Origin of the sequence: Oleispirillum naphthae (assembly GCA_027864655.1) — a bacterium.
Taxonomy (GTDB): Bacteria; Pseudomonadota; Alphaproteobacteria; order Rhodospirillales; family Rhodospirillaceae; genus Oleispirillum; species Oleispirillum naphthae.
On sequence record JAQAZG010000013.1, the window covers coordinates 1 to 57671 of the forward strand.

Here is a 57671-nt window from a genome sequence, read left to right on the forward strand (position 1 = left end):
CTCGTCTCTGGTCCATCATCGACACATGCTTCCAGGGCATCACAACGCTCCCGCATCGTTTGCCCAAATGTGTCAGATATGTCCCCGAACAGGTGTCAGATATCTACCCGGTCTATACAGGGCAAAGCCCCTGGACTGGTTCTATGCTTCACCCCCGTAGCGCCTGGGCCGGGGGCTCGCGGTAGGCGAGCGCGGCGGGCAGGGCGGCGAGCAGGGCGGCGAAACCGGCGAGGCCGAGGGCGAAGGGCACGTCCTCGGCGGTGAAGCCGACCGGCAGGACGATGCCGTTCTCCGCGGCGAAGGCGGCGGCGAGCGCCTGGGAGACGGCGTAGCCGATGGCGAAGCCCGCGGCGATGCCGGTGGCGACGAGGGTGAAGAGTTCCAGCCAGACGATGAGGAAGACCGCGCGGCGCGGCGCGCCGAAGGCGCGCAGGGCGCCGATCTGGCGCTTGCGCTGGGCGACGTGGATCACCGTGACGAGGACGAGGGAGGCGGCGACCAGGGCCTGCGCGCCGACGGCGATGGCGAAGAGGATGCGCCGGGCGTCGCCCATGGTGGCGTAGAGCGCGGTGAGCACCTCGGCGGGGAAGACCGCCTGGGTACGGTCGCCGCGGTAGTCCTGGCGCAGCTTGTAGGCCGCGGCGACCGACCTGGGCTTGACCAGGATGGCGGGCAGGCCGGGGGCGTCCTCGGCGTCCCAGTGCTCGGTGAGCGGCGCGTCGGCGTCGATGCCGTGGTGGTGCTCGTGTTCTTCGTGTTCGTCGTGTTCGTGCTCGTCGTGGTGGCCGAGGCCGTGGACGTGCCAGACCGCCTGCACCGGCACCAGGATGGCGCGGTCCCAGGCGGTGCCGGTGGGTTTCAGATGGCCGACCACGCGGTAGCGCACGTCGCCGTGCCGGTGGCCGCCCGCGCCGGGCCGGCCGTGCACCGGCACGATCTCCGCGCCGAGCGCCAGGTCCACCGCCGCGCCGGTCACCGCCTCGCCCTCGCGCGCAAACATCCGCCCGGCGGCGAAGCCGCGGCCGGTTTCGGCGACCAGGGTGGTGGTGGTGCCGACGATCGGGTTTCCGGCGTAGAAGTCGCCGAAGCCGATCGGCGCGGCCCAGGCGACGCGGGGATCGGCGGTAAGCTTCGCCAGGGTTTCGCCGGACACCAGCGGCAGCGGCGCGGGTTGCAGGAACACCGCGGAGAGGACGAGTTGCGTCGCGCTGCCCGGCGCGCCGACGATGAGGTCGAACTTGGCGGCGGCGCGTGCGCTGCCGAGGCGGAGCGCGCGCTCCTGCAGACTCACCGCGACGCCGAGCGCGGTGGCGAGCGCCACCAGCAGCACCACGACGAGGGAGCCCGCCCACAGGCGGCGGAGGTCGGCGAGGATGAAGCGGATCATGATGCGGTCTCCGTGTCCTCGGCGATGCGGCCCGACGCCAGGGTGATCCTGCGCCGCATCCGGGCGATCAGGCGCGGGTCGTGGGAGATCACGACGAGGGTGCCGCCCTCCGCCTCGGCAAGGTCGCAGAGCAGGTCGCCCACCGCCGCGCCTGCCGCGGCGTCGAGGCTGGCGGTGGGTTCGTCGGCGACGATCACGCCGGGCTTGCGCAACAGCGCGCGCGCCACCGCGACGCGCTGCATCTCGCCGCGGGAAAGGGTTTCCGCCCTTTGCTCCGGCCGCGAAAGGCCGACGCGCTCCATCAGTTCGCGGCCGCGCGCGACGCAGGCGGCATCCGCGGCGCGGGCGAGGCGGGCGGGCAGCAGCACGTTGTCGAGCGCCGAGAGGCCGGGGAAGAGATGGAAGTCCTGCATCACCAGGCCGACGTTGGCGGCGCGCCAGCGGTCGCGCGCGCCCTCGCCCAGGGGGGCGATGTCGGTGCCGTTCCAGTCGATGCGTCCGGCATCGGCGCGGGCGAGGCCGGTGATCAGGTTGACCAGGGTGCTCTTGCCGGAGCCGGATGCGCCGGTGACCGCCAGCCGTTCGCCCGCGGCGACGGCGAGGCGGTCCACCGCGAGCACCGGCGCGGCGAGGCCGGGGAAGCTGACGGAAGCGTTTTCCAGGGTGAGGGCGAGCATGAGATCACACCGTGCGGTAGGTGGCGTCGCGCAGGCGCAACAGGCTGAGGAAGCCGGTCTCCGGGTCGGTCCAGGAGCCGTATTCCAGCTTGCCGGTGACCTCGATCACCTGGCTCGGCTGCACGAAGGTTTGTTTCTTGCCGAGGTAGACGACGACGATGTTGTCCGGCCAGTCGGCATCGGAGGAGCAGAACGGGCAGAGCGCCATCGGCACCGAGGTGAGCACGAAGAACTGCGCCTCGGCCTTCAACGGCGGGGCCATGAAGCCGAGCATGGCGATGCGCTCTCCGGCGAGGCGCTTCACCTTCTCCGAGAACTCCAGGCCGAGCACCCCGACCTTGCCGTAGAGCTCCGCGAAGGTCAGCGTCTCCCGCGCCGCCGCCGGAACGGCGGCAAGGGCGAGGGGCAGGGCGGCGATCAGGCGCAGCGCGGCGCGGCGGGAAAGGGGCATCGGGTGATCCGTCCGGTCGGGGCGGGACGGCCCGGAAGTCCGGGCCGTCCGTCGCCGGGGTTGGGTTACTTGCCGAGGGCGAACACGTCGGCGAGGACGCGGTAGACGTCGCTCTCCTCCATGTAGCCCTTGAACGCTTCGGCGCCGGGGCCGCTCGCCTGCAGCACCACGTCGTCCACCGCGTGCACCGCGGTGCTCTCGAACTTCGGAATGTTGCCGATGCGCAGCACCGCGCCGGGCACGTTCTTGTAGGCCTCGTTGGCGACGTAATCGCCCTTCTCGTTCTTGATCGTCGGGGAGAAGGAACCGTCCATCTTCGGGCGGAAGGTCTCGTAGTGGTCCGGGAAGTCGGCGGCGAAGATGGCGAGGCGGCGGGAGACGTCCACCCGGTCCGGATAGAGGTCGTGGTTCTTGTCCTCGTAGTTGGGGAACCCGGCGCCGTCGTAGATGCCCACCTTCTCGCGCATTTCCGTGCCCGGCTTGTCGTCGTCGATGGTGCCGATCACCGAGATGCCGTGGGTGTGGTCGCCGGTGACGACGATCAGGGTGTCGGGGTGGGTCTTGACGAAGGCCCGCGCCGCGCCGATCGCCTTGTCGAACTCGATGGTATCGACGATGGCGCGCTCCCAGTCCATGGGGTGCGACATCTTGTCGATGGAGGCGCCCTCGACCATCAGGAAGAAGCCTTCCGGGTTCTTCGACAGACGGTCGAGCGCCGCCTGCGTCATTTCCACCAGGCCCGGCTGGTCGGGGAAGGTCTTCACCGTGTCCTTCTTCAGGAACAGGCGGTCGAGCGCCACATCCATGTTGCCGGTGTGGTAGAGGCCGAGCAGCTTGCCGCTCGCGGGGGCCTTCTCGAGTTCGGCGGCGCTGGTGGTCAGCGCGTAGCCCGCGTCCTTGAACAGCTTGATGTAGTCCTTGCCGTCCTTGCGCTTGGAGCCGGGAATGCCCTTGGCGAGGAAGTAGGCGGAGCCGCCGCCCATCAGCACCTCGGGCTTCACGCCGTAGAACATGCCGACGATGTCCGCCTTGTCGGCGCGGCGGCGGGTGTGGGAGACCACCGCCGCCGGGGTGGCGTCTTCCACTTCCGAGGTGGTGACCACGCCGATCGACTTCTTGGTCGCGCGGCGCAGCGCCTCGGCGATGGTTTCCACCTTCGGGTCGTCCTGGCTCGGCGGAGTGCGGTCGGCATAGACGCCGAGGGCGTTCACCGCGCTCTTGTGGCCGGTCATGTAGGCCGACATGGTGTTGGCGGAGTCGGTGGCGATGGAGCCGGTGGACGAGGTGCCGATGAACGCCATGCGGTCCAGGTCGTCCATGTAGAGGCGGCCGTTCGCCTTGCCCTCGGTCATGCCGCGCGACATGATGCGCGCCGCGGTGCGGTGCGCCACGGAAAGCCCGTCGCCGAGGAAGAAGATGATGTTCTTCGCCTTCGGCTGCGCCGCGGTGGCGTAGACGTCCCAGGCGACGCTCCTGGTCTCGCCGCCCGCCTTCACCGCCACGGTGTATTTGCCGGGCTTGGCCAGCGTGACGCCGCGCAGGATCAGCGCGGAGCCGAGCACCTTGCCTTTCTTGTCCGTCTCCTCGGGGACGAACTGCGCGGAGCCGCCCAGCGCATCGGCATAGGAGGCGCCGTTCACCGTGACCTTGAGGTCCTTGGGCGAAACGACGCTGTCCAGCTCGACTTTGAAGTCGAAGGGGGAGTTGACCAGGATGGTGGCGCGGTCCAGCGGGTAGACGGTGGCCGCGTGGGCCGTGCCGCAGAGAGCCGTCGCCGCGGCCAGGGCTGCGAAAAACCTGCGCATGGGAACCTCTTTCACGGGAATGGGAAAAACCGAACCGTGAGAGTGTAGGGGAACCCACGCCCGCCAGATGATGACGTTTGCGTGATGTTTGCGGAGATATTCTCCCGCTATTTCAGGCAACTATATGGCTTCTACGGGTCGTTCCAGTCCCGCCGGAAGGCCTTTCAGGGCTTGGCCGGGGCGGGCTTTTCCGTCTCCGCCGGGGCGGGGAACTCCAGGAGTTCGATGTTGCGCCGCACCTCTTCCAGCAGGGGCGAATCCTCCGGCAGAACCAGCAACGCCGCCTTCCAGTCGGCGCGCGCCAGATCCGGGCGCTTCTGCAGGCGGTGCACGATGCCGCGCTCCAGCCGCGCCTGCGGATTGTCCGGCTCCGCCTTCAGCGCCGCGTCCAGGTCCTGCAGCGACAGGTCCGGCGCGTCGAGATAGCGGTAGGCGGAGGCGCGCATCACCAGCGCCTCCACGTTCCCCGGGCGGAGCTTCAGGGCCTCGTTGAGGTCGTCCACCGCAAGGCCGTAGTTCTGCGCCAGGGCGCGGATGCGGGCGCGGCCGATCCACAGGTCCGCATCCCTGGGGGCGATCCGGATCGCCGAACTCTGCGCGGCGTGGGCGCGCGCCCAGTCCTTCGCCGCGCTCCACGCCTGCGCCGCCTGCGCCCACATCGCGGCGCGCGTCGCCTCGTCCTGGCTGCTCTTCCGCGCCAGGGCCTCCAGCCGCTCCGCCGCATCCGCCGCGAAGCCGAGCTTGAGCAGCGCCGCGGCGGCGCAGTGCTTCGCCGGTTCGCCGCCGCCGAGCGCCGCCCAGGCGTCCGCGTCGTCGAAGGCGTCCTTGGCGCTGGCGTCGATCTTCGCCATGCACGCCGCATAGTGCGCCGCATCCGCCTTGCGCGCGGCGACCGCCGCCGCCGTCGGCGGCTTGGCTTGCGGCTTTTTCGCCTCCTCCGCCGGGGCGGACGGGGCGATGCATTGAGCCAGGGCGAAAAGGAGTGCTACCCTGGCGGACCGGCGCGAAAGGAAGGAAAGCGACATCGTGACGACGCCTCATCTGTTGATCTTCGGTCTCGGTTATACAGGCTTGCGCCTGGCGCGGGAATGCCTCGCCGCGGGCTGGCGCGTCTCCGGCACGGTGCGCGGCCCGGAAAAGGCCGCCCGCCTCGCCGCGGACCGCATCGCCGCCTATCCCTTCACCCCCGGCGAAACCCTGCCGGAAGCGGAACTCGCCGCCGTCACCCACGTGCTCGACACCACGGTGCCGGACGCCGCAGGCGCCGCGCCGCTGCCGGAAATCCTCCGCCTCTCCGCCGCAGGGGTGCGCCCCGTCTGGGCGGGCATGCTCTCCTCCACCGCCGTCTACGGCGATTGCGCCGGACGCTGGGTGGACGAAACCGCCAGGCCCAACCCCGGCTCCGCCCAGGGGCGCGCCCGCCTGCTCGCCGAAACCCAGTGGCTGACCTGGGGCGCGGAAACCGCAACCGCAACCCATATCTTCCGCCTCCCCGGCCTCTACGGTCCCGGCCGCTCGGCGCTCGACGCGGCGCGCGACGGCACGGCGCGGCGCATCCATCGCGCGGGCCACCGCACCAGCCGCGTCCACGTGGACGACGTGGTCGCCGCGCTGCGCCTCTCCATGGCCGCCCCCAGCCCCGGGCGCATCTACAACGTCGCCGACGACGAACCCGCCCCCAACGCCGCGGTGGTGGACTTCGCCTGTGCGCTGCTGGGCGTCGAACCGCCGCCGCTGGAACGCTACGAAGACCTCGCGCCCACCGACCCGCGCCTGCGCTTCCTCAAGGAAAGCCGCCTCGTCTCCAGCGCCCGCCTCAAGGCGGAACTCGGCTGGACGCCGCGCTACCCCTCCTACCGCGAGGGCCTGCAAGCCGCGTTCGCGGAGGGGTGAAACCACACCTTCGCGGGGGAGGTCAGGCCCCTCCGCACCGGGTGTTTCCCCATCAGATTTTCGTCCCCATGGGAATCCTGTATGGCGGCGCTCTCCGGGGGATTCCCCGTTTTCATGCATCACGTGAACGCAACGGGCCCAGGCGCCGCTCCGTGTGGCGTTAGAATCCGCTTTCGCGTTGCAGAAGGGCGATCAGGCGGCGATGAAAGTGGGCGAGGAAGCTTTCCCGCTCCGCGGTGATGACGGCGGTTCCCGTCATCGCACGGGCGACCGGCGGCGCACCGGGAGCGGGGGCCAGGCGCACGATATAGACCGCTTGCGCCGGGGTTTCGACGCCCGTGGCGTCGCGGTGCACCTGCAACGGTCCGCCGGTGGTGGAGGATACATAGGGGTCGGAGAGGGCACGCATGCCGGTTTCGTCGATTTCGGAGACGACGGCGGAGACCGGTGGGTACAGGCCGTCACCGGGGAAGAAACGGGCTGTTGCGCCGGTCTTCAGGCGCGGCATGTCTTCTTCCCGCACATAGGCGCGGAGGATTCCCGCTCCGGGCTCGACGATGGCGAACAGTGTTTCTCCCCTCTGCACCCAGCGGTCGCCACGGCCGTCGGCATCGCTCAACCCGGCTTCCATATCGGTGACGATGCCTGCGTGCGGCGCGGCAAGGCGCAGCCGCGCCGCATCCTCGGAAAGATTCTGCAACACGCGGGCCTGCGATTGCAGGCGGGCATCGGTGACCAGGGTGAGGCGCAGATCCTGCTGTACGCCCAGGTCGGCGCGCTGGATCGTCATTTCGGCGAGGCGGCGTTCCGTCTGCATCAGGGTGAAGGCAAGTTGCGGCGCGACGATTTCGCCAAGAGGCGCTCCGGCGGCGACGACTTGTCCCGGACGGACGGCCAGACGTTTCAGGATTCCCCCTTCCGGGGCATAGATCGGGGTATAGGTCGCGTCCAGCACCGCCGGCGCGGTGACGGAATGCCGCCACGGCAGGAACAGAAAAGCGGCGCCCCCGCACAGCAGCACGGCGACAAGCCGCAGCGCCTTGCGGTTGCTGCCGATTTCCCGGCGTCGGCGCCACCAGTGACGGAACTCCCTCAGGATCGGCGCGAGGAGGAAATAAATCACCTCGACGGCGAAGAGGGCGATGCCTGCCAGTTTGAAGAACAGGTGATAGACCGCCAGGGCAATGCCTGCGTACAGGGTGAAACGATAGATCCAGATGGAAAAGGCGAAAATCCGCAGCAATGGCCGGGGCGTTTCCGGCGGCGGATCGTTGATGCCGAAGAGCGTGCGCCGCAGCGTCCAGCGGCCGATTGCGTGGGCGCGGCTTTCAAGATTGGGTTCTCCGATCAGGTCGGAGAACAGGAAATATCCATCGAAGCGCATCAGGGGGTTGAGGTTGACCAGGAGGCTCAGAATCCAGGTCGATGTGGAGAGAAGGAAGACGATCCCCCGGCCCGGCCCGTCGGGAAGCAGATTCCACAGCAGCAGGCCGATGCAGGCGATGGCGAATTCCACGGCAATGCCTGCCGCGCCTACGGTCAGGCGGTCGCGGCGGCGCGGCAGTTTCCAGGCGTCGGTGGCGTCGGTATAAAGAACCGGCCAGAACACGATGAAGCAGACACCGATGGTGGGCACCCGGAGACCATGCGCCTTCGCCGCATAAGCGTGTCCCAATTCATGCAGGGATTTCACTGCGGTTATCGTCAGGGCATACGCGGCGAAACCCTCGAGGGACAGGAAACGGGAAAACGTGGAGAGGAAGGCATCCCACTGACGAGAGGCGAGAAACAGTCCGAACAAGCCCATCGACAGAATGACCGTCAACGTGGTCCGCCCACCCAACCAACGCACCCAGGGCAGAGTGGCGGCAAGGAAGCGGTCGGGGCGCAGCAGGGGAATTTTGAACGAGATATAGCCGTGCAGCAGGCGGGCGAAGGGGCCGGGTTGGCGCAGGACGTGGGTGACGAAGGCGTTTTGTTGCAGGGCATCGCCCTCCACCAGATGATGCAGGCGGAGGAAGGCAAACAGGGTTTCCACCTCGGCCTCACCGGTCGGGTGGGCGAAGCGGCGGCTCGCTTCGGCGGCGATATGTGCGGCGGGGGAGCCGTCCACCAGTTGCAGCAGGTCGGCCTCCACCCCGCCGATGCGGAAAAAGCGGTTGGCCGCCGCGTCATGCAGAGTCCAGGCTGTGGCGCCGTCGTGATCCGGTTCGGCCGGATAAAGGGACAGATCGCGCCGCAGCCGGGGCGGCGGCGGCATCTGACGGACGGTTGCGTCCGCAACGGCGGTGGCGGGAGCCTTCACCATTGCAGCCACGGCCTCGCCGCCGCCCAGGGCCGGCGGAACAGATAATAGAACAGGCTGACCTTCCGGCCGAACACGCGTGCCGTGCCGCGCAGGCCGATGCGCGGCGGCGTGGTTTCCGTGAAGCCGGCTGTGGCGCGATAGGCGAGCGGTCCTTCGGGGGTGTGCTGTGCCTGGAAGTCCATGTCGTCCAGGGTTGCCGCCAATGGAGCGCCGGGATCGGTGTTGAGGAACAGGTCGATAGGCGCGCCGCGTTGCAGCGGGATGTTGTCGTGGATGGGAAGCCACGCCTCCAGAAGCACCGTCTTCGGGTTGGCCAGGGTCATGATGCGTTCGCCCAGGGTTACCGGCTTGCCTTCCAGGCGGTTGACGTCCGACAGGATGATCACTCCGTCGGCTGGGGCGCGCACGTCGATACGCGCCAGCAAGGCCTGTTCATAATCCACCTCGGCGATTTTCTGGACGATCTGCGCCGCCAGCACCGGCAGACGCGCGGAGGCCTGCGGGTCGTGTCCGGTGCTTTGTTGCGCTTGGCGGTATTCCGCCTGCGTCACTTCCAGTTCCTGTTGCGCCATGGCGAGTTTGGTGCGCAGGGCGCGGTCGTCCAGGCGGAAGAGAGGATCTCCGGTCTTGACCTCCTGGTTGGGCTTGACCAGGACCTTGCTGATGACGCCGTCCAGGGGGGCGCGCAGAACCAGGGGGTCGCGGGGAACCACCTCGGCAGGGGCGAGGACGCTCAGGCGCACCGGCAGGAGGAGGACGAGCAGCGCGGCGGCCAGGGCGCCGATCGCCCAGCGGCGCGAGCGGAAGGGGCGGCGTAGCCGCCAGCGTCCCGCCGCCGCAAGCACCAGGAAGACGTGCGCCGCGGCCTCGGCGATGCGACCGACGATGCGGATTTCTTCGTCTGTCCAGGGGGTGGCGCGGGCGACCAGAAGGCTGCCCAGAGGGTTTCCCCGTCCGTCGAGCGGCGCCCACAGAATTTCCGCGGGAAGAAATTCCCGCGCCGATTCCGCCAGTTCCACGGAAAGGGCGGAGAGTTCGACGCGCCGCGGCGCGCAGGGATCGCCGCCGTTGCGCAGATGACGGCACAAACTTTCCACAAAAGCGGTGAACGGAGCGCCGTGAGCGGGTTCCGGCAGGCCGGAGACGCTTTCCACGCGGCCACCCGCGCCGGTATTGCGCCACAACAGGGCGATGTCGGTGGAAACGATCAGGCGGATGTCGTTGACAAGGGAAAAACCCAGTTCGGCGATCGTCGCCGCCTGCCGCAGGCGGCTTTCCAGCAGCAGCAGATTGGCGAGACTGCGAAGCTGCGCGTCGCGAGGATCGGGCGCTTGGGTCATCGCGATATCTTGGCTGAGGGCAGGGAAAGCATGCCGCTCATCCCCGGCATCAGTCCCTCGGGCGGGTCGATCAGGCGGCCGATGATGCGCACTGTCTGGCTGACCGCATCCACTTCGCCGGTGGTGCGTTCGATTTCACCCGCGACGACGGCGCCGGTCTCGTCGATGCGGATGGCAAAGCGGCTGCCGGGTTTCAGGGAATCGATCCAGAGGGACGGCACCGCCGCCTCGACCTGCAATCCCCTGGTATCCACCAGACGCAGCAAGGGGGTCCCCTCCGCCACGTACTGGAAAGCCTGCACGGCCTTTTCCGTGACGACGCCTGCGAACGGCGCCTTGATCGCGCAGTTGCGTTCCACCGCGACGATACGGCTGATCTCGGCGTTGGCGATCGCCAGTTCGGCGCGGCTGAGTTCGAGGTCGAGGCCACTGACGTTCTGCATGCGGGACAAGCGTTCGTTGACGTGGAATTTGGCGGCCGCGGCCTCGGCGCGCGCCTTGGCGACATTGTGGGAGGCGGTTACCGCGGCGCAGTCGAAACGGGCGAGTTCCATTCCCTTGACGACGGTTTTTCCCGGTTCGACCGGGATGGATTCCAGGCGGCCCGCCATGCCTGCCGCCAGGATGGTGTGGTGGCGCGGCCGGATCTGGCCGCGAATGGCATTCCCCGGCCGTTCCGCCGCCGCCGTTCCGGAAAACCCGCTCGGATATGGCGTCAAACCGGCGGGATGGGCGACGGGCGGCACGGGCAGCGGCGCATCGGGGGCGACCGTGCCGCCGGCCAGCGCGGGAGTTTCCGCGCAGGCGCCGCCCGGAAGGCCGCAGACGGCGGCAAGGACGATTACGGCGCGAAGAAGAGGACTGTTCATGTCGTCGATGCCGATGGCGTGACCGGAGTTCCCTCCGCCGTGGGTGATGCGAGATCGGTCAGCGCGCCGTCGGTATAACGATCGAATTCCGCACCGATGTGTGCCGCCAGATCGTCCACCGAATGATGCTGATAGTCGTCGGGGATCGGATGCACGCCCAGGGATTGCAGGAACAGGGCGAAGGCGTCCTGAGCCTCGGCATAGGCGAGGGAGGAGGTGACGCGGGAGCGCAGGCCGCGCATGCGGTTCTTAAGGTCGGCGATGCCGCTGGTCGCCTCGCTTTCCAGGGCCTGGGCGCTCAACTGGACGATGTCGCTGTCCAGATTGTCCAGCTTCTGCGCGCGGTCCAGGCGCGCCATGGTGTCGGCATAGCGTTGCCAGGCGAGGTGCACTTTGGTGATGACCGCCATGTGGGTGGCAAGGCGGCGCGCCTGGGCCACCTGGGTGCGGGCTTCGTTGTTGTCGGTGATGTCCGGCAGGCTCAACACCCGCATGATGTTCCAGTTGACCCGGGCTCCGGCGGTCTCCCAGTTGTTGCTCCAAAGGAAGCTGTTGCTGTCGTAGGTGATGCTTTTGAAAAGCTCGACCCCCGGCATCAGCCGCAGAAGGGCCTTGCGGGATTCGTCGCGGTCCACCCGTTCCTTGTAGATTTCCGCCGTATAGTCGCTGGAGTTGACCAGGGCGCGGTCCTCCATGCGCGGAAAGTCCGGCTGGAAGAAGGGCAGGGGCGGCAATTCGGCGGGAATGTCGAGGGAGACGTTCTTGTCCGGACGCAGGTTGATGAGCTGCGCCAGATCGGTCTGCGCGGCGCTTGCGGATTGGCGCAAGGCCTCCAACTGCTGGCTGATCTCCATCAGCGCGCGGATGTCTTCCAGCGTCGCGAGAGGCGCTCGCAATTGTTCCGACCGGATCTGTTGCAGGGCGACGAGGGCCGTCGTGGCGCGTTCCTGCAATTCGTCCACTTCCGGGGTGATCTGCTGCATCACGGCGGCGCGCCAGAAACTGGTGCGGACTTGTTGCACCAGTTTCTCCATGGTCTTGCGGCGCGCCAGGGTGGCGACCAGAAAGCGGTTGGACTCCTGGCGCGCCTGGAGATAGCTCACCCCGAAGTCCAGAATGTTCCAGGAGAACCGTGCGTCCACGGTCCAGCGGGCGCGGTCCTCGGAGTACGACGGCACCAGGGACTGCTGGTGGGTGATGACGTTCTCGCTGGACGAGGCATTGAAATTGTTGCGGTCGGTATAGGAGCCGGTACCTGCCAGGACCGGCAGCATGTCCATTTTCGCCAGTTCGAAGCTGCGCTGGGCAAGCGCCTGTTCCATAAGAAGCAGGCGGTGTTGCAGGTTGAATTTTACCGCACGCGCCATGGAGTGCGGCAGGTCCAAGGGACCGGCGAGCGGCTCCTCGGAGTCCGCGATCGTCTTGGCATCGGCGCCGACTGCGTCGGCGATTTCGGCAGGCGACAGCGGTTCCGGCTGCATCGAGCATCCGGCCACCGCGGCTAAGGCCATTGCGGCGAGCAGTATCTTCTTCATCAAACGCTTTCCCCCATTGGTTGGTCCGGCTTTGCCGCGGACTCGATATCTTGATCTTGTCGTCAGGTCGTTTGGTTCAGGGCGGCCAGATCGGCCAGCAGAGCCTCCCGCTCGGCGATGAATGCGTGGCGTCCCGCCGCGGCCAGTTCCAGGCCGGGGGCGTGCCGCGCGGGCGTGTCCAGCTTGCTGCGATGCCGCTCCTGGGGCGATTCCGTGGGCCGGTCGGGTGGGGGAGGAGTCTGGGGAAGCTGCCCCGTGGAACGGTTCGTTCCCGCGTGGTCGGTGAAGGTGACGTGGAAGGTGGCGGCCGCACGGTTGCCCGCGCTGTCGCGGCCGGTGACACGGATCTCCACCGCGGGGATGCCGTGATTCCTGGCGTAGTCGGTGTCCACCACGAAGCGGCGGCTTTCCTTGTCGAAAGTGATGAAGGAGGGCAGCTGCGAACCGTCGGCCTGGGTCGCCTCCACATGGATCATCGCCACCGGATCGGAATGCACGAACGCGTTCGGTGGAATGGCGAAGGATTGCAATCCCTCGGGTAGAACGCGGTCCTGCAACTCGAGGGCCAGTTGGATCGGGTTCTTCAGCGCATCGCCGATGAAGCGGCTGTCGTCCAGCAACGGCAGGGCGCTGAGCCGTTCTGCCCTGAGCGCCGCGTCGTTGTACGAAAGTCCCGAACCGTCGCCGCCGCCGCCGTCGCTGCCGGTCAGCGTCCTGACGCTCTGGTCCGACGGCGCAAGGGGGGTGGGGGTGGGATCGGGGATCGGCGGCGTCGGCGTCGGCGTCGGCGTCGCGACATGGGTGCTGGCGCCGGTGATGGCGATGGTCAAGGTGGCGGAGGAGGTGCCGCCGAAGCCGTCGCTGATGGTGTAGGCGAAGCTTTCCGCCGCCGACTGGCCGCCGCCCAGGGCCGAGAATGCCGATCCGTTGCGGTTCAGGGCGTAGGTGTAGGTTCCGTTGGCGTTGATCGTCACGGTGCCGTAGGTGCCGTTGACCGATGTGCCGACGTTGCCGCCGTCGCCGTTCACCGAGATCACGGTCAGGGTATCGCCGTCGGGGTCGGTGTCCGTTCCCGTGCCGGCTGTCCCCAGGGTGACGCTGCCGGTGAGCGAGGAGGTGGAGCTTTCGCCGTCGATGCGGTTGGTATCGTTCACGGCGGTCGGCGGTCTGTTGTCGGACAGGTGGATGCTGCCGCTCAAAAGGTTGGAGTCGAGAGACGTCGGCCCCCCCGCCAGGGCGTCGTTGTTGCCGTCGTTGAGGACGATGCGGAAACTCCGGGTCATCGTCGATCCCGACGACGTGGGGTCGGCGCTGCTGCTGTGGTACTGGATGGCGTTCAGGATCGTCGCCACGTTGGCGGCCGTAGCGTCGGCGTTGAGCGTGATGACCAGGGGGGCGCCGCCGCCGCCGCCGACCGAGGCGATGCCCGTCAGCGCGGGATTGTCGAGGTCCAGGACGTCCCCGGCGATGGCGTCGGTCAGGGTGACGGTGATGGTGCCGCCGCCGAAGCTGCTGACGCCGGAGAGTCCCACGTCCACGTCGGAATCCGACGCGCCGGTCAGGAGGAAGCCGGTGGAGGTGCCGCCGCCGGTCAGGGCGGTGACGGTCAGCAGGGTGGAGGACGCGGAAATCGCCGGGGCATCGTTGACCGGGGTCACGCCTGTGGAGAGCGCGGCGGTGTTGGACCAAGTGCCGGTGGTTCCGGTGCCGCTGCTGATGTCCGCTGAGGCGGAGAAGACCTGCACGCTGTCCGCCAGGCGCACGGTCAGGCCGCCGGGGGTGCCGTTGTAGTCGGCGACGGGAACGAAGCGGATGCCGGCGGTGGTCGGCAGGACCAGGGCGGCGGTGTCGTTCATGCTGCTGCCGATGGTCACCCAGCCGGAGCCGGTGTCGTATTGCCAGACGCCTTGCGTCGTGGCGTCGGCGGTGTTGCCGACGATGGCGACGCCGCCCAGGGCGGTGGAGGCATCGCCGCCGCCGGAGACGCCGCTCCGGTTGTCGGTGGCGTCGGAATAATGGGTGCCGAACAGGGCGGACACGGTGCTGCCCGCCGGTGAGGCGGTATCTTCGGCGATGTCGGCCAGGGTGGTGGCGCTGGCCACCGGGCGGTCGTTGACCGCGGTGACGGTGGGGGTGAGGGCGGCGGTGGCGGACCAGGTGCCGGTGGCGCCGGTGGCGCCGCTGATGTCCGCGGCGGCGGAGAACGCCTGCACGCTGTCGGCGAGGCGCACGGTCAGGCCGCCGGGAGCGCCGAAATAGTCGGCGACGGGAACGAAGCGCAGGCTGGCGGTGGTCGGCAGGATCAGGGCGGTGGTGTCGTTCAGGGCGGCGCCGATGGTCACCCAGCCGGAGCCGGTGTCGTATTGCCACACCCCCTGCGTCGCGGCGTCGGCGGCGTTGCCGACGATGGCGATGCCGCCGAGCGCGGTGGCGGCATCGCCGCCGCCGGTGATGCCGCTCCGGGTGTCGGTGGCGTCGGAATAGCTGCTGCCGAACAGGGCGGAGACGGTGCCGCCCGCCGGTGAGGCGGTATCTTCGGCCACCGAAAGGGTGGTGGTGGCGGCGGTCGGGGCGTCGTTGACGTTGGTGACGCTGGTGCCGATGGTCACCGCGGCGGCGGACCATGCATTGGTGGCGCCGGTGCCGCCGTCGGCGGAGAGGTTCTTGGTATCGGCGGCGGCGGTCGAGGCGGTGATCGCGGTGCTGCCGTCGGAGAGGCGGACGCTCAGCGTGCCGGGGGTGCCGAAATAGTCGGCGGCGGGGACGAAGCGGATGTCGGCGGAGGCGGCGAACACCAGGGCATTGGTGGCGGACAGGCCGGAGGCGGGGATGTCGATCCAGCCGGAGCCGCCGTTGACCTGCCAGGTGCCCTGCGCGGCGGTGTAGTTGCTGGAGCCGACGATGGCGACGTAGGAAAGCGCGGTGCTGGTGTCGCCGCCGCCGGAGATGCCGCTCTGGTTGTCGGCGGCATCGGTGTAGTGGCCGCCGAGCAGGTCGGCGAGGGTGGCCGAGGCGGTGGCGGTTCCCTCGGTGGTGGCGGCGATGGTCTCCGACCCGCTGGCCACCGGGCGGTCGTTGACCGCGGTGACGGTGGGGGTGAGGGCGGCGGTGGCGGACCAGGTGCCGGTGGCGCCGGTGGCGCCGCTGATGTCCGCGGCGGCGGAGAACGCCTGCACGCTGTCGGCGAGGCGCACGGTCAGGCCGCCGGGAGCGCCGAAATAGTCGGCGACGGGAACGAAGCGCAGGCTGGCGGTGGTCGGCAGGATCAGGGCGGTGGTGTCGTTCAGGGCGGCGCCGATGGTCACCCAGCCGGAGCCGGTGTCGTATTGCCACACCCCCTGCGTCGCGGCGTCGGCGGCGTTGCCGACGATGGCGATGCCGCCGAGCGCGGTGGCGGCATCGCCGCCGCCGGTGATGCCGCTCCGGGTGTCGGTGGCGTCGGAATAGCTGCTGCCGAACAGGGCGGAGACGGTGCCGCCCGCCGGTGAGGCGGTATCTTCGGCCACCGAAAGGGTGGTGGTGGCGGCGGTCGGGGCGTCGTTGACGTTGGTGACGCTGGTGCCGATGGTCACCGCGGCGGCGGACCATGCATTGGTGGCGCCGGTGCCGCCGTCGGCGGAGAGGTTCTTGGTATCGGCGGCGGCGGTCGAGGCGGTGATCGCGGTGCTGCCGTCGGAGAGGCGGACGCTCAGCGTGCCGGGGGTGCCGAAATAGTCGGCGGCGGGGACGAAGCGGATGTCGGCGGAGGCGGCGAACACCAGGGCATTGGTGGCGGACAGGCCGGAGGCGGGGATGTCGATCCAGCCGGAGCCGTCGTTGACCTGCCAGGTGCCCTGCGCGGCGGTGTAGTTGCTGGAGCCGACGATGGCGACGTAGGAAAGCGCGGTGCTGGTGTCGCCGCCGCTGTGGGCGGTCTGGTTGTCGGTGGCATCGGTGTAATGGCCGCCGAGCAGGTCGGCGAGGGTGGCCGAGGCGGTGGCGGTTCCCTCGGTGGTGGCGGCGATGGTCTCCGACCCGCTGGCCACCGGGCGGTCGTTGACCGCATTGACGGTGACGGCGATGGTTTTGCTGCCGGTCTGCGCGCCGCCGCCGCCGCTGTGGCCCAGGTCGTTGATGCTCACCGCCATGGAATCGCTGCCGAACCAGTTGGCGGTCGGCGTGTATTTCAACCCGGCGAGGGCGCTGTTGAGGTCGGCGAGCGTGCCGGTGAGGGTGAGGGTGGCGGTTCCCGATCCGGTGACCGTCAGGCCGGTGGAAGACGCAAGGGACAAGGCCCCGTGCGAGACGGTGACGGTGACGGTCTCCTGTTCGCCGAAGGCGTCCACGTCGCCGACCGAGACTCCGGCGATGGTGACGGAGGAGTCCTCGTTCACCGAGGCGGCGGCCGGGGCGGTGATCGTGGGCACGTCGTTGGCGGCGCTGCTGGCGATGGGGATGATCTTGGCGGCGGTGAGGCCGCTGGCTCCGGCGACGCTGCTGCCGTCGTTGAGGTCGTCCACGGCGACGGAGAGGTTGACCGCGGCGTTGCTGTCCTGGTTGGCCGCGGAGGCGAGGTATGTCAGGCCGTTGAGCGCGGTGTTGATGGCGCCGATCGTCCCGGTGATGGTGATCGAGCTCGATCCGTCCGCGCCGCCGGAGATGGTGATCCCGGCGGTGCCGCCCAGGGTGAGGGTGCCCTCCGGCACCGACACCGTGACCTGCGCCGTATCGGTGAAGGTGGTCTGCCCCACGTCCTTGGCGTCGCCGATAGTGATGGCGTTGCCGTTGGCGGCGGAGAAGGTGACGCCGCCGGTGGAGGTATAGAGGGTGCCGTCCGGACCGTCGATCGTCGGCGTGTCGTTGACCGGCGTCACCGTAATGGCGACGGTGGCGCTGTCGGTCTGCGCCGCGCCGCCGGTATTGCCGTTGTCGCTGAGGCTCAAGGACAAGGTGTCCGTGCCGTTGTAGTCGGTGCTGCCCTTGTAGGACAGGGAGGCGAGCGCGGCGTTGAGGCGGGAAACGTTGCCCGACAGGGTGACCGTGGACGTGCCGTTGGCACCCGCGGCGACGGTGATTCCGGACAGGGTGCCGAAGGTCAGGGTGCCGTTGAGCACCGAAACGGTCAGGGTCTCGCTGCGGTCGAAGCCGTCGGCGTCGGCCACCGACAGGCCGGCGAGGGACAAGCCGGTGTCCTCGGCCACCGTTTGCGCCCCGAGCGAGGTGATGACCGGCGCATCGTTGCTGCCGGATGCGTAGATGCTGATCGATTTGCTGACGGTGTCGAAGTCGGCGTTGGGGGCGGAGCTGTCGCTGTTGGTGGCGCCGCCGTTGGCCTCTCCGCTGCCATCGTAGAGGCGGTCGTCCACCGTCACCTGCACGGTCAGCTGTTTGTCGAGGTCGCCCGCGGGCAGGACCGCCGACAGGGTGGAGAGAGCCGCCTGCACGTCGGCGATGGTGCCCTCGATCACCAGGGAGGTCGTGGTGTCGCCGCCGTTGGCGCCGGAAACGAAGGTCAGTCCATCGGTGGCGCCGAGGCCCCACGTCGCGCCGTCGGCGTAATTCACGCCTTCGTCCAACAGCGACACCGTCACCCGCACGTAGTCGGTGACGAGGCCGTTAAGGGCGGTGTTGCCGGGCAGGTCGGGGTCGCCGATGGTGATGATGCCGGACAGGTCGATCGTGCCGCTGCCGCTGACCGACGAAGTGGAGAGCGTCAGCGTCGGCTTTTCGTTGACCGGCGAGGTGACGGAAATCTTGAAGATGTCGGGGCTTCCGGCGTCGGCCTGGCTGCCGTCCTGGTTCAAGGTGCCGACCGCCGCGATTTCTCCGGCGTCGGTGTTGACGGTGCCGTTGGTGCCCAGGTTGTCCTTCACGCTGTCGCTGACGACGAAGGTGAAATTGTCGGAATAGTGTTCGCTGCCGTTATGGGTATAGGTCAGAAGATCGGCGTCGATGTCGGCCTGGGTGAAGGTGCTGCCGATGCCCAGAGCCTGGCCGTTCAGGTACAGGGTGCCGTACTGGGTGGCGGTGACGATGCGGTACTGCACTTGGACGGCCGTGTTGTCGGCGTCGGCGGCGGTCAGCAGGGAACCGGTGATGGTGCCGCTGCCGCCTTCCGAGACGGTGAGAATCTGGTTGGCCGGGGTCTGGGTGTCGCCGTTCTGGTCGATCAGGTAGTATCCGGCGCCCTGGTTCTGGGCGGGATCGTCGGGGCTGGTCGGCACGATGGGGGCCTGGTCCAGGCGCGCCACCTTGATGCCGACGGTGGCGGTGGAGGAGGAATGGCCGCTCGCCGCGCCGTAGTCCGAGGCCGTCACCGCGTCTGCCGCCGTGGAGAAGGGATTGCCCGGATTGGCGAGGTCGTCGCGGGTGACGATGACGAAGCTGTCGGTGAAGGCGGAGGATTGGGCGCTGCCGTAGTTGACGTAGCGCAGGCCGCTGATGCAGTCGTCGGCGGTTCCGACGGTATCGACGGCGGCGGTCAAGAGCGTCATCGGCAGCCATTCGCCGACCGTCAGGTTCACCCAGGCGGCCCCGTCCCAGCGTTGCAGGGTGCCGTTGTCGGGCAGGTCGGCGACCTGGAAATACAGGAAGTCGGTGGTGCCCTCGCCGACGCGGTTGCCGGCGTCCACCGCGCCGCCCGAGGTGACCGCGCCATCGGCGTCGGACAGGCGGATCGCCAGGGTCGAGGCCCCGGCGGTGGCGGTGGCGACGCCCGCGATGGTGTAGCTGCCCGCGATGGCGACGGTGGAGCCCTGCGGCACCGCCGCGAGGGTGGCGCCGGTGGCGCCGGGCGCATCGTTGACCGGCGTGGTGACGAAGCCGAGGCTGCCGGCGAAGACGCTGGTGTTGCCTGCGCTGACGTTGAAGGACAGGGTGCTGGAAAACACCTCGCCGCCGTTGTGGTGGAAACGCACGGAACCGGCGTCGATGTCGGCCTGGGAGAAGGTGGAATAGGCGGGCAGGGCAGTCCAGGCGCCGGTGCCGGAGTTGTAAAGCTCGATGCTGCCGTTGGCGGGCAGGGAGGTGATGGTATAGACCGTCTCCGCCGCGGGAACCGTGTAGCTGTCGTCCTGCGAGGTCAGGACGTAGGTCAGGTTGGCGGAGGCGATCACCTCGGTGGCGTCGGTGGCCGAGCCGTCGGCGACGGGAACGTCGGAATTGCCCTCGGCCGTTCCGGAAACCGTTGAAATCGTCGAACTGCCGACTTTCAGGTCGCCGACATAGGCCGGGTCCGGGGCGCTGGGTCCGTCGCCGCCGGTATAGCTGCCGTTCAGGGTCAGGGCGAAGGTCAGGGTCTGCAACGTACCGTCCGGGTTGGAGACGCCCGCCGCGCGGTCGGCGGTCGGCCACGGCTGAAAGGTGGAGTCCCGTACCTGGAAAGTGAATGAATCCGTCGTTGTCCCCTCGGGAAGGGAGACTTCCTCGATATAGCGGACGTGCCCGGAGTCGATGTCGTTCTGGGTGAAGCGGCCGCCGACGCCCAGGGTATGCCAACCGCCGTCGGCATAGATCTGCACCACGCCGTAATCGGGGATGTCGGTCAGGGTGTAGACCAGTTGGCTGGCGTCGGTATCGACGTCGGTGACCTGCAACACGGCGGTGGTCAGGGTCACGCTGTCGCCGCCATCGACGCCGGCGCCGGTGTTGGCGACCAGGATCGGATCCTGGTCCACCGCTTTGACGGTGACCGAAATCTTGGTGTCGGTGCTGGTGGCGGCCGCCACGTCGCCCTCGCCGCCGCCGGCGTCGGTGGCCGAGATGATGAAGCTGGGCGAGGGGGACCCCGGCGCGCTGCCGTTCTGTAAAAAGCGCAGGCTTCCCTGCACCGCGCCGGTGACGGTGGTCCCGGTCAGAACAACGTCGGTTCCGGCGTCGTAGCTGCCGTTGTCGTTGGCATCCAGATAGACGGCGGCGCCGCTTTTCAGGAAGGTATAGGTGGTTCCGGCCGCCAGGGTGACGTCGGTGGCGGCGTCGTAACTGCCGTTGCCGCCCACGTCCAGGTAGAAGGTGCCCTGACCGGCGGCATCGACGCCGGAGATGACGATCTTCGTCATTCCGTTGCTCTGGTCGTAGGCGTCCGCGTCGCTGATCGAGATCGAAGAGCCGACGGCGGTATCGGAGGTGCCGGCGGTAAGGTCGGTGACGCTCTGCCAGACCGAAGGCGAGCCGCCGATCGTCGGCTTGACGTTCTTCGGCGTCAGGGTGACGGCGATCGTATAGGGGCCGACGTCGCCGCTGCCGCCGCCGTCGTTCACCGTCACCGTGAAGCTGTCGGAGGTGGTGGCCGCGTTGTCGGGATTCACGTCCGAGCCGTTGGGGGTATAGACGAGCAGGCTGATCTTGTCATAGGTGATCACCGTGCCCACCACCACCGCCGACCCGTTGTAGGTCAGGGTGCCGTTGGTGGGCAGGCTGGTGATTTTGACCGCCTCCTGCGAGGAGATCTGATTGCCGGTGGTCAGGTCCGGGTCGCTGAGGTTGAAGTTGGCGGCGGTGCAGCCGACCGGAGAGGTGCCCTCCTGCACCGTCAGGGCGCTGGGGACGAGGGTCGGGCTTTCGTTGACCGAAGTGACGCGCACCGCGACGTTCAGGCTGTTGCTGTTGCCGTCCGTATCGGCGGCGTAAAGGGCGATGCGTTCGGTGCCGTTCAGGTACTGGGTCGGGACGTAGATCAGATGCGACAGGGCGGTGGTGATCGCCGAGGCGCTGCCGGTAATCGTCAGGTTGCCGGTGTCGGAGCCGGTGACGGCCAGTCCGGCGGCGGCGGTGTCGTAGACGCCGAAGGAGAGCGTGCCGGTATCCGCGCCCGAGCTATAGGTGCCCGAGGCATCCGTGGCGTGGACCGTCACCGTCATCGTGGTGGCGTCGGCGTCGCTGACCGACAGGCCGCTGAAGGTCAGGCTGGAACCGTTGCTGCCGGTGTTTTCGTTCAGGGTGCGGGTGGAGGTCGCGGAATCGGCAAGGACCGGCGCGGTGGTGACGCGCACCGCGACATTCAGGTCGCCGGTGTTGCCGTCGGCATCCGCGGCATGCAGGGCGATGCGTTCGGTGCCGTAGACGTTGGAATTCGAGGTGTAGGTCAGATGGGTGAGCGCGGTGTTGACGTCGCTCAAAGTACCGGAAACCGTCAGGGTCGCGGTGGCGGCGCCGTCGATGGTCAGGCCGGCGCCGGTATAGCCGTCCAGGGTCAGGGTGCCGGTGTCGCTTCCGGAATCGTAGGTGCCGGTGGCGGTGGTGGCATGCAGCGTCACCGTCACCGTGTCGCTGTCCGCGTCGCTCAGGCTGAGGCCGGAAATCGCCAGAGTGCCGCTTTCGATGATGGTGCGGGTGGAGCCATCGGCATCGGCGACGACTGGGGATGCGCTCAACAGCCCGTCGTAGGCATCCATTGCATCCCGAGAGAGGATGGAAACCGGTGCGATGACGCCGGTCGCGGCTTCCAGCGTCCAGTTGCCGCCCGCCGTTGTGGAACCGGTATCGTCGGTGGAGGCGGCGACGTCCGCTCCGGTCAAGTCGGCGATGCGGTGGATGAAGGCGTCGCCCGCCGCGCCCTCCGCCACGTCGCAGGCATAGATCAGGATGTCGGCGCCGCCGCTCAAGCCCGCGGCCCACGCCGCCACCGCTTCCCCCGACGCGCCGCCCAGGGATTCCATGGTCAGATGGTCGGAACCCAGGGTCAGCTCCCCGGCGCCGCCGTGGGCGAAGATCGCCAGGGTGGCGACGTCGTCGCCCGTCCCCAAAAGCGACTGGATGACGGCGGCGCCGTCATCGTCGGCGCCGATCATCACCACCTCGGTTCCGCTGGAGAGCCCGGCAATGATCTGATCCGCATTGGCGACACGGGAGTCGATGACCGCAACGCTGCGGTCGGAGGAAGCCGTTCCGGAGTTTTCCGGCGATGTGGCGGTCGAAGCCGCCGCTTCCGTGGCGGTGGGGGGTTTGTTCGGGTCGGCGGCGGCGACCGTTGCAACTCCCGCGGCATCCAGGAGGATGCGGGGTTCCAGGGCCAGTAAGCGAAGGTGCGTCAATGTTTTTCCCTCACGCGCCACATATTAAAATAAACTAATCTAGCATTCTCTGACATATTTCATTTTTGTTAAGGTACGGCATCGAAATGAAACAATAAATCTACCATATAAAAAAGTATTCTTGAGAAGAATGGATTTCAAGGCGTTTTTGATCCATTCGATTTGACCTGCTGCCGATTCGGTGTGCGCGAGCTTCATCGCCGGCCGAAGGGCGACGGCAGGCGCGCCATGATCGCGCCGAACGGTTTGGATCGGCGGTTCACTGCGGAGCGACCGAACCAGAAAGGAATTGCCGGTTTCGCCCGTTATCCGGCGGCGGCCGATCTGTTCTCACGCCGTGCCGTGCGGGCTCCGCCGTGAAGCGCTCCTGCCATAGCGCATCCTCTTCCCGACCGGCCGATGACGCGCCGTCACACTCCGGGATCAACCATCTGGAAGCGTTCCGCCATCAGGGCGTCCAGCGTGCGGGTGAGCAGCAGCAGGTCCTGGGTGCGCGACAGGCGGTGGTCGCCGTCCTTGACCAGGGTGACGGCGACGTCCTCGGAGTCCAGGCGGTCGGCGAGGGTGAGCGCGGTTCGCCACGGCACCGAGGCATCGCGCATGCCCTGGAGGATGCGCACCGGCCCGGTGAACCGGATGGATTTGCGCAGCAGGAGGTTTTTCGCGCCGTCCTCCATGAGGATGCGGCTGACCGGATAGGTTCCGTCGTCGTCTTCGAGGTGGACCAGGCCGTCGCGGTCGAAGGCGCGGATGTCCTCGGGCGTCATCGCCGGGCGGATGGTGTCCTCGGTGAAGTCCGGCGCGGGGGCGATGCCGATCAGCGCCTTGACCCGGTCCGGCCGGGCGAGCGCGGCGAGCAGCATCACCCAGCCGCCCATGCTGGAGCCGACGAGGATGAGCGGGCCGTCGGTGAGCCGGTCGATCACCGCGAGGGTGTCGTCGCGCCAGAGGCCGACGCAGCCGTCGGTGAACGCGCCGGAGCTTTTGCCGTGGCCGGACATGTCGAAGCGGAGGAAGGAAAAGCCGGTGAGTTCGGCGTGCGCGGCGAGATGCGCCGCCTTGCCGCCCTCCATGTCCGACATCAGACCGTGCAAAAAGATCACAGTCGGCGGCGGAGTGTCACCGGCGGGGCACACGACCCGGCGATAGGCGATGGACGCGCCATCGCTGCGTGGTAATATCCCGCGTTCGTCGCGGCCTGACATCGGGTCCGGCACCATTGAGTTTTATCCGTTTGGTTCAAGATCAAGGAAGGCTCGGCAGTGTCCAGCGAGTCTAAATCTAGCAGCCGGAGCGAAAGGGGCCAAGGCGCTCCGGCGGTTTTGCAGGTTCTTCCCCGTCTGGAGACCGGCGGCGTCGAGCGCGGCGCCATCGAGATCGCCGAGGCCCTGCGCGATGCGGGCGCGTTGCCGGTGGTGGTGTCCGCCGGAGGCGCGCTCGAGCGCGAACTCGAGCGCATGGACGCGGTGCACGTGCGCCTGCCGGTGCAGTCGAAGAACCCCCTGGTGATGTGGCGCAACGTCGCGGCGCTGGAGCATGTGATCCGCCGTTACGACGTGAAGCTGGTGCATGCGCGCTCCCGCGCCCCGGCGTGGAGCGCCCGCGCCGCGGCGCGGCGCTGCGGCGTGCCCTTCGTCACCACCTTCCACGGCACCTACAACCGCGGGCCGTTCGGCATCAAGGGGCTGTACAATGCGGTGATGGCCTCGGGCGACCGGGTGATCGCGATCTCGCAGTTCATCGCCCGCCACGTTCAGGAATTCTATAAGACGTCGCCGGAGCGCATCCGGGTGATTCCGCGCGGCGTGGATCTCGACCGCTTCGATCCCGCCCGCGTCAGTCCCGAGCGGATGATCAAGCTTGCCACCGAGTGGCGTCTGCCGGAGGACGTGCCGGTGGTGATGCTGCCCGGGCGGCTGACCCGTTGGAAGGGGCAGCACGTGGTGATCGAGGCGCTGGCGCGCCTGGGGCGGCAGGACATCCGCTGCCTCCTGGTCGGCTCCGACCAGGGGCGCTCGGCCTATCGCGCCTCGCTCGAGCGCGCCATCGCCGACAAGGGCCTGCAGGGCGTGGTGCACATCGTCAACGGCTGCCACGACATGGCGGCGGCGTATCTGCTCACCGACTACGTGATCTCCGCCTCCACCGATCCGGAGGCGTTCGGCCGCGTCATCGTCGAGGCGCAGGCGATGGGCCGCCCGGTGATCGCCACCCGCCACGGCGGCGCGCTGGAGACGGTGACGCCGGGAGAAACCGGCTGGCTGGTCGCGCCCGGCGACCCGGCCGAGCTGGCCGAGGCGATCGCCACGGCGCTGGCGGTGGGCTCGAAGGAGCGCGCCCGCATGGCCGCGGCGTGCCAGGCGCAGGCGCGCGGCACCTATGCCCGGCAACTGATGTGCGACAAGACGCTGGACGTCTATGCCGAACTGTTGCAGGGCGCGGACGAACCGCCGCGATGACCGGCGGGCCGCGCATCCTGGTGATCAAGCTCGGGGCACTCGGCGACGTGGTGCAGTCCTTCGGGCCGCTTGCGGCGATTCGCCGCCACCATCCGGATGCGGCGATCACGGTTCTCACCACCCGGCCCTATGCCGCGCTCTATGAAGCGTGTCCGGACGTCGATGCGGTGTGGATCGACCGCCGCCCCAGGGCGCATCAGGTGGGCGGCTGGCTCGATCTTCGGCGGCGGCTGCGCGGCGGCGGCTTTTTCCGCGTCTACGATTTGCAGACTTCGGACCGTTCGTCCGGCTATTTCCGCCTGATGCGCGGCCTCTGCCCGTGGGGGCGGCGCAGCGTGGAATGGTCGGGGATCGCCGCGGGGTGTTCGCACCCCCACGCCAACCCGGACCGCGACCGCATGCACACCGTCGAGCGCCAGGCCGAGCAGCTGCGCATGGCGGGCATCGCCGATGCGCCGCCGTCCGATCTTTCCTGGCTTGCCGCCGAGGTTTCCGGCCTTGCGCCTGCGGGGCGCTTCGTGCTGCTCGCGCCCGGCGGCGCGGCGCACCGTCCGGGCAAGCGCTGGCCCGCGGAGCGTTACGGCGAACTGGCGCGCCGCCTGCTGGATGCGGGGGTGACGCCGGTGCTGCTCGGCACCCGGGCGGAGGAACGCGAGATCGCGGCGGTGACCGCCGCCGCGCCGGGGGCGGTAAGCCTGATCGGGCGCACCGGCTTCGCCGAGATCGCCTCCCTCGGGCGGGCTGCTGCGGCGGCGGTGGGCAACGACACCGGGCCGATGCATCTGCTCGCGGCGGTGGGCTGCCCCTGCGTGGTGCTCTATGCGAAGGACTCGGACCCGGCGCTCTGCGCCCAGCGCGGGCCGAAGGTGAGGATCCTGCGGCGCGAGGCGCTTTCCGCCCTCGCGGCGGAGGAAGTTTGGGCGGAATTGGCGGAATTGGCGGAATCGGCGGATCTCCCCGATCACGACGGTTGACAGGACCGGGGGCGGGTGCGCATTTCATGGGGTTTCGAAAGGACCCTGGTGGGTAACGAAGGATAGATGATGGTTGCGATCACGCTCCCGGACGGTTCGGTCCGGTCCTACGGCGGCCCGGTGACGGGCTTGGATATCGCCCGCGACATCGGCGCGGGCCTGGCCAAGGCTGCCCTCGCGATGCGGGTGGACGGCGCGCTTCTGGACCTCACCCGAACTTTGACCGCGGACGCCGGGGTCGCCATCGTCACCGCGAAGGACGCCGAGGGGCTCGAGCTGCTGCGCCACGACGCGGCGCACGTGATGGCCGAGGCGGTGAAGGAGCTCTACCCCGACACCCAGGTCACCATCGGCCCGGCGATCGAGAACGGCTTCTACTACGACTTCGCCCGCGAGACGCCGTTCTCCCTCGACGACCTCGCTCATATCGAGGAGCGGATGCGCGACATCGTGGCGCGCGACGAGGCGATCGTGCGCGAGGTGTGGGACCGCGACAAGGCGGTCGCCTTCTTCGAAAAGATGGGCGAGGCCTACAAGGCGGAGATCATCCGCGACCTGCCGCAAGGCGAGACGATCACCCTCTACCGCCAGGGCGCGTTCATCGACCTCTGCCGCGGCCCGCACCTGCCCTCCACCGGCAAGCTCGGCACCGCCTTCAAGCTGATGAAGGTGGCGGGCGCCTATTGGCGCGGCAACTCCGACAACGCGATGCTGCAGCGCATCTACGGCACCGCCTGGGCCTCGGCGAAGGACCTGGCGGCGCACCTGACGATGCTGGAGGAGGCGGAGAGGCGCGATCACCGCCGTCTCGGCCGGGAGATGGACCTCTTCCACTTCCAGGAGGAGGCGCCGGGCGCGGTGTTCTGGCATCCCAAGGGCTGGACGCTGTTCCAGAACCTCATCGCCTACATGCGCCGCCGCCAGGATGCGGCGGGCTATGTGGAGATCTCCACCCCCGAGGTGATGGACCGCAGCCTGTGGGAGACCTCGGGCCACTGGGCGACCTTCCGCGAGCACATGTACACCACCGAGACCGAGGACGGCCGCACCTACTGCATCAAGCCGATGAACTGTCCCGGCGGCATCCTCGTCTACAAGCAGGGCATCACCAGCTACCGCGACCTGCCGCGCCGCATCGCCGAGTTCGGCAAGGTGCACCGCTACGAGCCCTCGGGCGCGCTGCACGGGCTGATGCGGGTGCGCGCCTTCACCCAGGACGACGCCCACATCTTCTGCACGCCGGAGCAGATGGAGGCGGAGTGCCGCACCGTGGTGCGCCTCATCCTCGACATCTACAAGGACTTCGGCTTCGAGAACGTGTCGATCAAGTTCTCCGACCGGCCGGAAAAGCGCATCGGCGACGACGCCACCTGGGACATCCTGGAAGGGGCTCTCAAGGGCGCGCTCGAGCACATGGGCTTCCCCTACACGCTCAACCCCGGCGAAGGCGCGTTCTACGGGCCGAAGCTGGAATTCGTGCTGAAGGATGCGATCGGCCGCGACTGGCAGTGCGGCACCCTGCAGGTGGATTTGAACCTGCCGGGCCGCTTCGGCGCGACCTATGTGGGCGAGGACGGCGAGAAGCACATGCCGGTGATGCTGCACCGCGCGCTGTTCGGCTCGCTCGAGCGCTTCACCGGCATCCTCATCGAGCACTACGCGGGCAAGCTGCCGCTGTGGCTTGCGCCGGTGCAGGCGGTGATCGCGCCGATCGTCTCCGACGCCGACGCCTACGCCTGCGAGGTGCGCGACGCGCTCAAGGCGGCGGGCCTGCGGGTCGAAACCGACTTGCGCAACGAGAAGATCAACCTGAAGGTGCGCGAACACTCGCTCGCCAAGGTTCCGGTCATCGTCGTGGTCGGCCGCCGCGAGGCGGAAAACCGCACCGTCGCCTTGCGCCGCCTGGGTTCCGAGGCGCAAGAAGTCCTTGCGCTCGATGAGGCGCAAGCTAAACTCAGGGCGGAGGCGGCGCCTCCGGCCGGCGCGTGAGCCGTCCGGAGCGCAATCGGACCTTGCAGACAGGATGCGGCGCCTGGGGCCATGGCCCGGGGCGGCGTGGTGTTGTGGCCCGCGCGCCGCAGCATGAGGGGAAGGCTTCGCCCGCCGGGCGCGGCCTTCGGGTAAACCAGAAGGGAGGCGATTCATAGCCAGGGCACCAGCAGGCGCCGCACCGTCCCGGGAGGGACCGCGCGTCAACGAAGAAATCACCGCACAATCCATCCGCTTGATCGACGCAGAAGGGGAACAGGTCGGGGTCGTGAGCCGCGATGAGGCGCTCAACCGCGCCTTCGCGGCCGGACTGGACCTGGTCGAAATCTCGCCGAACGCGGAACCGCCGGTTTGCAAGATTCTCGATTACGGCAAGTTCAAGTACGAAATCCAGAAGAAGCGGGCGGAAGCGAAAAAGAAGCAAAAAGTCATCGAGATCAAGGAGATCAAGGTCCGCCCGAACATCGATGACAACGACTACAACATCAAGATGCGCAGCGTCCGCCGCTTCCTCGAGGAGGGCGACAAGGTCAAGGTCACGCTTCGCTTCCGCGGGCGCGAACTGGCGCACCAGGAACTCGGCGTCAAGGTGCTCGACCGCATCCGCGACGAGGTTGCCGATCTGGCCAAGGTCGAGCAGTACCCGAGGATGGAAGGGCGGCAGATGATCATGGTGATCGCGCCGCGCTGATCCGGGGGAAGGGGAGCATGCCCCGCCCCGTCCGGATCGGCTTTCGGGCGGTGCGGGGATCGAGGTTGCCATGGCAGATGTCTCTGACCCGCGCGTCGTCGCCGCTCTCGGCGCCGCGGTCAAACAGATCGAATCGGCGATCGCCGATACCGAGAAGGGCGTCAACCGCATTCTCGGTCTGGTCGAGCTGTTGATGGACCGTGCCGACAAGGATGCCTTCCTCAAGCTGGAAGGCATCATGGAGGCTTGCGCCTTCCAGGATCTCACCGGCCAGAAGCTGCGCAAGGTCGAACGCCTGCTCGAACACCTGCAGACCAAGACGATCATCAAGGTTCCGGGCGCCGTGGACTTCGCCAAAGCGCAGGCCACCAGCGCCGAGAAGGACGTGCAGCCCGCCGCCGCGAGCAAGGGTCTCTCCCAGGAGGAGGTGGACCGCCTGCTCAAGGGGATGTGAGTCAGGCGCTCATGCTGGGGCGCGACGAGACCGCGGCGTACCAGCGCGCCAGCGCCGGCAGGCCCTCGGGCATGGCGATGCCGGAGCGCTTCGCCGCGAAGTCGATGGCCACCACCGCGGTGATGTCGGCGAAGCTGAAGCTCTCTCCGGCGACGAACCGCGTCTCGGCGAGGCGCGCGTCCAGATCGGCGAAGAAATCCGAGAGGCGGGCGCGGGCGCGCTCCGCCAGTTCCGCAATCTGCGCATAGTTGCGCGGCCCGGTGATGGCGCGGTCCTTCAACGCCGGGTTGGCGTTGCGCAGAAGCTCCATGCCGGGGAACAGCCCTTCCAGCTCCACGCGGCGCTCCCACATGGCGGCCACCGCGCGTTCCAGCGGCGTGCGGCCGAAGAGCGGCGGCTCGGGGTGGGTTTCCTCGATATAGCGGCAGATCGCCGGAACTTCGCCGAGGGCGGTGCCGTCGTCGAGCACCAGGGTCGGCACCACGCAGCGCGAGTTGATCGCGCGGTAGGCCGGGGTGAGCTGCTCCCGCTCGGCAAGATTGACGGCGATCTTTTCGACCGCGATGCCCTTTTCCGCCAGGAAGATGCGCACGCGGCGGGGGTTGGGCGAGGTGTGGGAGTCGTAGAGCTTCATGGCGGCATCCTTTGCGCTGCTGTGGCCGTTCCCCCGTTCGCCAGACTACGTGAGGCCGCGCGCAGCGGCAATGCGGACGACGCCGGTTCTACATCCAGTATTTCCATAGCTCCTGCGGCAGATGGCGGACGGCAAAGGCCGAATCCGCAGAGAAGAGCAGGGATGTCAGGGCTTCCCTGAAGATCGGCGAAAGGGCGGCATGGCTGCCCTCGTGAGGCCGCACCTGCGGGGAGTCCTCCATGAGGTGCTCGCGGAGGATGTTGCCCACGGCGGTGGCCAGGCGCTTGTCGCTGATCGTGGAGACGGCCCGCATGACCTTGTAGACGTCGGTATTGATCGTCTTGTTTTGGAACGAGGAAAAGTCCTCGCGCCGGAAGGCGACGTGACCGTCGAAAAACAGGTTCAGCCGCGCGACGAAGGCATCCGTATCCGCACGGAGCATTTCGTAGGGGAGAATGGTCGTCTCGGCGCCTGTTTCGAGCAGACGTTCGACGACTCCGGACCAATTGATCGGATTGTGCACCCATTGCTCGATGAAGGTGCAGAAGTCGTCGGCGCAATGTCCCGTGCCGACGCTTTGCAGGTACCACGATTCCAAGAACGGCAAGAGGTGCCGCACGATGAACAAGACTTTGACCTCGTATCCATGACGGCGCAGGCCTTGGATCAAGGTGGCGGTATGGGGCATTCCCGGGAAGAACGCTCTGTTATGAAGCGGCGGAACCGACAGAAGCTCCTCCGAAACGATCAGCGGAGCGTCGCTGTCTTCCTGGAGAAAGTCGGCGATGAACTCGGGGGTGAAGTCCCGCCGCTTGTGCGGCAGGAAGAAAACATGGTGGTCGAACTCTTTAAAGAAATGCGTCTTCCGGAATGTGTCCGGGGTTACGGCCGTGGGGCACCTGCTTTGCAAGACGGCTTGCAGGGTCGTGGTCCCGGTTTTGGGGGAGCCGATGTGTAGGTAGATTGTCTTCACGGGATTTTCCTCCTGCCTGTGGCGGGCCGGTATCGAGTGCGAGGAACAGGCGGCAACCTTCGCTTTTCCAGCAAGAAACGTGGCGGCGGCGCAGAAACTGGCGTACGAGTCCTCTTGCATTTTCGCCCTATTTCCGCTAGGAAACCTCCCTTCCTGGGCGATGTCCCGGGATCAAGGGCGGAACGGGCGCGCCGCGAGAAGCGGCAGGGCATGCCCGCACGCCGAAGCCAACACCCAACTAAGGACGTTGAAATGCCCAAGATGAAAACCAAGAGCGCGGTGAAAAAGCGGTTCAGCGTGACCGGCACCGGCAAGATCAAGGCCAACGTGGCCTACAAACGCCATGGTCTCTCCAAGCGCCCGCAGCAGATGAAGCGGCAGGCGCGCGGCTCGTTCGTTCTGTGCGACGCCGACGCGATCATCGTCAAGAAATTCATGCCGTATGCGTGATTGAACCGGATCGGGAGACTTAAGACATGGCTCGAGTTAAACGCGGCGTCACCACGCACGCCCGCCACAAGAAGGTTCTGAAGCTCGCCAAGGGCTATCAGGGCCGCAATTCCACCTGCTTCCGCGTCGCCATCGAGAAGGTCGAGAAGGGGCTGCAATACGCCTACCGCGACCGCCGGGCGAAGAAGCGGAACTTCCGCGCGTTGTGGATCCAGCGCATCAACGCGGGGGTGCGGGAGCACGGCTTGATCTATTCGCGCTTCATCGACGGCCTGAACAAGGCCGGGATCGCGCTCGACCGCAAGGTCCTCGCCGACCTCGCGGTGCGCGAGCCGGAAGCGTTTGCTGCCTTGGTCGGCCAGGCCAAGGCGGCTTTGGAACAGGCGGCCTGAGGCCCCTTCGGGCTTCGCCATCTGTTCGGAAAAACCGTTAGGCTGAGGGCCGTTCCCCCGGAACGGCCCTCTTTTGCTTGGGAAAAACCGCGCGAGGTTTGAAGGACGATGGACACTCTGGCGAGTTTGCGGGACGAGGTTCTGGCCGCGGTCGGCGCGGCGGGGAGCCTCGCCGATCTGGACGAGGTGCGCGTCGGCGCACTGGGCAAGAAGGGCCGCCTCACCGGCCTGATGAAGGAACTGGGCGGACTCGACCCCGAGGCGCGGCGGATGCGCGGCCAGGCCTTGAACGTGGTCAAGGACGAGGTGGCCGCCGCCATCGAGGCACGCAAGACGGACCTCGAAGACGCGGCGCTCGACGCCCGCCTGGCGCAGGAGGGCATCGACGTCACCCTGCCGCCGCGGCCCGACGGCGTGGGGACGATCCACCCGATCAGCCAGACCATGGACGAGGTGATCGCCATCTTCGCGCAGATGGGCTTCGCCGTCGCCGAGGGTCCGGAGATCGAGGACGACTTCCACAACTTCACCGCCCTCAACATCCCGCCGGAGCATCCGGCGCGCCAGATGCACGACACCTTCTATCTGCCGCCGCATGCCGACGGCACGCGCCACCTGCTGCGCACCCATACCTCGCCGGTGCAGATCCGCACCATGCAGGAGCAGGCGCCGCCGATCCGCATCGTCGCGCCGGGGCGGACCTACCGCTGCGACTCCGACATGACCCACACCCCGATGTTCCATCAGATCGAGGGCCTGGTCATCGACAGGAGCACCCACTTCGGCCACCTCAAGGGTTGCCTGATCGAATTCGTCGAGACCTTCTTCGAGGTCTCCGAGGTGCCGGTGCGCTTCCGCCCGTCGTTCTTCCCCTTCACCGAGCCCTCGGCGGAGGTGGATATCGGCTGCTCCCGCAAGGGCGGCGAACTCACCATCGGCGCGGGCGACGGCTGGCTGGAAATCCTCGGCTGCGGCATGGTGCACCCCAACGTGCTCATCGCCTGCGGCCTCGACCCGGCGGTCTACCAGGGCTTCGCCTTCGGCATGGGGATCGAGCGCATCGCCATGCTGAAGTACGGCATTCCCGACCTGCGCACCTTCTTCGATGCGGATTTGCGTTGGCTGAAACACTACGGCTTCGTGCCCTTGGACCTGCCGACCGTGACCGGAGGACTCAGCCGATGAAATTCACCCTTTCCTGGCTCCGGGACTACCTGGAGACCGACCTGCCGCTCGCCGAACTCGCCGACGCGATGACCGCGCTCGGCCTCGAGGTCGAGGGCATCGAGGACCCCGCCGCGGCGCTTGCCGACTTCATCGTCGCCGACGTGGTCACCTGCGTCGATCATCCGGATTCCGACCACCTGCACCTGCTCTCGGTGAACACCGGCAGCGAGACGTTGCAGATCGTCTGCGGCGCACCCAACGCGCACGCGGGGATGAAGGGCATTCTCGCCCGCGTCGGCACCCGCATCCCGGCCACCGGCGATGTGCTGAAGACCGGCAAGATCCGCGGCATCGAAAGCCAGGGGATGATGTGCTCCTTCCGCGAACTCGGCCTCGGCGAGGACCACGCGGGCATCGTCGAGCTGGAGACCGATGCCCCCGCCGGAACCCCGGTGGCCGAGGTGCTCGCCCTCGACCCGGTGATCGACCTGTCGATCACCCCCAACCGCGCCGACTGCCTCGGTGTGCGCGGCGTTGCCCGCGACCTCGCGGCGAAGGGCCTGGGCGCGTTCAAGGATGCGCCGGTGCCCGTGGTGCAGGGCAGCTTCGACAGCCCGGTTTCCGTCGCCCTCGACTTCCCCAAGGGGGAGGAAGGGGCCTGCCCGATGTTCGTCGGCCGCTTCATCCGCGGCGTGAAGAACCGCCCCAGCCCGCAGTGGTTGCAGGACCGCCTCACCGCCGTCGGCCTGCGCCCGATCTCGGCACTGGTGGATATCACCAACTACGTTTCGCTCTCCCGCGCCCGCCCCCTGCACGTGTTCGACGCGGACAAGATCGCGGGCGGCGCGCTCACCGTGCGCCTCGCCGAAAAGGGCGAAACCGTCGCCGCGCTTGACGGCCGCACCTACGAGATGGAAGCGGGCATGGTGGTGATCTGCGACGCCGCGGGCGCGCAGAGCATCGCGGGCGTGATGGGCGGCGAGCCCACCGGCTGCACCGAAGACACCGTCAACGTCTTCGTCGAGTCCGCCCTCTTCGACCCGCTGCGCGTGGCGCACGCGGGCCGCACCCTGCAAATCGATTCCGACGCGCGCTACCGCTTCGAGCGCGGCGTGGACCCGGCCTCGGTGGCGGACGGCGCGGAACTCGCCACCGCGCTGATCCTCGAATTCTGCGGCGGCACGGCCTCGCATCCGGTGGTCGCGGGCGCGGTTCCCGGTCCGCGCGCGGCCATCGCCTTCCGCCCCGAACGGGTGAAGACCCTGGGCGGCCTCGACGTCCCCGCCGCCGAGATGGCCGACGTGCTCGCCCGCCTCGGCTGCGCCGTCGCGGTGGACGGCGCGGCGCTGACGGTCACCCCGCCCACCTGGCGCGGCGACATCGCCGCCGAGCACGATCTGGTGGAAGAGGTGCTGCGCGTCGTCGGCTACGACAACGTGCCCGCGGCGCCGATGCCGCGCGACCCGATGCCCAAGGTGGTGCTCACCGATGCGCAGCGCCGCCGCGGCTGGATGCGCCGCGCGCTCGCCGCGCGCGGCCTCACCGAGGCGGTGACCTTCTCGTTCATGGACAGCCGCGTCGCCGGGGCCTTCGGCTGGTCGGACCCGATGCTCAAGGTCGATAACCCGATCTCCTCGGAACTCGACGTGATGCGCCCCTCGGTGCTGCCCAACCTCGTCTCCGCCGCCGCCCGCAACGCCGCCCGCGGCATCGCGGATGCCGCGCTGTTCGAGATCGGGCCGCAGTTCGACGGGCCGGAGCCGGGGCAGCAGCGCCTCGCCGCCGCCGGGGTGCGCACCGGCAAGACCGGGCCGCGCCACTGGGGCGCGCCGCCGCGTGCGGCGGATGCCTTCGACGCCAAGGCCGACGCCTTCGCCGCGCTGGAGGCCGCGGGCGCGCCCACCGCCAACGCGCAGGTCCACCGCGACGCCCCCGCCTGGTACCACCCCGGCCAGTCCGGCACCATCAAGCTCGGCCGCACCGTGCTCGCCGCCTTCGGCGCGCTGCATCCCGGCGTGGTCAAGAAGCTCGGCCTCAAGGGCCGCGCCGTCGGCTTCGAGGTCTACCTCGACGCCATCCCCGCGCCGAAGAAGAAGGCCAACCGCACCCGCCCGCTGCTCAAGGTCTCGCCCTATCCGGCGGTGGACCGCGACTTCGCCTTCGTCGTCGATGAAGCCGTCGAGGCGGAGCGCCTGATCCGCGCCGTCACCGGCGCGGACAAGGCCCTGGTGCAGTCGGTCTCGGTGTTCGACGTGTTCGCCGGTCCCGCCCTCGGCGCGGGCAGGAAGTCCGTGGCGCTCGCCGTCACCCTGCAGGCGATGGACCGCACCCTCAAGGACGAGGAAATCGAGGCGGCGGCGAAAACCATCGTCGCCGCAGTGGAAAAAGCCACCGGCGGCGTGCTGCGGGCGTAGAACAAAAACGTTGCGGAGGGACTCGGTCCCTCCGCGCCTCCCCTTAGTTTTTCGCCGCGAAGCGGCAGATGAGCAGCCTGTGGCAACCGTCGCAGGCTTATGGCGCTTCGTGCAAAAACAGGTCATGAGGCCTGGGGACGGAGTCCCCAGCGAGGTCCGGGGGCAGAGCCCCTGGCCTGGTTTTCCCCTCGCGTTACCGCTTCACCGCCACCACGTCGATGGTGGCTTCGGGATTGGTGCGGCGGGCGCGGTAGGCGTCCACCGGGTCGGTGGCCCAGCGCACTCGGCCGCCCTGGCTGATGCGGTAGGCGAAGCGCGGCCGTGTGTCGAAGGTGGGCGCGCTGTCGCACACGCGATGGCAGGCGACGCCCTCGTGTCGGTACATCGCGAGCTCGTTGTCGTAGGCGTTGCGTCCGCAAACGTAGATACGGTTCTGTCCCATCGTCATCATGGCCGGGTCCTCCCTGCCTTTGGACATCCGGAATATTTGTCCGGGTGCCCGTCCTGGTGTTTCCTGAATTATTAAATATGCGCACTCTGTGCGTTTTTCAAGTGCAAAATGCGCACAAGGTGCGTATGGTGGACATCTGGACGATTTGTCTGGTCCGGGGGCCGGAAATATAGAGGAGACGGCATGAAAATGGATGCGAAGCAGTTGAAGGCCTGGCGCAAGAATCTCGGCCTGTCGCAGAAAGAGGCGGCAGAAGCATTGGGGCTGAAGCGCCGGATTTTTCAGTATTACGAAAAGGGCGAGCGCGACGGCGAGGCGGTGAAGGTGCCGAAGACGGTGCGGCTCGCCTGCTGGGCGCTGGCGCACGGGGTGACGGACTACCTCGGGCCGGAGCCCGCCGACGACAAGAAGAAGGCGGAAAAGCCGAAGAAGCCGGAAAAGCCCGCCAAGTCCGAGAAGGCGGAGAAGAAGGCAGAAAAGCCGGTGGAGCAGCCTGCCGCGCCTCCGCCTCCGCCTGCGCCGGTTCCTGCCGCGCCGGTCGCGGCCAAACCCGCGCCCGCGCCCGCTCCCGCGGCGGCCAAGCCTGCGGCGAAACCGGCGGCCAAGTCCGCGGCGGCCAAGCCCGCCGCGAAGCCCGCGGCAAAATAGGCGGGGCGACGCAATCCGTTGCCTTGCGGCGGGTTTCGCCCTATGTTCCGGCCTGCGAGGGTGGCGATGCCCGCCCTCGCGGCCAAGCAACATCAGGATGCCCGCCTGCCCATGACCGATCTGTCGCACATCCGCAATTTCGCGATCATCGCGCACATCGACCACGGCAAATCGACGCTTGCCGACCGCCTGATTCAAACCTGCGGCGGTTTGAACGAGCGCGAGATGAAGGAGCAGGTGCTCGACTCGATGGACATCGAGCGCGAGCGCGGCATCACCATCAAGGCGCAGACGGTGCGCCTCGCCTATACCGCCAAGGACGGCCGCACCTATCAGCTCAACCTGATGGACACCCCCGGCCATGTGGACTTCGCCTACGAGGTCAGCCGTTCGCTCGCCGCGTGCGAGGGCTCGCTTCTGGTGGTGGACGCCTCGCAGGGGGTGGAGGCGCAGACGCTGGCCAACGTCTACCACGCCATGGAGGCGAACCACGAGATCGTGCCGGTCCTCAACAAGATCGACCTGCCCGCCGCCGAGCCGGAGCGCGTGCAGGCGCAGATCGAAGAGGTGATCGGTCTCGACGCCGCCGATGCGGTGATGATTTCCGCCAAGACCGGACTCGGCATTCCCGACGTGCTGGAGGCGCTGGTGCACCGCCTGCCCGCGCCGACGGGCGAGCGCGACACGCCCCTGAAGGCGCTGCTGGTGGACAGCTGGTACGACAGCTACCTCGGCGTGGTCATCCTGGTGCGGGTGAAGGACGGCGTGCTGAAGAAGGGCATGCGCATCCGCATGATGGCCAACAACGCGGCCTATCAGCTCGACAAGGTGGGCGCGTTCACCCCGAAGATGGTGGAGGTGGAGAGCCTCGGGCCGGGCGAGATGGGTTTCCTCATCGCCGGGATCAAGACGGTGGCCGACTGCAAGGTCGGCGACACCATCACCGACGACCGTCTGCCCGCCACCGCGCCGCTGCCGGGCTTCAAGCCCTCGGTGCCGGTGGTGTTCTCGTCGCTGTTCCCGGTGGATTCGGGCGACTTCGAGCAGCTGCGCGAATCCCTCGGCAAGCTGCGCCTGAACGACGCGAGCTTCCAGTACGAGCCGGAGACCTCCGCGGCGCTCGGCTTCGGCTTCCGCTGCGGCTATCTCGGGCTGCTGCACATGGAGATCATCCAGGAGCGCCTGGAGCGGGAGTTCGACCTCGACCTGATCACCACAGCGCCGAGCGTCGTCTACCGCGTGCACATGACCAACGGCGAACTGCGCGAGCTGCACAACCCGGTGGACATGCCCGAGCCGACGCAGATTTCCGAGATCGAGGAACCCTGGGTCAAGGCGACGATCCTGGTGCCCGACGAGTACCTGGGGTCGGTGCTGCAACTCTGCACCGAGCGCCGCGGCATCCAGGAGGAGCTGACCTACGTCGGCAACCGCGCCATGGTGGTCTACCGCCTGCCGCTCAACGAGATCGTCTTCGACTTCTACGACCGGCTGAAGTCGATCTCCCGCGGCTATGCCTCCTTCGACTACGAGGTGGCGGATTACACGGCCTCCGACCTGGTGCGCGTCTCCATTCTGGTCAACGGCGAGGCGGTGGACGCGCTCTCCTTCATCGCGCATGCGAGCCAGGCGGAATCCCGCGGGCGGCAGATCTGCGAGCGCCTCAAGGACCTGATCCCGCGCCAGTTGTTCAAGATTCCGGTGCAGGCGGCGATCGGCGGGCGGGTGATCGCGCGCGAAACCATCTCCGCGATGCGCAAGGACGTCACCGCCAAGTGCTACGGCGGCGACATCAGCCGCAAGAAGAAGCTTCTCGACAAGCAGAAGGAAGGCAAGAAGCGGATGCGCCAGTTCGGCAAGGTGGACATTCCGCAGTCGGCCTTCATCGCAGCGCTCAAGATGGGCGACGAATAAGCGCCCGGCGCGGGCGAAAGGGAGCCGATGCACGCGCGTATGGTGAGATCTCTGGTGGTGGTGGCCGCCGTCGCGGCGGCGGCGGCGGGGCTTGCCGCCCTGCCCGCGGTGCGCGCCGCGGGCGCGGGCCCGGCGCTGGTTCTGGTGCTCACCATGCTGGCGCTGTGGGCGACCGGGGTGCTCGCCGAGTACCTCACCGCGATGATCTTCTTCACCGCCGCGATCCTGCTGCACATCGCGCCGCCGGAGGTGGCGTTCTCCGGCTTCGCCTCCTCCGCCTTCTGGCTGATCTTTTCCGGCCTGTTCGTCGGCATCGCGGTGAACGAGACCGGCCTCGGCGACCGCCTGGCGCGCCGCCTGTTGCGCCTCTTCCCCACCGGCAGCTATGCCGGGGTGGTGGCGGGCAACGCGGCGCTCGGCGTGGTGATGGCCTTCATCATGCCCTCGGCGACCGGGCGCATCCTCTTGCTGCTGCCGATCTATTCCGCAATCGCCGAGCGTTTGGGCCATGCGCCCGGCGGCAAGGGGCATTCCGGCCTGGTGCTCGCGGGGCTGTTCGCCACCTTCTTTCCCGCCTTCGCCATCCTGCCCGCCAACATCCCCAACGTGGTGCTGATCGGTTCGGCGGAGGCGCTCGGCCTGCCCCTGCCGGATTTCGCGGGCTACCTCTTCCTGCACTTCCCGGTGCTCGGGTTCCTGCGGGTGGTGCTGATCTCGGCGATCGTCATCGCGCTCTACCGCAGCGCACCCACCGCGCCGCCCGGCGACGAGGCGCGCCTGCCGCCGATGACGCGGGCGGAGTGGCGGCTGGCGACGATTCTGGCGCTGGCGCTGGCGCTGTGGTGCACCGACCGGCTGCACGGCATTTCGCCCGCCTGGGTCGGCATGGTGGCGGCGGTCGCCTGCCTGCTGCCGGGGGTGGGCGTGCTGAAGCCGGAGGTGGTCCGCAAGATCAACACCGCCTCGCTGCTCTATATCGCGGCGATCATCGGCGTGGGAACCCTGGTCGGCGTCTCGGGGATCGGGCGGCTCGCCGCCGACGGCCTTCTCGGCCTGCTGCCGCTCGAGCCCGGCAACCCGGCGCGCAACTTCGGCCTGCTCTCGACGATCGCCGCGCTCACCGGGGTGATCGCCTCGCAGCCGGGGATTCCGGCGGTGCTGACGCCGCTCGCGCGGGATTTCGCCGCGGCCTCCGGGCTGCCGGTCGCCACCGTGCTGATGACCCAGGTGGTGGGCTTCTCCACCGTGCTGATGTCCTTCCAGGCGCCGGCGATGGCGGTGGCGGTGCAGGCCATGGGGCTGCCCGTGCGCGAGGCCAACCGCCTGTGCCTGATCGTCGCACTGGCCTCGGCGGTGCTGCTGTGGCCGCTCGACTACCTGTGGTGGGTGGCGCTGGGACTGTTCTGAAAGATCAATGCAGGGAGAAGCGCATCGAGGCTTCGCGGTACTCGGCGCGCTTGCGGCGCGGGCGGCAGGCGAAGATGAGGGCGCAGCCGAACGCCCCGATCACCGTCCAGGCGGGCCAGGCAAGCAACATCGCGCCGAGCGCGTCGGACCAGCCGGCATGCGCCGTGGCGGCGAATTCCGGCGACCGCCCGGTGAGCAACGTCCAAATATCCACTGTGGCGATGCTGTCGTATTCGCCGGTGCCGAGCGCGACGACTGCTTCGGCGGAAGCGGTCAACGCGGCCATGACGATGAGAACCCAACCGAAAACGCGTCCGAGAGTCATCGAAAACCCCAGTCTTCCCCGAGAGCTGCAGTCAATTGTTATTTGTTTGGGATAAATTTGCCGCGAAACGCGCAAGGATTCAACACTTTTTTAATGCATTCCATCAAACGACTTCATTCCGTCACGAATGCGACGGCGGTGAATTGAGGGCTTGCATTCGTCGGGGAGGTTGGCTAGAAACGACGCCTCGCATCGACGAGACACTGTGGAGGGGTGGCCGAGTGGTTTAAGGCGCACGCCTGGAAAGTGTGTGGGGGAGAAATCCCCTCGCGGGTTCGAATCCCGCCTCCTCCGCCATTAAAAAAGGGTTCCTTTGCAGGAACCCTTTTTTAATGGCGGAGATCCGCGGGGTTTCACGACCCCGCCTTCCCCCATTCGGTTTCCCTTCCGGAGGTCATGGAAGGTGTTTCCTGCGATGCGCAGTCAATTGTTAATTGTATTTCTGGAAATTTTCTGAAATTCTCGTCCAAGGGGCCGTTCCAGGCCTCGCGTTATCGGGGGAAGCGACAAAACGAAGATTTCGGGGCGACCGGGCGTTCGAAGGCCCGGCGCGCCACATGGGGGATGGAGGATGACGCCTCGCGCCGCTTGGGCGGGTGTCGTATCGCGGATCGGGCCTTTTCTGCGCGGCTGCTTGCCGGTCTCGGCCGCTCTGCTGCTTGCCGTGCTCAACCCCATGGGCCTGCGGCAGGCCACCGATGCGGAATCGCGCACCCTCTATGCCAGGCTCGCCGCTCCCTTCTACTCCGCCGCCGGGCAGGCGGAAATCGCCGTGGTTCTGATCGACGACGAAACGTTGTCGGCAATGGGCGAATCCTTTCCCCCCTCGTTCGGCATGTACGGCGCTCTGGTGGAGACCGTGGAGATGGCGGGGGGGCGAGGCGTGTTCTTCGACCTGGCTTTCCTCGACAAGCGCGGCGCTCCCGGTTCGTTGGAGGCGTTCGCCGATACGTTGTCCCTGCTGCCGGTGGTCCTGGGAGCGCCGAAAACCGCGCTGGATGCGTCGCAGTGCGGTAGGCCGGGATTGACCAACCTCGCTCCTTTGGCGGCACGTGCGGCGGAGGAAGCCCACGTAAACATCGCACAGGATTCCAGCCAGGTGTTCCTGCGCTCCACGGATCCGTGCCGTCCCGGCGGACGCCCGGCTGCGGCTGCGGCGCTCTATCGCATCTGGTGCGCGGGACGGAGCGATTGCAGTGTGCCGGATGATGCCGCGCCCATGGCGGTGCGCTGGGGCGAGGCCTTTCCCGCAGGGTATGCCGCGGCGCATCCCGGATTGCACGGCCTGGACGCGGTCTGCCCGTCGGCCGCACACCGGTTGTTGCGGAGCGCGCGGATTCTGCTCGGCGAGTTGGGCTATGGCCTGGGCGGAGAACAGAGCCTGCGTCTGCCGCCCCTGTGTTCCTATCATCCGGTCTTGAAGGCGGAATGGCTGCTGGCCCCCGACGGCACGCATGCCGATGCGCGTGCGGTGATGGACCTGCTGAGGGAGCGGATGGTGCTGATCGGCGGGTCCCTGTCCGGCGAGCAGGATATCGCCCATTCGCCGGTGTTCGGCGATGTCCCCGGGGTTTACGTGCATGCCATGGCCTTGGACAACCTCATGACCCTCGGCTCCCGGTATTACCGCCCATGGCCGGGCCTGTGGGGCGGGCTGGGGTGGAACGACCTCATCGAGGTGCTTTTGCTTGCCCTTTTCGGCTGGTGCGGCAACTGGCTGCGGCATCGCTATCGCCGGGGGCGGCAGGAGGAAAACGCCTGGAGGAACGTGCGCGCCGCCGCGCTCGTCGCCGGACTGCTGCTGCTGGCCGGGCTGGTCGTGGGGTTGGGAACGGTGCTGGCGTGCGTCGAGGTGTTGCGTTTCGAGCCGATCAACTGGGTCGGACTGTTTCTGGCGTGTTGGGTGATTGCGTATCCGATGGTGGTGGAACTTCTGGAAAGAGCGGCGGCCTGCCCTCGGGGCGGGTGGCGGCGGAATGGCCGGGCGGCGTGATGCTTCCGCGGCCGATAAGGGGGAAAGATGGGATACTTCAAACAGGCAAGCGCGGCCGTGGGGCTGGCGCTGTGGTTGGTGAGCAGTGCGCAGGCCGGGGAAGCCGTTCTGGTGAAGGCGTATCATCCCGATGGCGAGGGACGGGTCCTCGCCTACGATGACGCGGGCAAGCGGATCGGCAAGATCCCGGTGGGGACGCTGCCGAAGCCGGAATTCGAGGCCGCCGGTTACGATGCGAGAAGCCGCCGGGTGAAGGTCCATGCCGCCGACGGCGATGTCTGGCTGCTGGCGATCCAGGTGGAGACCTCGGTCCGTGTACATGACAAGACCGATTGCGACCTCATCAAGAACATGTCCCTCAAACAGGCGGGCAAGTCCTCCTCGGACGGCGCGCCGCGCATCGTGCGCGGCCTGGGCGACGGGGGGTGCCGATGATGCGGCGCGGATATGCACGGGCTGCGGCATCCTGTCTGCTGCTGGCGCTGCTGGCGGGATGCAAGACCACGGAAAACCTGGTGAAGGAGATCAGCGGCGAGCAGACCTATGAGGGGTTTTCCGGCCGCTTCATCGAGGTGGCTCCGTCGCGCCTGATGAAGGACGGTGGCGAAAGCCCGATGATCGCCGCGGCCGAGGCCCTGGGCGGGCGGCTGGCGGGCGCGGACATGACCTACGGCCTGGGCGGCAAGGTGCGCCGCGCCGAGGGGGAGGGGGGCGTCCGGGTGGAAGGCGGGGAGCCGCTGGAAGACTACATGGTGCGGATTCTCGGGACGCTTCTGGAGCCTTGGCGGGAGGAGCGCCCTGATCTGCAGGTACGGCTTACGCCCGATCTCGACTTTCGGGCGGAAACCGACAAGGACGGCGTGATCACGGTGTCCCTCGGGGTGTTCCTCCAGTGCGAGAGCGAGGACGAACTGGCCTTCATTCTGGCGCACGAGGCCTCTCACGCGCTGTTGCGGCATCACGAGAGCAACCGCTACAACGAGGCGCAGAAGCGGCTGACCGACATCACCGCGAATACCCTGGCGGTGGTGCTGAGCAAACGGGATTCCAAGAATGCCGACAGCCGCACGCTCAACCTGAATGCCTGGGGCATGGTCGAGGCCTACCAGGTGATGCAGACGACGATCTTCGACCCCGCCTGGAACCGTGAGCAGGAAGACGAGGCCGACCTTCTCGCCGTCGATCTGATCACCGCGGCGGGCTACAACAACTCGGTCTACCAGATCGTGCTGGAACGCCTGCACCTGGCGGATGAGCGCCGCGCCGCCGAGCAGGAGGCGGAGCGCAAGGAAGTGGAAAAGCGCATCACGGCGGTGATGGAGAGCGGTCATGTCGTGGAAGGTTTCGGCATGGCCCTGAACCAGATGTTCAAGGCGCCGACGGCGATCGTCGGCCATGTGGTCGCCGAGGCGGGGAGTGACCATCCCTCGGCGGAGGGGCGTGAAAACAACCTGACCGGATACGTGGTGCGCGAGATCGACACCCTGGGCGACAGCGCCGCCTTGCCGCTCCGGGTCGATGCCTATGAGAAGCAGATCCTGCACGGCAAGGGCGGCAAACTGCTGGCCAAGCACGTCTATGTCCAGCGGGCGGGCGTGCTGATCGAGGAAGGCGATCTCGCGGCGGCGCGCAAGCTGTTGCTGGGGCTGTTGAACGGCCCGAAGGATACCAACGCGGTGGTGCGCTACAAGCTCTACCAGCTTTATGAGAAGGAAGGCAGCCCGGACAAGGCGATGGCCAACCTGGAACTCGCCGCAAAGGACCGCCGGGCCCCGGTCAAGGTCTTCACCGCGCTGATCGAGGCGCACGGCCGGAACGGCGATTGGCAGCGCGCGCTTGCCGGCCTGGATGCGATGGATGCGCGCTTCGGCCGCCGCCGCGGCAATTTGCCGTTGCGCCTGGAGTTCCTGCTGCAGGATGGACGCCTGAAGGAGGCGCAACAGGTGATGACGGAATGCCGGGCCAGCCAGAACCGGGATACGGTGGCGGGCTGCAATGCCGCCTGGTCGCAACATACCAAACCGTCGATGCGCAAGGCGTCGCTCTGATATCCCGAGCCTCCCTCGAGGGGTGAAACGCCGCGTCCGCGCGGCGTTTCGCATCTCCGCCGGTTCAATCTTCCTGCGCGAGGATTTCCGCGACGATGGGCGGGAGGGCATCGCGCCAGGAGCGGGCCTCGACGCCGAGGGCGCGTTCGGTTTCCGCGCTGTCGAGGGCCGAGTTGCGCGGGCGGGGCGTCGCCGTGGGGTACTCCGCGGTGGCGATCGGCAGCACCGCCGGGCGGCGGCCCCATACCGGCGCGGCGCAGTCGAAGATCGCCTCGGCGAAGCCGTGCCAGGTGGTCGCCTCCCGCCCTGCGAGGTGCCAGGTGCCCCACGGCAGGTCGTCGCCCCGCGCCAGGCGGGGGGCGAGCGCGGCGAGCGCGGCGGCGAGGTCGGGCGCGGCGGTGGGGCAGCCGGTCTGGTCGGCGACGACGCGCAGCTCGTCGCGGTCCGCGCCGAGGCGCAGCATGGTGCGCACGAAGTTGCGGCCGCGCGCGGCATAAACCCACGAGGTGCGGAAGATCAGGTGCTTGGGGCAGGCGGCGCGCACCGCCCGCTCGCCCGCTTCCTTGCTGGCGCCGTAGACGCCGAGCGGCGCGACCGCGTCGGTGCGCGTCCATGCCCCGGTCTTGGAGCCGTCGAACACGTAGTCGGTGGAGAGCTGCACCATCGGCGCGCCGCGCGCCGCGCAGGCGGCGGCGAGTTCCCCCGCCGCCTCGGCATTCACCGCGAAGGCGAGAGGGGCTTCGCTCTCGGCGCGGTCCACCGCGGTGTGGGCGGCGCAGTTGACCACCGCATCGGGGGCGAGCGCGGCAAGGGCGGCGGCGAGGCCGCGCGGGCGCGCGAGGTCGAGAACGCCGCGACCGGCGGGCACGAAGGTCACGCCGGGGATCGGCGGCAGCGCCATCAGGCTGCCGCCCACCTGCCCCGAGACCCCGGTGACGACGATGCGGAAGCTCATGGCGCGGCGTCCAGCCCGAGGCGCTCGCCGCGGTAGCTGCCGTCCAGCACGCGCCGCCACCAGGCACGGTTGCCGAGGTACCAGTCGAGGGTGCGGGCGAGGCCGGAGGCGAAGTTTTCGCGCGGCCGCCAGCCCAGTTCTTCCGAAATCCGCGAGATGTCCATGGCGTAGCGCAGGTCGTGGCCGGGGCGGTCGGCGACGAAGGCGATGAGTTCGGCGTGCGCCTTGCCGCCGGGCAGCGGCGCGCGCGCGTCGAGCAGGGCGCAGAGCGCGCGCACCACCTCCAGGTTGGTCTTTTCGCAGGCCCCGCCGATGTTGTAGGTGCGGCCCGGCACGCCCTTCTCCAGCACCAGGCAGAGCGCCTCGGCATGGTCTTCCACATAGAGCCAGTCGCGCACGTTCGCCCCGTTGCCGTAGACCGGCAGGGGCTCCCCCGCCAGGCCCTTGAGGATCATCAGGGGGATCAGTTTTTCCGGGAACTGGTAGGGGCCGTAGTTGTTGCTGCAGTTGGTGATCAGCACCGGCATGCCGTAGGTTTCGTGCCAGGCGCGGGCGAGGTGGTCGGAGGCGGCCTTCGAGGCCGAATAGGGGGAATTGGGGCGGTAGGGGGTGTCCTCGGTGAACAGGCCCTCCGCCCCCAGGGTGCCGTAGACCTCGTCGGTGGAGACGTGGAGGAAGCGGAACGCCGCGCGCCGCGCCGCGGGCTGCCCCAGCCAATAGGCGCGCGCCGCGCCGAGCAGGGTGGCGGTGCCGACGACGTTGGTGGCGACGAATTCCATCGGTCCGTCGATCGAGCGATCGACGTGGCTTTCCGCCGCCAGATGCATCACCGCGTCCGGCTTGTGGCGGTCGAAGACCGCCGCCACCGCCGCGGCGTCGCGGATGTCGGCGACCTCGAGGATGCTGCCGGTGTCCGCCACGTTGTCGAGGTTGGCCGCATAGGTCAGCGCGTCGAGGTTGACCACCGCCGCCCCCGCCGCGCAGAGCCGCCGCACCACCGCAGAGCCGATGAAGCCGGCGCCGCCCGTCACCATCACCTTCATCTGCGTTCTCGGCCTCCCTGGGTGAAATCCGGAATCCGCGCTGCGCCGAACGCCGGGAGGGCGCGGTCCTTCGCGGAAAGCGCCGCCGCCTCCGCCGCTACCGGCCAGGCGATGCCGAGGGCCGGGTCGTTCCACAGGAAGCCGCCTTCCGCCTCGGGGGCGTAATAGGCATCCACCTTGTAGATCGCCTCGACGTTCTCGGTGAGGGTGCAGAAACCGTGGGCGAACCCGGCGGGGATGAACAACTGCCGCCAGTTCTCGGCGCTCAGCTCCACCGCCAGGTGGCGCCCGAAGGTGGGGGAGCCGCGGCGGATGTCCACCACCACGTCGAGGATAGCCCCGCGAGTCACGCGGATCAGCTTCGCCTGGGCGTGCGGCGGGGCCTGCCAGTGCATGCCGCGCACCGTGCCCCTGGCCGCGGACAGCGACTGGTTGTCCTGCACGAAATCGGCGTCGATGCCCGCTTCCGCCCATTGCCGCCGGTTGTAGGTTTCGGAAAAAAACCCGCGGCCGTCGCCGAAGCGGCCGGGCTCGACCACCAGGACGCCGTCGAATTCCGTGGGCATGATATTCATCGGCCTTCCTCCATCGGCGGGAGCGGTACCCGCGCCGCGCGCACCGCGGCGTCGCAGGCGGGCCTTCCGGCGAGGAAGGCCCAGGTGCCGCAGAAGCGCGCCGCGTGCCGCCGCGCCTTGGCGCGGCAGAAGATCAGGCCGTAGCCCAGCGCCTTCGCGCCGTGGCGCAGCAGCAGCGGCAGCGCCAGCGGCGCGGCGCGGCGGTGGTATTTGCGCTCCACATGCAGGCGCGACCACGCCATGTGCCATTGCTTCAGCCGGTCGATGCGGGGGCTGGGGCGCGACGAGCCGCCGCCCGCGTGCGTCACCCGCGCCTCCGGCACGTGCACCAGAGACCACCCGGCGCGGCAGGCGCGCAGGCACAGCTCGGTGTCCTCGTAGAACAGGAATATCTCGGGGTCGAAGCCGCCGAAGCGGGCGATCGCCGACATCCGCAGCAGCATCACCGCGCCCGAGACGAACCCGGCGCAGAGGTCGCCCTCCGGCACCAGGCAGGCGTCGGCGCGCTTGCGGCGGCATGCCGCCTGCTCGAACAGGCCGAGGTTGTGGGAAAGCTCCACCTTGCCCTCGGGGGTGAGGAGCGCCGGGCCGAGGATCGCCGCGTCGGGGTAGCGGTCGGCGGCTTCCACCAAGAGGCGCACCGCCTCGGGCTCCATCACCGCGTCGGGGTTGACCAGCAGGGAGAACTCGGTATCGAGCCGCGCCAGGCCGCAGTTGCAGCCGTTGCCGTAGCCCAGGTTGACGCGGTTCTCCACCACCTCGACGCCGGGCAGGGCGGCGCGCGCCACGGCCACGGTGTCGTCGGCGCTGGCGTTGTCCACCACCACCACCCGCGCCAGACCGGAAAGCGGCGGCAGGCTGCTCTTCAGCACCGCGCCGCTGTTGTAGGCGACCACCACCGCGCCGACCCGCGAAAGGACATCCCCGGCCGTCATTTGCGCCCGCAGACCAAGAACTGCGGGGCGTAGAATTCCATCATCCGTCCCCCCGTCAGCCGGTTCACCACCCATTTCAGCCGCCAAGGCTTCATGCGTCCCAGCGGCTGCACGGTTTCCACCGTCAGCCCCGCCCCCGCCACCAGCGCCACCGCCGATTTCCGGGTAAAGAATCGCAGATGGGTGCGGTCCAGTATGCCGCTGTCCCGGTATTCCCACCGCCCGCGCAGGACGAGGTCGCCCAGGATGTGGTAGTCCCGGATATTTGGCAGGCTGACCAGAAGAAGGCCTCCCGGCGCCAGGAGCGAGGCCATGCGCCGGGCCATGGTCCAGGGATCGACCAGATGCTCCAGGACGTCCAGGCATAGTACCGCGTCCAGGGATCCCTCCTCGATGTCGAACTCCATGCTCTCCACGTCGCCGATCCAGACCTTGTCGGCCACCTGCCGCGCCTTTTGGGCGGCGGCGGCGACGAATTCGGCGCCGCCCGCCCAATCGCACAGCCCCTGCTGCTTCAGGAAACCGAGCGTGGCGCCGCTGCCGCACCCGATTTCGAGGATCCGGCTGTGCGGCTTGAGATAGGGCGCGACCTCGCGACGGACATGGTCGTGATAGCCGTTTTCGGCGGGAAGATCGGGCTTCATGCCGGACACTGCGCGTCTCCCTCGGCGAGGACGCGCCGCAGATAGGCGGCGAGCGAAACCGGGGCGGCGGCGGCCAGTCGCTGCAGCTGTTCCGCGCCGATATAGCCCTTGCGGTAGGCGATCTCCTCCAGGCAGGCGATTTGCAGGCCCTGGCGCATCTCCACCGAGTGGACGAACTGCGAGGCCTGGATCAGGCTTTCGTGGGTGCCGGTGTCGAGCCAGGCGAAGCCGCGGCCGAGCTTCACCACGTCGAGCGCCCCGTCCGCCAGATAGGCGGCGTTGATGTCGGTGATCTCCAGCTCGCCGCGCGCCGAGGGCTTGAGGCCGGCGGCGATGTCGAGAACCCGCTCGTCGTAGAAATAGAGCCCGGTCACCGCCCAGTTGCCGACCGGCGAGGCGGGCTTCTCGACGACGCGGACCGCACGGCCGTCGGGGCCGAAATCGACCACGCCGTAGCGTTCCGGGTCCGATACCCAATAGGCGAACACCCGTGCGCCCGCGGTCATCGCCGCGGCGTCGGAGAGAATCTCGACGAGGCCGTGGCCGTGGTAGATGTTGTCGCCGAGGATGAGGGCGGAAGGGCCGCCGCCGATGAAGTCGCGGCCGATCAGGAAGGCCTGCGCCAGACCGTCGGGGGAGGGCTGCACCGCATAGTCGATGGAAATCCCCCACTGCGCGCCGTCGCCCAGCAGGCGGCGGAACAGCGGCTGGTCGGCGGGCGTGGTGATCAGCAGCACCTCGCGGATCCCGGCCAGCATCAGCGTGGACAGGGGGTAGAAGATCATCGGTTTGTTGTAGACCGGCAGCAGTTGCTTGCTGACCACTTGGGTGACCGGATGCAGGCGGGTTCCTGCCCCTCCGGCAAGCACGATTCCCTTCATTTTTTTACCCTCACGCGCTGCCGCGCGTTCCCCTGTTTCCTCGGGGCGGGACACTAACACAAAGATCGTCTGCCGACAAACCGGCCCTTCGATTCCGTGCGGGGCCCCTGTCCCTGCGGCAGTTTCTTTGCCGCGGAGTCGCGTTTCGGCTGGACATCAAGGTTCGTTCGGCACAAAAAACACGGGGTTGTTTGTAAGATTCATTCGCCGCCACGAACCGGAGCTATAGCTAAATGTCCAAAGTCAAATTCCATTCCGGGGAGAACCTGCCCCTGGAATTGCATAAGGTGCGCATTGTCCAGAAGCTCAATCTGGTCCCGATCGAACGTCGCCTCGAGGCCGTCCGCGAGGCGGGCAACAACACGTTCCTGTTGAAGAACCGGGACATCTTCCTGGACATGCTGACCGATTCCGGCGTCAACGCGATGAGCGACAAGCAACTGGCCGCGATGATGGAATCCGACGACAGCTATGCCGGTTCCGAGACCTTCACCAAGCTCCAGACGAAAATCAAAGAACTCTTCGACATGGACTACTTCCTGCCGGTGCACCAGGGCCGCGCGGCGGAGAACATTCTCTCCCAGGTGTTCGTGAACGAAGGCCAGGTGGTGCCGATGAACTACCACTTCACCACCTCCAAGGCGCATATCGTGCTGAACGGCGGGCGGGTGGAGGAACTGGTCTGCGACGAGGGTCTGAAGGTCACCAGCGACCACCCGTTCAAGGGCAACATCGACCTCGACAAGCTCGCCGCGCTGATCGCGGCGGAAGGCACGGAAAAGATCGCCTACGTGCGCGTCGAAACCGGCACCAACCTGATCGGCGGCCAGCCGCACTCGTTGCAGAACCTGGCCGACGTCAGCGCGATCTGCCGCAAGGCCGGCATCATGCTGGTATTCGACGCCTCGCTCTTGGCCGACAACCTCTATTTCATCAAGACCCGCGAAGCCGCCTGCAAGGACCTCTCGATCCGCGAGATCACCCGCAGGATCGCCGACCTCACCGACATCATCTACTTCTCGGCGCGCAAGCTCGGCTGCGCCCGCGGCGGCGGCATCTGCACCAACAGCTTCGACGCCTACATGAAGATGCGCGAGCTGATCACCCTCTACGAGGGATTCCTCACCTACGGCGGCATGTCGGTGCGCGAGATCGAGGCGATCGCCGTGGGCCTGGAAGAGACCATGGACGAGGACATGATCTGCCAGGGGCCGCAGTTCATCGAATACATGGTGAACGAGCTGGAGAAGGCGGGCGTGCCGGTGATCACCCCGCCGGGCGGCCTGGGCTGCCATCTGGACGCGCTGCGCTTTCTGCCGCACCTGCCGCAGTCGCAGTACCCGGCGGGCGCGCTGGCCTCTGCGGTGTTCCTGGTCTCCGGCGTGCGCGGCATGGAGCGCGGCTCGATCTCGGAACAGCGCAACCCGGACGGCAGCGAGATCTATTCCAACATGGAGCTTTTGCGCCTCGCCCTGCCGCGCCGCGTGTTCACCCTGTCGCAGGTGAAGTACGCGGTGGACCGCATCATCTGGCTCCATGAGAACCGCGATCTGATCGGCGGACTGACCTTCGTCGAGGAGCCGAAGATGCTGCGCTTCTTCTTCGGCAAGCTGGAGACGGTCGGCGACTGGCACGCCAAGCTGCTCGCCAAGTTCCGCGCCGACTTCGGCGACAGCCTCTAAGCATCGTGCGCCCCATCCCCGGAGCCGTTCCGGGGGTGGGGCTCACAGGGCCTTCCTCAGCATCGCCAGTTCGATGCCGTCCACCAGGGCGGCGGACAGCCCGTCCGCGAAGGGGAAGGGCCGGGTCTCGCCGGTCGGAACATAACCGCGCCGGACGTAATAGGCGATCAGCTCGGGCCGCTTGTTGACCACGGAGATCAGCAGGGCGGTCGCGCCCCAGGTTTCCCGCGCGCGGGCTTCCACCTCCGCCATCAGGGCCTTGCCCAGGCCGCCCGCCTGCAAGGCGGGGTCCACCGCGAGCATGCCGAAATAGACCTCGGTGGCGCTTTCGCGGTGGAGATAGGCGCACCCGGCGAGCGCATCGCCGAGGCAGCAGAGCAGAAGCAGGGACTCCGCGGCGCGCATCATCTCCAGAACCGCGGCCGCATCGGTGCGGCGGCCGGACAAGAGGTGGCCTTCGCCGGTCCAGCCCGATGCGCCGCGGTAGGCGGCGTTGACCATGCGGGCGATCGCCGGGGCGTCGGCGGGGCGGGCGGCGCGGAAGCGCGGTGCGGGTTCGGTCATGGCGGCATGCGGCGCGATGGAAGCGGGTGAGGGGCGGAGCATGGGCGCACCGCCCGCGCGGTGTCAAGCCGCCGCCCCACTCTCAGACCCCGATCTCCTCGTTGAACAGCAGCTTCCAGGCGGCGCGGTAGGCGACGATCCGGCGCGCCGGTTCGGGCAGGCGGTCGAGGAAATAGCGCAGGTTGCGCACCCAGTCGTCGAGGCGGTCCATGCGGTCGCCGCCGATGTCGAGCGCGGCGAGGAAGCGGTAGGGCTGCTCGGCGATCAGGGCGCTCCACTCGGGGCGGATGTCGCCGCCGTCGGTCCACACCCGGGCGTGGCGCTGGCCGCTCGGCTTGTAGATGCCGTAGGGGCCGCCGAAGGCGGTGTCGATGTAGAGGTTGGGGAACCGCGCGAACAGGCCGCGCAGGTAGTCCGGGGTGTAGAGGGTGGAGCGCTCCTTGTAGCGGATCTGCGCGAGGTGGCACCAGATCACTTTCGCCTTGGGGTGGCGCGCCAGCATCGCCTCCAGCGGCGGCAGCAGGCGGTCCTCGATCTCGTAGTGAATCTGGAAGGGAATGCCGGTGGTCTCGGCGAAGGCGAACAGGCGCTCGCCCGCCGCCCCGTCGATCGGAATGTCCACGTCGCGGTGGGTTTCGTTGCGCTCCGCCTGGCGCGGCGACATGTAGTGGCGGAACTCGAACTCGCCCATCAGCGGGTAGCCGTGGGCGAGGATGTAGCGTTCGTTGTCGTCGAGGAAGCGCTCCTGGTTCTTCGTCCAGGCCGGGTGCACGCCGCCGTTGCCGGTGGGGTAGAAACGGTCGGGGTAGAGGCGGATCAACTCGAAGACGTGGTGGCTCCAGGTCTCGCCCTTTTTGACCAGCCGCCCCGGCATGTCGGGCGAGAACGCCATCACCGCGACGCCGGTGCGGTCCATCTCGCGGACGAAGTCCTCGAGGTCGATCTTCCCCGGGTCGTAGGAGCTTTCGATGTCGAAGATCGGCAGCTTGCCCGCCGCGCGGATCGCCGCGATGCGCTTGAGGTAGCCCTCTTTCAGCGCCGCGATGCCGAAGCGCCCGGTGGGCGCCTCTTCCGCCGCGCGGGCCGCCCATGCCGGAAGGACCGCGCAGCCCGCGGCCAGGCGCAGAACGCAACGCCGGGTCAGCATGATCGAAACTCCTCCCGCCGGATGATGCCGCGACGCCCCGTCCGGGACTCTAGCACGGCGGCGCGGGCGAAGCCATCGCCGCCCATTGGTGTAGGGGCGCGGCGTTTTTCGGTGGATCATTTTCTGTCGTTCCGCTATGCAGAAACGCCGCCGTATGCAATGTATGGCGTCCCGGAATATGCCGATTCGTGCGCGGTCGCGCCGATCCCGGAAAACACGGTTGTGCGGAGGAACTCCCTTGAACAAATGGATGATAAGCGCCGTCGTCGGGCTGGGACTGGCCCTGACCGCGGCCGATGCCGGCGCCGCCACGGTGCTGCGCCTGACCTCGCAGATGCCCGCGAAGCACCACGTCGGGCAGAACCTGCTCGCCTTCAAGGCGGAGGTGGAAAAGGAATCCAAGGGCGATCTGAAGATCGAGATCTACCCGGCCTCGCAGCTCTACAAGGATGAAGAGACGCCGCAGGCGGTGTCCACCGGCGCGGTGGACATGGGCTCGGTGTCGCTCGCGCAGTTCGCGGGCACGGTGCCCGCGGTGGACGTGTTCTACGTGCCCTTCCTCTTCGACACCGAGGCGCGGGTGCGCGCCGCCACCGCGCCCGGCAGCCCGATCCGCACCGAGCTGGACGCGGCGATCCTCAAGACCGGCACGCGGGTTCTGTGGTGGCAGGCGTTCGGCGGGTCGATCCTCATCACCAAGGGCTTTTCGGTGCACATGCCCGATGACCTCAAGGGCAAGAAGGTGCGCGTCTTCGGCAAGACGCTGGGCAAGTTCATCGAGGCGGTGGGCGGCGCGCCGACCATGCTGTCGGGGTCCGAGCAGTTCCTCGCCTATCAGCGCGGCACGGTGGATGCGGGGATGACCGGCATCACCACGGTTCCGGCGCGCAAGCTCTATCAGGTGACCGACGGCCTGACGGTGACCAACAACGCCGACGTGGAGTTCATCGTCATCGTCAACGAGAAGGCCTGGCAGGGCCTCACCGCCAAGCAGCGCGCGATCATCGAGACCGCGGGCCGCAAGGTGGAGGCGTCGCTGCGCGACGAGGTCTCCCGTCTCGAGGCCGATGCGCTCGCCATCAACAAGACCAAGATGAAGGTGGTGGAACTCACCGACGCGGAGCGCGCCGCCTGGCGCGCCGCGACCAAGCCGGTGATCGCCGAGTTCGTGCAGTGGACCGGCCCGATCGGCCAGAAGCTGATCGACGAAGCGCTGAAACTGAAGTAAACAAACTTCCGTTCGCGGGACGGGGCGGGCTGCCCCGTCCCGCCGATTTTTTGCGGTTGGGCTCATGCTGGCGTTCATCGACAGGATTTCCGCGTTTTGCGGCCGCATCGCCGCAGGGCTGTTCTTCGTCATCGGCCTGCTCATCGCCTATGAGGTGACGGCGCGCTACGTGTTCACCGCGCCGACGCCGTGGACGGAGGAGATCTCCCGCTTCCTGCAAATCTGGGCGACCTACCTCGCCGCCGCCTTCGTCCTCGCCAACCGCGACATGATCGTCATCGACTTCTTCACCAGCCGCATGAGGCCCGGCCCGCGCCGCCTGTGCGCGACCGCGAGCCTTCTGGTGGTCGCCGCCTTCTGCCTCGTCGCCATGGTCTACGGCATCGAGATCGTCGCGGAGTCCGTGGCGCAGAACCGCCACACCTCGACCATGCTGGGGGTGCCGCGCTGGATGACCGAGGCGGCGGTGCCGCTGGGCTGCGCGCTTCTCCTGGCGCAGATCGCGGCGGAGATGGTGCGCCTGTGGGTCCGGGGGGCGGAGCGATGACCACGGCTCTTCTGCTCGCCGCGATGGCGGTGCTGCTCGCCGTGGGCGTGCCGGTGGCCTTCGCGCTCGGCGGTCTCGGCCTCGCCATGCTGGTCTCCGCCGGGATGTCGCCCCTGATCGTGCCGCAGGGGCTCTATTCCACCACCGACAGCTTCGTGCTGCTGGCGGTGCCGCTGTTCCTGCTGATGTCCAACATCCTGTTGAAGGGCGGCGCGGGGAAGAGCCTGTTCGCCGCGGTGCAGAGCTGGGTCGGCCATTGGCCGGGCGGGCTGGGCATCGCCACCGTGCTCTCCTGCGCGGTGTTCGCCGCGATTTCCGGCTCCTCGGTCGCCTGCGCCGCCACCATCGGCACCGTGGCGATCGGCGAGATGACCGGCCGCGGCTACGACAAGCCTTTCGTCTACGGCCTCCTCGCCGCGGGCGGCACGCTCGGCATTCTCATCCCGCCGTCGATCCCGATGATCGTCTACTGCGTGCTCACCGACGATTCGATCTCCGACATGTTCCTCGCCGGGGTGGGGCCGGGGCTGGCGCTCTCCGCCCTGTTCATCGTCTACAGCTTCCTCTACGGCAAGTTCGGCAAGGGCTGCGTCCGCGCCCCCAAGGCCGACTGGCCGACGCGCCGCGCCGCCACCCTGCGCGCCCTGCCGGTGATCGGCGTCGCCGTGGCGGTGATCGGCAGCATCTACCTCGGCATCTGCACGCCGACGGAATCCGCCGCCATCGGCTTCATCGCCTCGCTCGCCGTGGTCGGCGTCGGCCGCTCGATCACCCGCGAGGGGATGCAGGAGGCGGTGATGGACTCCATGCGCACCACCGTCACCATCTTCCTGATCATGGCCGGGGCCACGGTGTTCGGCAAGGCGATCACCCTCTACCAGATTCCGCAGGAGGTGGCGCAGCTCGTCTCCGAAACCGTCACCTCGGTGGGGCCGTTCGTCTTCGTGGTGTGCTGCGTGCTGCTGGTGATGGGCTTCTTCCTCGAATCGATGTCGATGCTGATGATCATGATGCCGGTGTTGCAGCCCGCGCTGGCGGACATGGGCATCGACACCATCTGGTTCGGCGTCATCTTCATGATGATGATCGAGTGCGCCCTGATCACCCCGCCGGTGGGGCTGAACCTCTACGTCATCCAGGCGGTGGCGAAGTCGCCGATCGAGCAGGTGATCAAGGGCGTCTGGCCGTTCATCCTGATGCTGTTCCTCATCGTCGTGGCCACCTACTTCATCCCCGGCATCGCCCTGTTCATTCCGTTCAAACTTTAGAAGGCGGCCGAGAAACCTGAATCGGGGGCTTCCAATCCCGGAAGTCTTGGGTAGACTGTGCCCGCCCGAGGGGGCAGGCCGGGGCGCGATCGCGCCCGTCCGGCAGATCCGGAGGAACAAGCATGAACAGGGCACTTATCGGCAAGGCGATCGCCGCCGCTTTTGCGGCCTGCCTCGCAGCCACGGGGGCGCAGGCGGCGACCCAGATCACCCTGAAGTCGGCCAAGACCACGTCCTCGTACTACATGATGATGGTGCAGCTCGCCGAGATGATGAAGACCGCGAGCAAGGGCGCGATCATTCCCACCGTCGAGGAGAGCCAGGGTTCGGTGCAGAACGTCAAGGAATCGTTCGTGCGCCCCGGCAACTTCCTGTTCACCTCGCCGCCGAGCCTCATCGCCTCCGCGCGCGAGGGCAAGAAGCCCTTCGAGGGCCAGGCCCACGACACCGCGCGCGCGCTGTTCCCGGTTCCGGGCATCACCGTGCACTTCGTGGTGCGCAACGAGACCGGCATCACCTCGATCCCCGGGCTCGCAGGCCATACCTTCGTTTCCGGCGGCAAGGGCACCTTCTGCGAGAAGAGCGTGGACAAGGCGCTCACCGTTCTCGGCCTCGCCGGCAAGGTGAACGTCGAGGCGGTGGAACTGCCCGCCGCCAGCTCGGCGATGCGCAACGCCAAGATCGACGGCTTCGCCACCTGCTCGTCGCACCCGACGCCGCAACTCGTCGAGCTTGCCACCACCAACGAACTGACCATCCTGTCGTTCACCGACGCCGAGCGCGCCGCGATCATCAAGATGAACCCGATGTACGCGCCGCTCACTCTGCCCGCGGGCACCTACAAGGGCCAGGACAAGCCGGTCGCCACGCTGGCGATGCCGGTGGGCGCCTACGGCACCGCCAAGATGGACGACAAGACCGCCTACACCATCACCAAGACCTTCTGGGAGTGGAAGGCGAAGCTCGCCGCCGACAATCCGTGGTGGAAGGGCGTGACCAAGGACGTGGTGCCGCTCCTCGGCGCCAAGGTCCATCCCGGCGCCGCCAAGTATTATGCCGAGATCGGACTCAAACTGCCCGACTCCATGAAGTGACATGACGATCGAGACCACCGCGGGGCGGATGATCGACCCCGATGAAGGACGGTACATTCCCGCCGATGCCCCGCTCGCCCGTCCCCTGCGGCAGATCGCCGCGGGGGAGTGGGCGTGCCTGGTCTTCGGCATGGCCACCGTCGCCTTCCATCTCTACCTGGTGTTCGCCGGGCTGATCCCCGCCCTGGTGGCGCGGCCGCTGCACTTCATGCTGGCGGTGCCGTGGATCTTCTTCCTGCTGCGCGCCCGCACCGCCTTCGAACGGCGGCTCGGCTATGCCCTGGGCGGCGGCGGCTTCCTCGCCGCGGCCTGCATCGCGCTCAACGAGGACATGCTGGCCGACCAGTACGGCTCGCTCGACGGGGCGCTGCAAATCGTCATCGCCTCGGTGCTGATTCTCTCGGTGCTGGAAATGGCGCGCCGCTCGGTCAAGGCGGTGCTGCCGGCCATCGCCTCCCTCGCGCTCGCCTACGGCTTCTTCGGCCACCTCATCCCCGGCACCTTCGGCCACGGCGAGCTGCCCTTCGACTATATCCTCGGCACCCTGACCATCACCGAGGGCGGCGTCTGGGGGCCGATGGCGGAGGTCTCGTCGGAGACCATCGCGCAGTTCGTCATCCTCGGCTCGTTCATCTCCGCGGGCGCGGCGGGCACCGGCTTCATGGCGCTCGCCATCCAGCTCGCCGGGCGCTTCCGCGCGGGCGCGGCGAAGGTGGCGGTGCTCTCCAGCGCGATGTACGGCACCATCTCCGGCGTCGCCGCGGCCAACACCGCCTCCACCGGCATGGTCACCATTCCGGCGATGAAGCGCCTGGGCTACCCGCCCGCCATGGCCGCGGCGGTGGAGGCGGTGGCCTCCACCGGCGGGCAGATCATGCCGCCCCTGATGGGCGCGGGCGTGTTCGTCATGGCGCAGCTGCTGCACACCGACTACCTCAGCATCATGCAGGCGGCGACGCCCTCGGCGTTTCTCTTCTTCTCCACCGTATGGTTCGGCGTGCACCTCTTCGCCCTGCGCTGGAACCTCACCGGCCTGCGCCGCGAGGATCTGCCGGGCTGGGTGGTGGTGGCGCGCACTTTCCCGTTCTTCGCGGTCCCCTTCGCCATGCTCACCTACATGCTGGCGTTCACCGGCTTCACCGCCCCCTACGCGGCGGCGATGGCGACGCTCGCCACCGCGGTGCTGCTCGCCGCCGACGGCTACGGCGAGGTCCGCCTGCGCCGCTGGCTGCACCGCCTGTGGACCGCCTGCGTCGAATCCGGCCGCCAGGTCGCGGCGATCGCCGCCATCCTGCTGTGCGCCAGCCTTATCGTCGGCGTGTTCAACATGACCGGCATCGGCGTGAAGATCACCTCGCTGATCCTCTCCGCCTCCGGCGGCAACCTGTGGATCGCGCTGATCCTCACCGGCATGGCCGGGCTGGTGCTCGGCATGGAGCTGCCCACCACC

At 68.0% G+C, this 57671-nt stretch carries 45 protein-coding genes and 1 tRNA gene (1 of these 46 running past the window's edge); 23 read left to right on the forward strand and 23 right to left on the reverse strand.

Annotated elements, in window-relative coordinates:
- Positions 1-148: 148 nt before the first annotated feature.
- From O7R11_RS13110 to O7R11_RS13130, 5 genes are all read right to left on the reverse strand, one after another.
- Positions 149-1387 carry an ABC transporter permease gene (locus O7R11_RS13110; RefSeq protein WP_337997982.1) on the reverse strand — a complete coding sequence of 413 codons (1239 nt, stop codon included), beginning with the start codon at positions 1385-1387 and terminating at the stop codon, positions 149-151.
- Positions 1384-2064, reverse strand: coding sequence for an ABC transporter ATP-binding protein (locus O7R11_RS13115; protein WP_337997983.1), 681 nt, complete (start codon positions 2062-2064; stop codon positions 1384-1386). Before O7R11_RS13115 ends, O7R11_RS13110 begins: the two co-directional genes overlap by 4 nt.
- A gap of 4 nt (positions 2065-2068) precedes the next feature.
- Complete coding sequence (locus tag O7R11_RS13120; RefSeq protein ID WP_337997984.1) at positions 2069-2515, reverse strand: hypothetical protein; 447 nt, start codon at positions 2513-2515, stop codon at positions 2069-2071.
- A gap of 65 nt (positions 2516-2580) precedes the next feature.
- Positions 2581-4320 carry an alkaline phosphatase gene (locus O7R11_RS13125; RefSeq protein ID WP_337997985.1) on the reverse strand — a complete coding sequence of 580 codons (1740 nt, stop codon included), beginning with the start codon at positions 4318-4320 and terminating at the stop codon, positions 2581-2583.
- Positions 4321-4484: 164 nt separating this feature from the next.
- The gene (locus O7R11_RS13130) at positions 4485-5345 is read right to left on the reverse strand and encodes a tetratricopeptide repeat protein (RefSeq protein ID WP_337997986.1); all 861 of its coding nucleotides are present in this window, start codon (positions 5343-5345) and stop codon (positions 4485-4487) included.
- A 1-nt stretch (position 5346) separates the two neighbouring features.
- Here O7R11_RS13130 and O7R11_RS13135 point away from each other — a divergent pair, with 1 nt between their 5' ends.
- The gene (locus tag O7R11_RS13135) at positions 5347-6213 is read left to right on the forward strand and encodes an SDR family oxidoreductase (RefSeq protein ID WP_337997987.1); all 867 of its coding nucleotides are present in this window, start codon (positions 5347-5349) and stop codon (positions 6211-6213) included.
- Between the two features lie 160 nt (positions 6214-6373).
- Here the strand turns inward: O7R11_RS13135 and O7R11_RS13140 are convergent, their stop codons facing one another.
- The 6 genes from O7R11_RS13140 to O7R11_RS13170 all read right to left on the reverse strand — a co-directional run bounded on the left by O7R11_RS13140 (position 6374) and on the right by O7R11_RS13170 (position 23495).
- Entirely contained in the window at positions 6374-8521 is a 2148-nt protein-coding gene (locus O7R11_RS13140; RefSeq protein ID WP_337998089.1) for a site-2 protease family protein, read from the reverse strand.
- On the reverse strand, positions 8515-9861 hold the full coding sequence (locus O7R11_RS13145; protein WP_337997988.1) for an efflux RND transporter periplasmic adaptor subunit: 1347 nt from the start codon (positions 9859-9861) through the stop codon (positions 8515-8517). The genes O7R11_RS13140 and O7R11_RS13145 overlap by 7 nt, the downstream gene beginning before the upstream one ends.
- Positions 9858-10730, reverse strand: coding sequence for an efflux RND transporter periplasmic adaptor subunit (locus tag O7R11_RS13150; protein WP_337997989.1), 873 nt, complete (start codon positions 10728-10730; stop codon positions 9858-9860). Before O7R11_RS13150 ends, O7R11_RS13145 begins: the two co-directional genes overlap by 4 nt.
- Positions 10727-12265: a TolC family protein gene (locus tag O7R11_RS13155; RefSeq protein ID WP_337997990.1), complete on the reverse strand. Its 1539-nt coding sequence runs from the start codon at positions 12263-12265 to the stop codon at positions 10727-10729. Before O7R11_RS13155 ends, O7R11_RS13150 begins: the two co-directional genes overlap by 4 nt.
- Before the next feature lie 62 nt (positions 12266-12327).
- Positions 12328-22275, reverse strand: a complete 9948-nt coding sequence (locus tag O7R11_RS13160; protein ID WP_337997991.1) for a cadherin-like domain-containing protein — start codon at positions 22273-22275, stop codon at positions 12328-12330.
- A gap of 410 nt (positions 22276-22685) precedes the next feature.
- Positions 22686-23495, reverse strand: a complete 810-nt coding sequence (locus O7R11_RS13170) for an alpha/beta fold hydrolase (protein WP_337997992.1) — start codon at positions 23493-23495, stop codon at positions 22686-22688.
- A gap of 102 nt (positions 23496-23597) precedes the next feature.
- On the opposite strand from O7R11_RS13170, the gene O7R11_RS13175 reads away from it, so the two are divergent.
- The 5 genes from O7R11_RS13175 to O7R11_RS13195 all read left to right on the forward strand — a co-directional run bounded on the left by O7R11_RS13175 (position 23598) and on the right by O7R11_RS13195 (position 28842).
- Positions 23598-24734 (forward strand): glycosyltransferase family 4 protein, encoded by a 1137-nt coding sequence (locus O7R11_RS13175; RefSeq protein WP_337997993.1) that lies wholly within the window; start codon positions 23598-23600, stop codon positions 24732-24734.
- On the forward strand, positions 24731-25708 hold the full coding sequence (locus tag O7R11_RS13180; protein ID WP_337997994.1) for a glycosyltransferase family 9 protein: 978 nt from the start codon (positions 24731-24733) through the stop codon (positions 25706-25708). Before O7R11_RS13175 ends, O7R11_RS13180 begins: the two co-directional genes overlap by 4 nt.
- A gap of 69 nt (positions 25709-25777) precedes the next feature.
- Complete coding sequence (gene thrS / locus O7R11_RS13185; protein ID WP_337998090.1) at positions 25778-27697, forward strand: threonine--tRNA ligase; 1920 nt, start codon at positions 25778-25780, stop codon at positions 27695-27697.
- A gap of 154 nt (positions 27698-27851) precedes the next feature.
- Positions 27852-28388 (forward strand): translation initiation factor IF-3, encoded by a 537-nt coding sequence (gene infC, locus O7R11_RS13190; protein WP_337998091.1) that lies wholly within the window; start codon positions 27852-27854, stop codon positions 28386-28388.
- Between the two features lie 70 nt (positions 28389-28458).
- Positions 28459-28842: a hypothetical protein gene (locus tag O7R11_RS13195; protein ID WP_337997995.1), complete on the forward strand. Its 384-nt coding sequence runs from the start codon at positions 28459-28461 to the stop codon at positions 28840-28842.
- A 1-nt stretch (position 28843) separates the two neighbouring features.
- Here the strand turns inward: O7R11_RS13195 and O7R11_RS13200 are convergent, their stop codons facing one another.
- A complete protein-coding gene (locus O7R11_RS13200; protein ID WP_337997996.1) occupies positions 28844-29476 on the reverse strand; it encodes a glutathione S-transferase family protein in 633 nt (210 codons plus the stop codon).
- An 88-nt stretch (positions 29477-29564) separates the two neighbouring features.
- Complete coding sequence (locus O7R11_RS13205; RefSeq protein ID WP_337997997.1) at positions 29565-30449, reverse strand: hypothetical protein; 885 nt, start codon at positions 30447-30449, stop codon at positions 29565-29567.
- 252 nt (positions 30450-30701) lie between these two features.
- On the opposite strand from O7R11_RS13205, the gene rpmI reads away from it, so the two are divergent.
- From rpmI to pheT, 4 genes are all read left to right on the forward strand, one after another.
- Complete coding sequence (rpmI, locus tag O7R11_RS13210) at positions 30702-30899, forward strand: 50S ribosomal protein L35 (protein WP_337997998.1); 198 nt, start codon at positions 30702-30704, stop codon at positions 30897-30899.
- Positions 30900-30925: 26 nt separating this feature from the next.
- Positions 30926-31291 carry a 50S ribosomal protein L20 gene (gene rplT / locus O7R11_RS13215; protein ID WP_337997999.1) on the forward strand — a complete coding sequence of 122 codons (366 nt, stop codon included), beginning with the start codon at positions 30926-30928 and terminating at the stop codon, positions 31289-31291.
- A 108-nt stretch (positions 31292-31399) separates the two neighbouring features.
- Positions 31400-32476 (forward strand): phenylalanine--tRNA ligase subunit alpha, encoded by a 1077-nt coding sequence (gene pheS, locus O7R11_RS13220; RefSeq protein WP_337998000.1) that lies wholly within the window; start codon positions 31400-31402, stop codon positions 32474-32476.
- The gene (gene pheT, locus O7R11_RS13225) at positions 32473-34872 is read left to right on the forward strand and encodes a phenylalanine--tRNA ligase subunit beta (RefSeq protein WP_337998001.1); all 2400 of its coding nucleotides are present in this window, start codon (positions 32473-32475) and stop codon (positions 34870-34872) included. The genes pheS and pheT overlap by 4 nt, the downstream gene beginning before the upstream one ends.
- Positions 34873-35065: 193 nt before the next feature.
- Here pheT and O7R11_RS13230 read toward each other — a convergent pair whose 3' ends face one another.
- A complete protein-coding gene (locus O7R11_RS13230) occupies positions 35066-35323 on the reverse strand; it encodes a hypothetical protein (protein ID WP_337998002.1) in 258 nt (85 codons plus the stop codon).
- 183 nt (positions 35324-35506) lie between these two features.
- Here O7R11_RS13230 and O7R11_RS13235 point away from each other — a divergent pair, with 183 nt between their 5' ends.
- The 3 genes from O7R11_RS13235 to O7R11_RS13245 all read left to right on the forward strand — a co-directional run bounded on the left by O7R11_RS13235 (position 35507) and on the right by O7R11_RS13245 (position 39292).
- Positions 35507-35971: a helix-turn-helix domain-containing protein gene (locus tag O7R11_RS13235; RefSeq protein WP_337998003.1), complete on the forward strand. Its 465-nt coding sequence runs from the start codon at positions 35507-35509 to the stop codon at positions 35969-35971.
- Between the two features lie 111 nt (positions 35972-36082).
- Positions 36083-37885 (forward strand): translation elongation factor 4, encoded by a 1803-nt coding sequence (lepA, locus tag O7R11_RS13240; RefSeq protein ID WP_337998004.1) that lies wholly within the window; start codon positions 36083-36085, stop codon positions 37883-37885.
- Between the two features lie 27 nt (positions 37886-37912).
- Positions 37913-39292: an SLC13 family permease gene (locus O7R11_RS13245; RefSeq protein ID WP_337998005.1), complete on the forward strand. Its 1380-nt coding sequence runs from the start codon at positions 37913-37915 to the stop codon at positions 39290-39292.
- A 4-nt stretch (positions 39293-39296) separates the two neighbouring features.
- On the opposite strand, the gene O7R11_RS13250 is transcribed toward O7R11_RS13245, so the two are convergent.
- A complete protein-coding gene (locus O7R11_RS13250) occupies positions 39297-39617 on the reverse strand; it encodes a hypothetical protein (RefSeq protein ID WP_337998006.1) in 321 nt (106 codons plus the stop codon).
- A gap of 207 nt (positions 39618-39824) precedes the next feature.
- Here O7R11_RS13250 and O7R11_RS13255 point away from each other — a divergent pair.
- The 4 genes from O7R11_RS13255 to O7R11_RS13270 all read left to right on the forward strand — a co-directional run bounded on the left by O7R11_RS13255 (position 39825) and on the right by O7R11_RS13270 (position 43658).
- Positions 39825-39914: transfer RNA gene (locus tag O7R11_RS13255), tRNA-Ser, on the forward strand.
- Positions 39915-40251: 337 nt separating this feature from the next.
- Positions 40252-41610: a CHASE2 domain-containing protein gene (locus tag O7R11_RS13260; protein ID WP_337998007.1), complete on the forward strand. Its 1359-nt coding sequence runs from the start codon at positions 40252-40254 to the stop codon at positions 41608-41610.
- A 27-nt stretch (positions 41611-41637) separates the two neighbouring features.
- Entirely contained in the window at positions 41638-42045 is a 408-nt protein-coding gene (locus O7R11_RS13265) for a hypothetical protein (RefSeq protein ID WP_337998008.1), read from the forward strand.
- Complete coding sequence (locus tag O7R11_RS13270) at positions 42042-43658, forward strand: M48 family metalloprotease (RefSeq protein WP_337998009.1); 1617 nt, start codon at positions 42042-42044, stop codon at positions 43656-43658. The genes O7R11_RS13265 and O7R11_RS13270 overlap by 4 nt, the downstream gene beginning before the upstream one ends.
- A gap of 64 nt (positions 43659-43722) precedes the next feature.
- On the opposite strand, the gene rfbD is transcribed toward O7R11_RS13270, so the two are convergent.
- From rfbD to rfbA, 6 genes are read right to left on the reverse strand one after another with little or no spacing between them, the layout of a single operon-like run.
- Positions 43723-44613, reverse strand: coding sequence for a dTDP-4-dehydrorhamnose reductase (gene rfbD / locus O7R11_RS13275; protein WP_337998010.1), 891 nt, complete (start codon positions 44611-44613; stop codon positions 43723-43725).
- The gene (rfbB, locus tag O7R11_RS13280; RefSeq protein ID WP_337998011.1) at positions 44610-45656 is read right to left on the reverse strand and encodes a dTDP-glucose 4,6-dehydratase; all 1047 of its coding nucleotides are present in this window, start codon (positions 45654-45656) and stop codon (positions 44610-44612) included. Before rfbB ends, rfbD begins: the two co-directional genes overlap by 4 nt.
- Positions 45653-46231 (reverse strand): dTDP-4-dehydrorhamnose 3,5-epimerase, encoded by a 579-nt coding sequence (rfbC, locus tag O7R11_RS13285; protein ID WP_337998012.1) that lies wholly within the window; start codon positions 46229-46231, stop codon positions 45653-45655. Before rfbC ends, rfbB begins: the two co-directional genes overlap by 4 nt.
- Complete coding sequence (locus tag O7R11_RS13290) at positions 46228-47166, reverse strand: glycosyltransferase family 2 protein (protein ID WP_337998013.1); 939 nt, start codon at positions 47164-47166, stop codon at positions 46228-46230. The genes rfbC and O7R11_RS13290 overlap by 4 nt, the downstream gene beginning before the upstream one ends.
- Positions 47163-47810 (reverse strand): class I SAM-dependent methyltransferase, encoded by a 648-nt coding sequence (locus O7R11_RS13295; protein ID WP_337998092.1) that lies wholly within the window; start codon positions 47808-47810, stop codon positions 47163-47165. Before O7R11_RS13295 ends, O7R11_RS13290 begins: the two co-directional genes overlap by 4 nt.
- Positions 47807-48691: a glucose-1-phosphate thymidylyltransferase RfbA gene (gene rfbA, locus O7R11_RS13300; RefSeq protein ID WP_337998014.1), complete on the reverse strand. Its 885-nt coding sequence runs from the start codon at positions 48689-48691 to the stop codon at positions 47807-47809. The genes O7R11_RS13295 and rfbA overlap by 4 nt, the downstream gene beginning before the upstream one ends.
- A 233-nt stretch (positions 48692-48924) precedes the next feature.
- Between rfbA and O7R11_RS13305 the strand changes: the two genes are divergently transcribed.
- Entirely contained in the window at positions 48925-50373 is a 1449-nt protein-coding gene (locus O7R11_RS13305) for a tryptophanase (RefSeq protein WP_337998015.1), read from the forward strand.
- Positions 50374-50415: 42 nt separating this feature from the next.
- Here O7R11_RS13305 and O7R11_RS13310 read toward each other — a convergent pair whose 3' ends face one another.
- The gene (locus O7R11_RS13310; protein ID WP_337998016.1) at positions 50416-50937 is read right to left on the reverse strand and encodes a GNAT family N-acetyltransferase; all 522 of its coding nucleotides are present in this window, start codon (positions 50935-50937) and stop codon (positions 50416-50418) included.
- Between the two features lie 82 nt (positions 50938-51019).
- The gene (locus O7R11_RS13315; protein ID WP_337998017.1) at positions 51020-52084 is read right to left on the reverse strand and encodes an amidohydrolase family protein; all 1065 of its coding nucleotides are present in this window, start codon (positions 52082-52084) and stop codon (positions 51020-51022) included.
- A 238-nt stretch (positions 52085-52322) separates the two neighbouring features.
- Here O7R11_RS13315 and O7R11_RS13320 point away from each other — a divergent pair, with 238 nt between their 5' ends.
- The 5 genes from O7R11_RS13320 to O7R11_RS13340 all read left to right on the forward strand — a co-directional run.
- Positions 52323-53312, forward strand: coding sequence for a TRAP transporter substrate-binding protein (locus O7R11_RS13320; RefSeq protein ID WP_337998018.1), 990 nt, complete (start codon positions 52323-52325; stop codon positions 53310-53312).
- A gap of 64 nt (positions 53313-53376) precedes the next feature.
- Complete coding sequence (locus O7R11_RS13325; RefSeq protein ID WP_337998019.1) at positions 53377-53859, forward strand: TRAP transporter small permease; 483 nt, start codon at positions 53377-53379, stop codon at positions 53857-53859.
- Positions 53856-55127, forward strand: a complete 1272-nt coding sequence (locus O7R11_RS13330) for a TRAP transporter large permease (RefSeq protein ID WP_337998020.1) — start codon at positions 53856-53858, stop codon at positions 55125-55127. Before O7R11_RS13325 ends, O7R11_RS13330 begins: the two co-directional genes overlap by 4 nt.
- Before the next feature lie 122 nt (positions 55128-55249).
- The gene (locus tag O7R11_RS13335) at positions 55250-56221 is read left to right on the forward strand and encodes a TAXI family TRAP transporter solute-binding subunit (protein ID WP_337998021.1); all 972 of its coding nucleotides are present in this window, start codon (positions 55250-55252) and stop codon (positions 56219-56221) included.
- A gap of 1 nt (position 56222) precedes the next feature.
- Positions 56223-57671: the 5' portion of a TRAP transporter permease gene (locus O7R11_RS13340; RefSeq protein ID WP_337998022.1), read on the forward strand. It continues 414 nt past the right edge of the window; 1449 of the gene's 1863 nt are visible here — the first part of the coding sequence; its start codon is at positions 56223-56225; the stop codon falls past the right edge of the window.

What these genes read in the sequence shown, in the direction of transcription:
- O7R11_RS13130 (WP_337997986.1), bottom strand. Translation starts at nt 5,345, where the DNA reads ATGTCGCTTTCCTTCCTTTCGCGCCGGTCCGCCAGGGTAGCACTCCTT.
- rfbC (WP_337998012.1), bottom strand. Translation starts at nt 46,231, where the DNA reads ATGAATATCATGCCCACGGAATTCGACGGCGTCCTGGTGGTCGAGCCC.
- rfbD (WP_337998010.1), bottom strand. Translation starts at nt 44,613, where the DNA reads ATGAGCTTCCGCATCGTCGTCACCGGGGTCTCGGGGCAGGTGGGCGGC.
- O7R11_RS13265 (WP_337998008.1), top strand. Translation starts at nt 41,638, where the DNA reads ATGGGATACTTCAAACAGGCAAGCGCGGCCGTGGGGCTGGCGCTGTGG.
- O7R11_RS13245 (WP_337998005.1), top strand. Translation starts at nt 37,913, where the DNA reads ATGCACGCGCGTATGGTGAGATCTCTGGTGGTGGTGGCCGCCGTCGCG.
- O7R11_RS13125 (WP_337997985.1), bottom strand. Translation starts at nt 4,320, where the DNA reads ATGCGCAGGTTTTTCGCAGCCCTGGCCGCGGCGACGGCTCTCTGCGGC.
- lepA (WP_337998004.1), top strand. Translation starts at nt 36,083, where the DNA reads ATGACCGATCTGTCGCACATCCGCAATTTCGCGATCATCGCGCACATC.
- O7R11_RS13325 (WP_337998019.1), top strand. Translation starts at nt 53,377, where the DNA reads ATGCTGGCGTTCATCGACAGGATTTCCGCGTTTTGCGGCCGCATCGCC.
- O7R11_RS13295 (WP_337998092.1), bottom strand. Translation starts at nt 47,810, where the DNA reads ATGAAGCCCGATCTTCCCGCCGAAAACGGCTATCACGACCATGTCCGT.
- O7R11_RS13200 (WP_337997996.1), bottom strand. Translation starts at nt 29,476, where the DNA reads ATGAAGCTCTACGACTCCCACACCTCGCCCAACCCCCGCCGCGTGCGC.
- O7R11_RS13170 (WP_337997992.1), bottom strand. Translation starts at nt 23,495, where the DNA reads ATGGTGCCGGACCCGATGTCAGGCCGCGACGAACGCGGGATATTACCA.
- pheT (WP_337998001.1), top strand. Translation starts at nt 32,473, where the DNA reads ATGAAATTCACCCTTTCCTGGCTCCGGGACTACCTGGAGACCGACCTG.
- thrS (WP_337998090.1), top strand. Translation starts at nt 25,778, where the DNA reads ATGGTTGCGATCACGCTCCCGGACGGTTCGGTCCGGTCCTACGGCGGC.
- O7R11_RS13235 (WP_337998003.1), top strand. Translation starts at nt 35,507, where the DNA reads ATGAAAATGGATGCGAAGCAGTTGAAGGCCTGGCGCAAGAATCTCGGC.
- O7R11_RS13150 (WP_337997989.1), bottom strand. Translation starts at nt 10,730, where the DNA reads ATGAACAGTCCTCTTCTTCGCGCCGTAATCGTCCTTGCCGCCGTCTGC.
- O7R11_RS13155 (WP_337997990.1), bottom strand. Translation starts at nt 12,265, where the DNA reads ATGAAGAAGATACTGCTCGCCGCAATGGCCTTAGCCGCGGTGGCCGGA.
- rfbA (WP_337998014.1), bottom strand. Translation starts at nt 48,691, where the DNA reads ATGAAGGGAATCGTGCTTGCCGGAGGGGCAGGAACCCGCCTGCATCCG.
- O7R11_RS13110 (WP_337997982.1), bottom strand. Translation starts at nt 1,387, where the DNA reads ATGATCCGCTTCATCCTCGCCGACCTCCGCCGCCTGTGGGCGGGCTCC.
- O7R11_RS13290 (WP_337998013.1), bottom strand. Translation starts at nt 47,166, where the DNA reads ATGACGGCCGGGGATGTCCTTTCGCGGGTCGGCGCGGTGGTGGTCGCC.
- O7R11_RS13115 (WP_337997983.1), bottom strand. Translation starts at nt 2,064, where the DNA reads ATGCTCGCCCTCACCCTGGAAAACGCTTCCGTCAGCTTCCCCGGCCTC.
- rplT (WP_337997999.1), top strand. Translation starts at nt 30,926, where the DNA reads ATGGCTCGAGTTAAACGCGGCGTCACCACGCACGCCCGCCACAAGAAG.
- O7R11_RS13230 (WP_337998002.1), bottom strand. Translation starts at nt 35,323, where the DNA reads ATGATGACGATGGGACAGAACCGTATCTACGTTTGCGGACGCAACGCC.
- pheS (WP_337998000.1), top strand. Translation starts at nt 31,400, where the DNA reads ATGGACACTCTGGCGAGTTTGCGGGACGAGGTTCTGGCCGCGGTCGGC.
- O7R11_RS13330 (WP_337998020.1), top strand. Translation starts at nt 53,856, where the DNA reads ATGACCACGGCTCTTCTGCTCGCCGCGATGGCGGTGCTGCTCGCCGTG.
- O7R11_RS13335 (WP_337998021.1), top strand. Translation starts at nt 55,250, where the DNA reads ATGAACAGGGCACTTATCGGCAAGGCGATCGCCGCCGCTTTTGCGGCC.
- O7R11_RS13305 (WP_337998015.1), top strand. Translation starts at nt 48,925, where the DNA reads ATGTCCAAAGTCAAATTCCATTCCGGGGAGAACCTGCCCCTGGAATTG.
- rpmI (WP_337997998.1), top strand. Translation starts at nt 30,702, where the DNA reads ATGCCCAAGATGAAAACCAAGAGCGCGGTGAAAAAGCGGTTCAGCGTG.
- rfbB (WP_337998011.1), bottom strand. Translation starts at nt 45,656, where the DNA reads ATGAAGGTGATGGTGACGGGCGGCGCCGGCTTCATCGGCTCTGCGGTG.
- O7R11_RS13195 (WP_337997995.1), top strand. Translation starts at nt 28,459, where the DNA reads ATGGCAGATGTCTCTGACCCGCGCGTCGTCGCCGCTCTCGGCGCCGCG.
- O7R11_RS13120 (WP_337997984.1), bottom strand. Translation starts at nt 2,515, where the DNA reads ATGCCCCTTTCCCGCCGCGCCGCGCTGCGCCTGATCGCCGCCCTGCCC.
- O7R11_RS13315 (WP_337998017.1), bottom strand. Translation starts at nt 52,084, where the DNA reads ATGCTGACCCGGCGTTGCGTTCTGCGCCTGGCCGCGGGCTGCGCGGTC.
- O7R11_RS13250 (WP_337998006.1), bottom strand. Translation starts at nt 39,617, where the DNA reads ATGACTCTCGGACGCGTTTTCGGTTGGGTTCTCATCGTCATGGCCGCG.
- O7R11_RS13310 (WP_337998016.1), bottom strand. Translation starts at nt 50,937, where the DNA reads ATGACCGAACCCGCACCGCGCTTCCGCGCCGCCCGCCCCGCCGACGCC.
- O7R11_RS13140 (WP_337998089.1), bottom strand. Translation starts at nt 8,521, where the DNA reads ATGGTGAAGGCTCCCGCCACCGCCGTTGCGGACGCAACCGTCCGTCAG.
- O7R11_RS13145 (WP_337997988.1), bottom strand. Translation starts at nt 9,861, where the DNA reads ATGACCCAAGCGCCCGATCCTCGCGACGCGCAGCTTCGCAGTCTCGCC.
- O7R11_RS13270 (WP_337998009.1), top strand. Translation starts at nt 42,042, where the DNA reads ATGATGCGGCGCGGATATGCACGGGCTGCGGCATCCTGTCTGCTGCTG.
- O7R11_RS13180 (WP_337997994.1), top strand. Translation starts at nt 24,731, where the DNA reads ATGACCGGCGGGCCGCGCATCCTGGTGATCAAGCTCGGGGCACTCGGC.